Consider the following 55940-nt stretch of genomic DNA (forward strand, 5'->3'; position numbering starts at 1 on the left):
GACAAGCTGGACCTGGCCGACTCTGCCTTGCAGGAAGTGGTGACTCAGGTGGATGGCACCGATGTTAAAACCCTGACCAAGGGCGATAACAAGGCCAACTTCGTATCGGGCAAGAACATCGAGCTCAGTGATGATGGTAAGGGCGGTATTAACGTGGCCACCGCTGATGATGTTGAGTTCACTAACACCACGATCAACAACGATCTGAGTGTGGGTGGCGTGACTAAGCTGGGAGACAACTTCACTGTCAACGCCGACAACAGTGTTGAGTACACCGGTCCGATCAACAAGGACGATCACATCACCAACAAGAAGTACGTTGACAACTCGGTGGCGGGAATTGCCAACAACCCGCTGACCTTTGCTGGCGACACCGGCACCAATGTAGAGCGCAAGCTGGGTGAGACCGTCAATCTGACGGGTGGCGAGGAGGATGAGACCAAGCTCACCGAGGGTAATATCGGTGTGGTAGCCAACGGTGATGATACCTTGGAGGTCAAGCTGGCCAGGAACCTTGACTTGGGCAACAGCGGCAGTGTGATGATGGGTGACACGCTTATCAACAGCGGTGGCTTGACCATTACTGGTGGCCCAAGTATTACCCGGAGCGGCATTGATGCGGGTGGTAAGCAGATCACCAACGTGGGTAGTGGTCTTGGCGGTAAGGCGTATGATGAGATTACCGGTGACGACCTGAACAACGCCGTTAACGTTGGTGACCTTCAGCAAGTTGCTGGTGATATCAACAAAAACGTTGCGGCTGCAAAAACTGAGGTTGTCGAAGGGAAGAACATGTCGGTAACTGAGTCGATCGGTGCTGATGGTCAGACCGTCTACGAAGTTGCTACAGCTGACCAGGTCGAGTTTGATAAGGTTGATGTGGGCTCTGTGACCATCGATAAGGATAACGTTGATGGCGACGGTAACACCAAGATTGCTGGTGTAGGCAAGGGTGATCTCTCTGAAACCAGTACCGATGCTGTCAATGGTAGTCAGCTCTGGGAGATGCAGAACCAGATCACCAATATCGAGGCGGGGAGTAGCAAATACTTCAAGGCCAACTCCAAAGCTGCTGATGCGCGCCCTGTCGGGCAGGAAAGCGTGGCAATGGGGCCACAGAGTGTCGCCCAGGGTAATAACAGCGTCGCCGCTGGTAATGGAGCCATCTCCAAGACCGAGGGTAGCGTGGCGCTGGGTGCAGGCTCTGTCGCTGACCGTGAAGGGATGAACGGTAAGAAAGAAGCCTTCTCGAACACCTCCGTGGCGTCTACTCAGGGTGCGGTTTCCGTGGGCAGCAAAGGCGGTGAGCGTCAGATCACGAATGTGGCTGGTGGTACTCAGAATACTGATGCGGTTAACGTACGCCAGCTGAAGTCTGTTCAAGCGGGGGCGGTTAATTACGACCGTAACGCAGATGGTAGTGTTAACTATGGCTCTGTGACTCTGAATAAAGGAGGAGATGCTGCTCAAATTCATAATGTTGCCGCCGGTACTGCGCCAACAGATGCCGCTAACGTGGGGCAATTGCAGAACCTTAATCAGCGCTTTGTTAATGAGATTAATGGTGTGCATAACCGCATCGATGAAGTTGAGCGTGATGCAAACGCGGGTATTGCTGGGGTAGCCGCGATGGGGAATGCGCCTTATGTTCCAGGCAAATTCACTTACCATGTGGGTGGTGGTTATCATGGCGGTGAGAGTGCAGTAGGTGTCAACCTGCGTCGCACGGCTGATAACGGTCGCTGGAGTCTTACAGCAGGTGCTGCTGGCTCACGAGCTGGTGCCACAATTAGCCTAGGTATTTCAGGGGTGATCGACTAAACCTTTAGGCCCTGGCGGCCTCAGGCGCTGAACTGTTTTCTAGTAAAGCGCCCGGGGCCAACTGGCTGATTCGCGTTAAGTCGTAAAGGTGCGTTCAAGTAATACCCACGCTGGGCCGATAAGACATGAGTGTCTTTCGGCCCAGTTTTATAGGTGTGGTATGGGTAGATTGAGCTTCAGGTGGCAGAGAGGGTAAGGAAGGTAAGAAGAGAAATGAGGAATTGCCTAAGCGATAGAAAGTGCCCGCATCATCCCAGCAATTCAGGGTGATGCGGGCACTTGTGTTGCTGTATTAGCGAGGTGTGACCAGAAGCTAATGGCTTTTTACTGCGCCTGTGTTTCTTGCTGCTCACCTTCCTGAGCGGGTTCTGCTTCAGGTGTTTCAGGCTCGCTGGGTTCCTGAGAGGTTACTGCTTCTTGTTGGGTTGACTCCATGCCCTGGGCATCCGAGCTGGTGCCTGTTAGTAGCTCGATCCGGTCATGTGTCATTACGCACATCACGCCGGCTGAGTTTTCAAAGATCTGATGATTGGTATCACAATAAAGTGCCGCAGTATTTAGCGCATTAAATGCTCGGAGCTGCGGGTTGGGTTCCAAAAGGCGCGCCATGAAAAGCTCTCCTTCTGGACATTCCATGGCTTCTTGGTCTGTAGAGGCGACACACAGTTTTGTCTGGTCTACCGTTTGAAACTGAGGATAATCAGAGAGACAACCGGTCAGAAGAAGAGGGGCGCCAATAAGTAAGGTCGTTAATTTTAGTGTGTGGTTCATGCTGTTATTACCTCAGTATTTTTACGAAGCTTTTTGATTAAAGAGGAACTTGCTACAGCTCTGTTTGATCTGACAAAAACATCACAGCTCTTATGCTTGAAGTTTATCTCTGTAAGTTTCATATGGCCAGAGGTGTGCAGAGAAGAGAGGTTAACTTTGTTTAATTCTTGCGATGTTATGTCGCGTTATAGCAACAAAAGATGCTTGTTGGTGGTTGAGCGTTGCAGGCAGGTTGGCCACAGGAAAGTGACTTTCCAACATGGTTGACGTTGACGTGATTTAACGAGAAAGGAAAGATGGATAAGCCTTAAGGTTTATTGGCACCCCCATCAGGATTCGAACCTGAGACCTTCCCCTTAGGAGGGGGACGCTCTATCCAGCTGAGCTATGGGGGCGCAATGGGCGGCATTATAAGGCGCTGGGCTATCAAGTTAAACCCGTAACGGGTCGGAGAATACATCGAAGACAGGTAGAATGTGCTTTTTCCTGTGATGGATGCGCTATATGTCAGCCCCTGTCAGTCCGCTTTCCTCGGCAGGTGATCGTCATTTTGACGGTCTTGCCGAAAAGTTTGCTACCAGTCTGTATGGAGGCCCGCGCGGGCAGCTAAGGTTGGACTTGCTTAACCGGTTGCTGCCGGAAATGCTGGACCTGCATGGGCAGCCGGTGCTTGACGTTGGGGCTGGGCTTGGACAAGTCAGCGAATGGCTGGCGAGTCGTGGCCACGCGGTAACCTTGAGCGAGCCGTCTGGTGAGATGCTGGCTTTGGCTCGTGAGCACCTGGCCGCTTTTCCGGTAACTTTTTATCAGCAGCCGTTGCAGGCGTTGGGTGATATGGCCCCTGGCCCCTGGCCCCTGGTTTTCTGTCATGCGGTGTTGGAGTGGATGGCTGATCCGCAGGCGGCGCTTGAGATGCTGGCGAGTCTGGTGGCCCCGGGCGGGCAGTTATCGCTGATGGTGTTTAATCGCGATGCGCTGCGTTTTTCTAATGCGGTAAAGGGGAATTTGCGCAAGGTGCTGGATGACCGTCTAGCAGGGCGTGGATTGCGTCAACGACTGACACCAATTTCTCCGCTCACTCATGCGGATATTTCTCAGTGGGGCGAGGCCTGTGGTTTGACGCTTACTGCTGTAGCGGGAGTCCGTATTTTTCACGATTACCTACGTCGCCCGACGGAAACTCAGCAGGACCACGAGGACCTGCTGGAAATCGAGTGGCGCTACTGCCGAGTAGACCCTCATTGGCGCTTGGGGCGCTACCTGCTGTATACCTTTGAACGACCCGCTATTTCTCGTTAGGAGTGTACTGAATGAGTGCCGAAACACCCGTGTGCCAGTTACTTGAGCGTCAGCCAGCGGGCTACCATGGCTGGTTGTGGGTTGCCCCCCCTCAGGACGCGTGGCTGGAGCAGGGTCAAAATATTTTGCTCAGTGCCGATGAAGCCATACTGAATGCGTGGCGTGAGCGAGGGCGGAAAACAGCTTCACCGCTGAACAAAACGCTTGGTGAGTCAGTATTGGCTCCGCCTGGTGTGGTGGTGTTCTGGCCCAAGGCTCATGCGTTGGGTGAGTGGTGGTTACTGTGGTTATGTGCCCACCTCAAACCAGGCACGCCGTTACAGGTAGTAGGCGAGAACCAAGGTGGTATTAAACGGGTGCTCAAAGTACTGGCGGCGCTGGGGCTGGGGTGTCAGCGGTTGGATAACGCACGCCGCTGCAGTTTGTTCGGTTCTGCTCTGGAGCGGGTGGCGTTGGAGCCTGATGCCGTCTGGAAGCATTTCGACGCTGAGGGCCTGACACTGGCCAGCCACCCAGGTGTATTTGGTCACGGAAAGCTGGATGACGGCACGCGCATGTTGTTGGCTCACTTGCCTAACGAGTTGGTTGAGGTAACGTCTAAAGGTTGTGATGTGCTCGATATGGGCTGTGGCGACGGTATTATTGCGACTTGGCTGGCCAAGCGCGGGCATCGCGTGTGTGCAGTTGACGTTAATGGCTTTGCAGTAGAAGCCACTCGGCGTAGTCTGGCCGCCAATGGGCTTGATGGCGAGGTGCTGGCAGGAGATGTTTACTCGTCACTTGGTGAGCGCCGCTTTGATGTGATTGTCAGTAACCCGCCGTTCCACCAGGAGCGAAGTATTGACCATGGGCCAGCGAGTCGCCTGATTCGTGACGCGCCAATGCACCTTCGCTCAGGTGGCTCTCTAATATTGGTGGCTAATGCTTTTTTGCCGTGGCCGAGACTGCTGAGCGAAGCCTTTGGCGACGTTGAGATACTGGCCGATGATCGACGTTATAGAGTGTATCGTGCCATACGGCGCTGACGACCCGCGCCACTTCTGCTGGTTTCGCAAAGCTCAGGTGACGCCGAGACCTGTAAGGGCGGCTAGCGTGCTGCGCAACGGGCGCTGTTAGGCGCTCTTTGTTTAGGCATTCGGTATCTGATAGTTAATGTCGGTAATCAGCCAGGCTTTTCCCCCGCCTGGGGCTGCGACGATGGTTTCGTCATCAAGGCGTTTGCCAAGTAGTGCTTTGGCTAGTGGTGCATCTACACTAATCCAGTGTTTGCTGGTGTCTGTTTCATCGTGGCCGACGATGCGTAAGCGCATTTCCTCACCGCTTTCGTCTTCCAAGGTAACAAAAGCACCGAAGAAGACGCGCTCGGTATCTGCAGGCAGCCGATCAATAATGTGGAGTTCATCCAGCCGCGTGGTCAAGTAGCGAATACGCGCGATGACACGGTGCAGCTCTTTTTTGTTATAGGTGTAATCGGCGTTTTCACTGCGGTCGCCAAGCGCGGCGGCTTCGCCAACCCTGGCCGATAATGCAGGGCGTTTAACGCGTGACAGGTGCTCAAGAATGCCGCGCATACGGGCAGCGCCTTCAGCGGTAATCAGGTTGCTTTTGGGCTCCTGGCGCGGATCTTTAGCAGGGTCACGCCAGCGGGTCATATTGCGGCCTTTCATAAATACCTGCTCTGTTTGGCGGTGATATAAAGCCTAGATGGTAACGCATGGCGAAGGCTGCACCCAGTCGTGTTGATATTGTTGTTGGCGATTCATTCAAACGTTCGTTACATTGAATGTTGGCAACCAACGATGACAATCATAAAAGGACAACATCATGGCTAATATTCGTTCCAGTCTCGGCTCTAAAGCGACTTGTCACGTCTTTCTCAAACCTTTTTCTAGGCATTCTTTTAAAACAGCGGCTAAGACCAAGCCTCAGCGGTTATTGCTCTCTAGTGCGCTGGTTTTAGCATTGGCGCTGTCGCCACTGGTGCTGGCACAGTCGTGGGACGCTTCCTCTTCTGAGCTGCTGAGCCGTTGGGAGCATATCACCACCGCCATGGACAGAAAGGATCGTGAGCAGGCGCTGGAGTCGCTGGCAGCAGAGGCGTCCGCCTTGGTAGAGGCAAACCCAGCTAATAGCGACCTGTTAATTGTTGATGGCATCGTTCAGGCATCGCTAGCTCGTGAAGTGGGTGGCCTTGATGCACTTGGAGCGGCCAAGCATGCCCGTAACGTATTGGAGCGTGCCGTAGAGATTGATGCTGATGGTCATGCAGGTTCAGCTTATGTCACCCTCGGGGCTCTCTATGATCGTGCCCCAGGCTGGCCAGTGGCGTTTGGCGATAGCGAAACGGCTGAACAGATGTTCCAGCGGGCGCTGGAAATTCGCCCTGATGGAATGGACGTTAATTATTACTATGCGGCGTTTTTGGCAGAAGAAGGCCGTAACGCCGAGGCCATTGAGCATGCTCGCCGTGCTGAGCAGGGAGCGCCAAGAGCAGACCGTCAGGCCTCTGATAAGGCACTGAAAAACAAAGCCAGGGTGCTGCGCCAGAAGCTGGGTGGTTAATGTAGTACTTGTTAAGACTGGCGACATCGCGTTGCTGTGTCGATAATGGGGCTCGGCTAATTTCGGCTGAACTTGCCTGAGAGCGGAGCCCCTATGTCAGAAATCGAAGCGATGTTCGCCGCTGATGCAACGGGTCAGCCATCATTTAATGCAGATGATGTTGAAATAGTTGCTCGGCACTGCCTATATCAGGGCTTTTTTCGTCTAGAGAAAATTGAGCTGCGCCACCGCCTGTTCGAGGGCGGTTGGAGTCACGTCATGTCGCGCGAGGTGCATTGCCGACACGATGCAGTTGGTGTGTTGCTGTATGATGTACAGCGCGACGCAGTGGTGTTGGTAGAGCAGTTTCGTCCAGGCGCTTTGGGGGATGAGGCGTCTCCTTGGAAACTGGAAATTGTTGCTGGGCTTGCTGAGCCGGGCGAGAGTGTTGAAGATGTAGCGCGTCGTGAGGCGCAGGAAGAGGCCGGCTGTGATATTGGTGAGCTATTTACGCTTCATCGTTATTATCCCAGCCCTGGTGCCTGTGATGAAGAGGTCACGCTATTGTGTGGCTTGGTGGATAGCCGCGGGCTGGGCGGTGTTCATGGGCTGGCTGAGGAGCATGAAGACATCCGTGTTCATGTGGTTCCCTTTGCTCGGGTTATGGAGTTACTGCATGCAGGGCGTCTTGATAATGCTATGTGTTTGATTAGTCTACTTTGGTTAAATGCCGAGCGGGCATCATTACGGGCTGGGAGGTAAGGTGAGTCGGCGCGCTTATGTGACAGATCTTAAAACGCTGCAGGGCGAATGTGCTGCTAATTATGTGCGGCTAGTGCGCTTGCTGGGTGATGCTGAAGCAGGTGAACGCCGTGAATTTGAGTTAATCAGTCATGGCCGTTCGCTGGGTTTCCTGTGTCTGAAAGTGCAAGAGCGGGCTCCTTATACCACCGTTGTGCGAGTTTTCCAGTCTGACACTCAGGAGCGCGGCTCGTTAGAGGCGTCTCGTGATCGTAGTGCGTTGGAACACGTGATGTCATCGCCACGAATGCAGGTACATTTGTACCATGACGCACGTATGGCTGAGGTAACCGACTTTCAGCGTCAGCGTCATTTTGATGGGCGCTATCGCTATCCAAATGCGCATATGCGCCAGCCTGATGAAAAACTGCAGCTTAATCGTTTTCTCGGCGAGTGGTTAAATCATGGTTTAGCCCATGGGCATGCACTGGCTCTCTCGGAGCTGCGTTGATGCGTGTTATCCAGATTACAGACTGTCATCTTCACGCAGACCCTCAAGCACGTTGTCGTACAGGTGTCGCGTTTCCTCAGCTTGAACTGGTCGTCGCTCGTGCAGCACAGCTGCACCCCGATATGGTGATTGTCAGCGGCGATATCAGCCAGGACCATAGTATTGAATCTTATGCGCTGGCAGAGCAGGCACTGTCGACACTGGGTTGCCCGTGGCACTGGCTCGCAGGTAATCATGATTTACCTAATCTTATGGCGTCAATACGGCCGTTGCCTGGTGAGATTGCAGTGAAACACTGGCGCTTGTTGTTAGCCGATACGCACTGGTCCGGCCAGGCTCGAGGTCGGCTCGGGGAGGCTGAGCTGGCTGCGTTGAGTGCAAAGCTGGCTGAGGATGCTGAGCGCCCAGTGCTGCTTTTTCTGCATCACCCTCCACTAGATGTTGGCTCGGCATGGATGGATGAACTGGGGTTGGTTGACCGCGCGGCTTTGTCTGAGATGTTGTGCGGGCACTTACAAGTGCGCGGGATTGTTTGTGGCCACATACATCAGGCCTTTTTCGGTGAGCTCGGCACATGCCATGGTGCGATTCCGGTATACGGTACGCCCTCAACCAGTGATCAGTTCCTACCCGGCAGCAATATTTTTGCTGTCGATGATGTTTCTCAACCTGGGTTTCGAGTGATTGACCTTAGCGATGACAGCTTTGTTAGTTGGGTAGAAAGGGTTGATCTGTCCGCGTGATTGGCGCTTTCGTGCTCTCAACATGGCCGCATGAGATGGCAAGTCGGCTGAACTATACCCCATGAATCCTCGGCATTGCCGGTGCCATCCAATGCACCGCCATCGACCTTCATTCCCTCAAGAATAGTGATGTTTTCGGCCGGCATGTGGCCATCACGGATCAGAAAAAATGCAGCGGAAAGGCCCGCAATTCCACTACCAACGATAAAAGCATGACGTTTTTCGACACCCTCTGTGGGAAGAGGCCGGTGATTGACATACGTGCCGTGAAGGTCCGCAGGCGGCAGTAACGTATCGCGTCCATTGTGAAGGTGCTGCGTTGATGCATCAGGTGTTACGTTCAGCTTTTGTGTTTTTGACGCGTCGAGGTGGGCTCTCAAAGCAGCAAACGAAGTAGCGCCTGTATTGGTCTTAGTCACCTGGACCTCCTCGGTCATCGTCGACAAGTTACGTTGACTACCCACAGAGAGTATGTCCAATTATTTTACAGATAGTTCATGTTTCCACGGTGTGACGCACACAAGGAAAGTCCGGCTGGTGCGGGCTTATAGATTATTATCGAATCAAAAGAGATTTATTGATTCTTTTATGGAATTATTTGGGTTTGCTAGCCTCGTGTCATTACTGTCACTTTTTCTGCGATGCGAGGTATTTGGGTCATGACCACCCTGCACGTTGCCAGGCAAGCCGATAATCAGGCCGCTACTGCTGATGAGGTTGCCGTCAGGCCACATCGAATGACTCACCTCAAACAGCTTGAGGCTGAGTCTATTCACATCATCCGTGAGGTGGCTGCTCAGTTCAGCAATCCGGTGATGCTGTATTCCGTGGGCAAGGATTCTGCGGTGATGCTGCATTTGGCGCGTAAAGCATTTTATCCTGGTGTGCCGCCATTTCCGCTGATGCATGTGAATACCACCTGGAAATTCCGCGAGATGATTGCGTTTCGCGACCGCATGGTGGCGGAGACCGGAATGGAGTTGATTGAACACATCAATCAGGAGGGCGTGGCCGCAGGTATCAATCCTTTTGATCATGGTAGCGCCAAGTATACCGATGTGATGAAAACCGCTGGGCTCAAGCAGGCGCTGGATAAGCACGGCTTCGATGCCGCCTTTGGTGGTGCTCGGCGTGACGAGGAGGCCAGCCGTGCCAAAGAGCGAGTATTTTCTTTCCGTGACAAACACCATCACTGGGAACCGAAGTCTCAGCGCCCAGAGTTATGGAATTTTTATAACACGCGGATCAATAAAGGCGAGTCGATACGCGTGTTTCCCTTGTCGAATTGGACTGAGTTAGATATTTGGCAGTACATCTACCTGGAGTCCATTCCTATTGTGCCGCTATACTACGCCGCACCTCGGCCGGTAGTACAGCGTGATGGTCTTGACATCATGGTCGATGATGAGCGTTTTCCGTTACATGACGGCGAGGTGCCGGAAGAAAAGTGGGTGCGCTTCCGTACGCTGGGCTGTTATCCGCTGACGGGTGCGGTAGCGTCTCGAGCGCAGACGCTGCCCGAAATTATCCAAGAGATGCTGTTGACCCGGACCAGTGAGCGCAGCGGCCGTGCCATTGATCATGATGGTGCGGGTTCGATGGAGAAGAAAAAACGCGAAGGCTATTTCTGAGGGGCAGCACCATGTCACACCAATCAACACGTGTCGCTGAGGATATTGAACAGTACCTCCGTGAGCATGAAAGCAAGGATTTGTTGCGGTTCATTACCTGCGGCAATGTCGATGACGGTAAGTCCACCTTGATTGGGCGGTTATTGCACGATTCGAAAGGCATTTTTGAGGATCAGCTGGCGGCAGTTACACAGGCTTCCAAGACTAGTGGCACTACCGGTGAGGATGTCGACCTGGCGCTGTTGGTGGATGGTTTACAGTCTGAGCGTGAGCAAGGCATTACTATTGATGTCGCCTACCGTTTTTTCTCTACTGAGCGGCGTAAGTTCATCATTGCAGATACGCCAGGCCATGAACAATACACTCGCAATATGGCCACGGGGGCATCTAATGCGGGATTGGCGATTATTTTGGTTGATGCACGTCATGGTGTGCAGAACCAAACCCGTCGTCATAGCTTCATCTGTGATCTGTTGGGTATCCAGCACCTGGTGGTAGCGGTCAACAAGATGGACTTGGTTGATTACTCTGAGTCGCGTTTTCGCGAAATTGTCGATGAGTATCAGGAGCTTTCTGAGAAGCTTAGTGCCAGTGATATTCGCTTTGTGCCGCTATCCGCGCTAAAAGGCGATAACGTGGTCAGCCGTAGCGAACGGATGGACTGGTATCGAGATGAAAATGGCCTGCCTGGGCCAACGCTGTTGACGACTCTGGAAAGCGTGACAGTTGAGCATGACCAGAACTTGCGAGATCTGCGCCTACCCGTGCAGTACGTCAATCGTCCGCATCATGAGTTTCGCGGCTATTGTGGCACCTTGGCTGCCGGGGTGTTAACGCCAGGTCAGCGTATTCGTGTCTTGCCGTCAGGCCATATCTCACGTGTCGCACGTATTATTACGTTTGATGGCGATCTGGATGCGGCTTATCCGGGGCAGGCCGTCACGGTCACCCTTGATGATGAGCTGGATATTTCACGTGGTGACTGGATTGTCGCTGAGCAAGATCAGGTCACTATGGCTTCACGCTTTGACGCTGATATTGTGTGGATGAGTGAGACGCTGCTGGAGCCGGGCAGGGCGATAGATATTGTGTTGGGTAATCAGAGCGCATCGGGCCAGGTAACGGACATCGTTTACCAGGTAGACGTCAACCGCCTTGAGCAGTTACCCGCAGAGCACCTTGCGTTGAACAGTATTGCGCGTTGCCGCGTGGCGCTAACTCGTGATGTTGCTGTGGACTGTTACGGGCATAGCCCAGGCACGGGTGGTTTCATTCTTGTCGACCGGCTGACTAATCGTACTGTGGGTGCTGGCATGGTTCGTTATATCCGTGACGCTAACAGCGCCGCTGAGCAGCCGCAGAGACAGAGTGTTGAGGCAGTCGATTGGGTGGGATTTGAAATTGAGCTGAATGCACTCGTACGGCGCTACTTTCCGCACTGGCAAGCGAAGGATGTTCGTGATTTGCTTAAATAAACTATGTTGATGTTGTTAGTAAACAGCCCAGAGCTTTATAGGCTCTGGGCTGTTTCAGTTGTGCACTCAGCGGTACTCGGCTGACTTTTTTGGTGTCAGCTGAACGGTGTTAACACAGGGCGTCGAGCTTCTGCTTGAGCAACGTATTAACTTGCTGCGGGTTGGCGGTTCCGCGAGAGGCTTTCATTGTTTGGCCGACGAAGTAGCCAATCATCTTTCCGCGCTTGTCTGGCTCTGCATCGCGGTACTGGGCGACTTGAGCGGGACTGTCGCTGATGACCTGGTCGATCATCGCCTCAATGGCGCCTGTGTCGGTGACCTGCTTGAGACCACGAGCGTCAATGATGGCATCAGCGCTATTGTTGGCTGAATCACCCTCGCCATTCCACATGGCCTGGAAGACTTGCTTGGCCGCTTTGCCATTAATGGTGTCGTCTATTACACGCACCAGCAACCCCCCCAGCTGCTGAGCCGATACAGGGCTGTTTTCAATGCTTAAGCCCTCACGGTTCAGTGCGCCAGATAGCTCGCCTTGCACCCAGTTGGCAGCTTGCTTCGCATCGCCGCAAATTGCCATAACCTCTTCGAAGAAGTCTGCGGTAGCACGGTTGGCTGAAAGCACACCCGCATCATAGGCAGACAGCCCTAATGCACTTTCGAAGCGTGCTCGTTTTTCGGCGGGCAACTCGGGTAGCGCATCGCGAAGCTGCTCTACATAGGTAGGGTCAAGTACGATGGGCAGTAAGTCGGGGCAGGGGAAGTAGCGATAATCGTTGGCCTCTTCCTTGGTGCGCATGCTACGCGTTTCGTCAGCGTCGGGGTCATACAGGCGAGTTTCCTGAACGACTTTGCCACCATCTTCGATCAGTTCGATCTGGCGTTCTACCTCATAGGCAATCGCGCGTTCCACGAAGCGAAACGAGTTGACGTTTTTAATTTCGGCGCGAGTGCCAAATTCGGCTTGTCCTTTAGGACGCACTGACACATTAACATCGCAGCGCATGGAGCCTTCGGCCATGTTGCCATCAGAAATGCCTAAATAGGTAACAATCGCGTGGATAGCACGAAGATAGGCAACGGCCTGTTTGGCGTTGCGCATGTCTGGCTCAGAGACGATTTCCAGCAGTGGCGTGCCAGCACGGTTCAGGTCGATGCCGGTCATGCCATGATAGTCTTCGTGCAGTGATTTACCGGCATCTTCTTCAAGGTGAGCATGGTGCACGCGAATACGCTGAGTGCTGCCATCATCAAGGCTGATTTCGACCTCGCCCGGCCCGACAATGGGGTAGTACATCTGGCTGGTCTGGTAGCCCTTGGGGAGGTCTGGGTAGAAGTAGTTCTTACGATCAAATACCGAAACTTCAGGAATTTCTGCATTGATGCCCAAGCCAAATTGAACAGCCATGCTGACGGCTTGTTCGTTAAGCACCGGCAAGGTGCCAGGCATGGCCAGGTCAACGGCACTGGCCTGGGAGTTAGGCTCGGCACCAAAGTCAGTAGATGAGCCAGAGAATATCTTAGACTGGGTGGCCAGTTGGACATGCACTTCTAGGCCAATCACGGTTTCCCATTGCATCAGATGGTCTCCTCGGCAAAAGCGGGACGGCGCAGGTGCCAGTCGGTCGCCTGCTGGAACTGGTGAGCCACGTTGAGTAGCTGAGCCTCAGAAAAGTGTGCGCCAAGCAGCTGTAGGCCAATGGGGCGCTCGCCATCAAAGCCGGCAGGTACGCTCATGGCTGTGATGCCGGCCAGGTTGCAGGGAATGGTATAGACGTCCTGCAGGTACATGGCCACTGGGTCCATGTGTGCCCCTAGGTCAAACGCTGGAGTCGGCGAGGTGGGACCCATCAGTACATCGACCTCCTTGAACGCGTCGATGAAGTCTTGCTGGATCAGTCGGCGCACCCGCTGAGCCTTGGTAAAGTAGGCATCAAAGAAGCCTTCAGACAAGGTGTGGGTACCGATCAGAATGCGTCGTTTTACCTCGCTGCCGAAACCTTCACCACGGCTGCGCTTGTAAAGGTCTTCGAGGTCGGCCGGGCTTTGGCAGCGATGCCCGAAGCGTACACCGTCATAGCGTGACAGGTTGGCAGAGGCTTCGGCTGAGGCAATCACATAGTACGTGGGAACCGCGTAGTGAGTGTGTGGCAGGCTAACGTCGATGACGCTGGCCCCCAGTGACTCATAAACGCGTACTGCTTCACGTACAGCGCTTTCTACTTCAGCCGACAGGCCTTCGCCAAAATACTCTTTCGGCAGTCCGATTTTGAGGCCGCGAAGTGGCTTGTCCAGTTCGGCGCTGTAGTCAGGAACCTGACGGGTGACGCTGGTGGAGTCGCGCGAGTCATGGCCGGCAATGGCATTCATCAACAAGGCGCAGTCTGCGGCAGTGCGCGCCATTGGGCCGACCTGATCAAAGCTTGATGCATAAGCAATGATGCCGTAGCGCGAGACGCGGCCATATGTCGGTTTAAGGCCAGTAATACCGCAGAAAGCTGCGGGCTGGCGGATTGAGCCTCCCGTATCGCTGCCCAGTGCGGCGGGAATCAAGCCAGCCGCCACGGCTGCAGCACTGCCACCGGAGCTTCCGCCGGGCACAGCGGTTAGATCCCAAGGGTTTTTTACCGGCCCATAGAAACTTGACTCGCTGGATGAGCCCATGGCGAATTCGTCAAGGTTGGTTTTGCCCAGATTGACGGTGCCTGCTGCATTGAGATGTTGAACAATGGTGGCATCATAGGGCGAAATGAAGTTGTCTAGCATGCGAGATCCGCAGCTAGTCTTCGTACCTTGCGTGCAGATATTGTCCTTGAGGGCGATGGGCAAACCGGCCAGCTGGCCTGCAGTGCCAGCGGCTCGGGCTGTATCGGCCTGCTGTGCGCTATGGCGCGCGTTATCACCGGTCACGCTGATAAAGCTATTGAGTGATGGGTCGAGGCGCTCAATACGCTTAAGTAAGTGCTCGGTCAGCTCGTGGCTGGAATATTTGCCTGCCGTAAGGTCGGCGGCGATCTCGGTCAGAGTCTTGTCATGCATGGGCTCGGGGCTCCGTGATGGGGTCCTGTAACGTTGGCGTAAGCCATTGTTATTCGACGACCCGAGGGACCAGATAAAGGCCATCTTCGACAGCGGGTGCGCACTGCTGTAGCTGTTCGCGCTGATCGCTTTCGCTGACATCGTCGGCGCGCAGTGGCTGCGTGGCATCCAGCGGGTGCGCCATGGGTGCTATGCCATCAGTGTTTAAGCTTTGCAGCTGGTCGACCATGTCAAGAATACGCGCCAGATCATCAACATAGCCGCTAGTTTCGCTTTCGCTTAGGCCAAGCCGGGCCAAGTGAGCCGCCCGAAGAACGTCTGTTTGCTCAAGCGCCATGATCGGATGTCCTCGATGGGTAAGGAAAATGAAATAATACAGAACGAGATAATGCAAAGGCGCTAGAATCTATCATATCTAAGGGCTTTCTGGCAGAGACCTGACGCATCTTTGCGAGGTATCTGGCTTGCCGTAAGAGGGGTGCGGTGGTACCGTTCGCATCGAAATAGGGTTCTCTGTCAGCACTAGGTAGCGACTTCATGTTCAAACGTTTGAGGGGGCTGTTTTCCAGCGATCTGGCGATCGACCTGGGGACAGCGAACACGCTGATATACGTGCGTGGGCGCGGTATTGTGCTAGATGAGCCGTCTGTCGTGGCGATTCGTCAAGATCGTAATTCGACCAGCGTAGCCGCCGTAGGTATTGAAGCAAAGCGCATGCTGGGGCGTACGCCGGGCAATATCACTGCGATTCGTCCGATGAAAGATGGCGTAATTGCCAACTTTACCGCCACAGAGCAAATGCTCCAGTATTTTATCCGCAAAGTGCATCAGAGCACGTTGTTGACGCCCAGTCCTCGTGTGCTGGTGTGTGTGCCGGGTATGGCCACACAGGTTGAGCGCCGCGCTATCAAAGAGTCGGCAGAGCATGCTGGCGCCCGAGAAGTGTCGCTGATCGTTGAGCCGATGGCTGCTGCAATTGGCGCGGGGTTGCCAGTCGGCGAACCTCAAGGCTCGATGGTGCTGGATATCGGCGGTGGTACCAGCGAGATTGCTATTATCTCGCTCAACGGCGTGGTCTATTCGCAGTCGATACGCGTTGGTGGCGATCGCTTTGATGAAGCCATCATTTCTTATGTGCGTCGCCACTATGGCAGCTTGATTGGTGAAGCCACGGCTGAGCGCATCAAGGAAGAAGTGGGTAGTGCCTATCCGGGGAGTGAGCTGCGTGAAATTGATGTTCGCGGACGCAATCTGGCCGAAGGGATTCCGCGTAGCTTTACGCTGAACTCTCATGAGATTCTCGATGCTTTACAAGAATCGCTGAGTGCCATTCTTGCTGCGGTCAAAAATACATTGGAACAGGCGCCGCCAGAACTTGCTTCTGATATCGCCGAGCGTGGGCTGGTGTTGACCGGCGGTGGTGCATTGTTGCGTGACTTGGACAAGCTGATTGCCGAGGAAACTGGCCTGCCGGTGGTGGTGGCTGATGATCCGTTGACCTGTGTCGCCCGTGGCGGTGGTAAGGCGCTAGAGTTGATTGGTCAGAACGCTTTCGATTTGTTGTCCAGCGACTGATTATTACCGTTCGCTAGACATCAGCGCCAAGGGGAGAAAGCGCTATCAAGCCGTTGTTCACCCACGACTCGCTTCCGCTGTACCGTATGCTGTTGTGTGTGCTGATCGCCTCATTACTGATGTTTGGCGATCTGCGCTACTCCCGCATGGAAGATTTTCGTGAGCGATTGACAACCGTGGTGGCGCCCATTCAGTGGCTTGTCAGCTTACCCAGTAGTGTGCTGGACTGGGCCACGCTGGCGCTTTCTGACCAGCGCCGCCTGCTGGAAGAAAACCGCCAGCTACGCGAGCAGGTGCTAGGGCTTTCGCACCGTGTGCAGCGCATGAATAGCCTGATGGCTGAGAACATTCGTTTGCGTGAGTTGCTCGATGCCTCGCCCGAGGCCGATATTGCTTATATCACCGCTGAACTCTTATCGCTGGACCCAGACCCCTATACTCACCGCATGGTTATCGACCGTGGACGCCGCGATGGTGTTTACCCAGGCCAGCCGGTCATGGATGCTAGCGGGCTAGTCGGCCAAGTGACCGATGTGTCAACCTATGCCAGCCGCATGCTATTGGTAAGCGATGCCAGCCATGCGCTGCCTGTGCAGGTTAACCGAAATGGTCTGCGCTTCATTATTCAGGGTACTGGGCAGTATGGTGAGTTATCGTTGCTGCATGTGTCGAACACGGATGATGTTCGTCAGGGCGACCTGCTGATGACCTCGGGGATGGCTGGACGCTTTCCGTCTGGCTATCCAGTGGCCCGGGTAACGAGCGTGACTCATGACCCAGGGCAACCTTTTGCTCAAGTTATTGCCGCTCCTGTTGCCAAGCTGCAGCGCTCACGGCACTTCATGTTGTTATTTCCGCCAGAGAAGTCGGCTGTGCCAGGGCGCGGTGGCTGGGCGGAGATGTTGTCTCCAGAAGCACTGGACGCAGCGCTTGAGCTGAACCGGCTGATTCAGGAGGCCGCTGAATGGCAAGAGTAAGTGCACTTGGCATGGTAGGCATTTGGTTCAGTTTGTTTTTGGCACTTTGCTTACAAGTGATGCCGCTGGCCGATGAGTGGCAGATCTGGCGGCCTGACTGGCTGGGCTTAATGTTGGTTTACTGGTGTATGCAGGCACCGGACCGAGTCGGAGTATTCCACGGGTTTGTGTTAGGCGTCTTGCTCGACCTGATTGAGGGCGCCCCACTGGGGCAGAGTGCGTTGCTGCTGTCGCTACTGGCTTTTCTTGCTGCGCTGATTTACTCACGTTTCCGCCATTACTCCATGCTGCAGCAAGCCATCATGATACTGGTTCTACTGGGTACTGTTCAGCTGTTGGAGCAATGGCTGCGTACCTTGGTCGGCCCTTTTTCAATACACCTTTCTTTTCTCTTGCCGTCGCTAATTAGTGCTCTGCTGTGGCCTTGGTTATCAACGCTGATGCGGGCTTTGCGCCGCTTGCCTGGTAACGCCTAAATTTTCTTGGAGGTGACATGAGTGGCCCTCGACTGTGTCTGGCTTCGGCCTCCCCGCGCCGCTTGGAACTACTGGCTTCGATAGGGCTGGATGTTATCACTCATGTGGCGGATATCGACGAGACGCCATGGCCGGATGAGTCTCCTGACGCATTGGTTGTGCGCTTGGCTGAGGCCAAGGTAGCGGCTGTATCAACCAATAGAAGGGTAGCCGGTGAAGAAGCGTTGCTGCCAGTGCTGGGAGCCGATACGGTAGTTGTTTGCGACGAACAGATTTTTGGCAAGCCGCGTGACCAGGCTGAAGGGGCTTGGATGCTGCGCCAGTTGTCGGGACGGCGGCACCAGGTGATTACCGGTGTGGCTGTCAGTGGGCCGCAGGGTTTGCTGTCGCTAAGCGTGACGACACACATCACCTTGCGGCAGCTTGCTGATGATGAAATCTCCTCGTACTGGGCGACGGGAGAGCCGCGGGACAAAGCCGGGGGCTTTGCCATTCAGGGGCGTGGTGCGCTGTTTGTTTCCCACTTGGAGGGGAGTTATTCGGCGGTTGTGGGGTTACCACTGTTTGAAACGGCTCAGCTATTGTCACATCAAGGTGTTGCGTTATGGGCATAGGCATGGGCATTGCAGCAAGCTATGCCATAATGGTTTTCATTTGTTCTGGACAAGGAATGCTGCATGAGTGGTGAAGTACTCATCAATCTGACGCCCATGGAGACTCGCGTTGCGGTGGTCGAAAATGGTGTGCTGCAGGAAGCTTTGATTGAGCGGTCCTGGCGGCGCGGCATTGTTGGCAATATTTACAAAGGCCGTGTAGTACGCGTTCTGCCTGGTATGCAGGCGGCCTTTGTTGATATTGGCCTTGATCGTGCGGCATTCATTCACGCTCAGGAGGTCGCTCCGCAAGGCGCACTCAGCGATGAACAAAGCTCTATTTCTTACCTGCTGCACGAAGGGCAAGCGCTGGTTGTGCAGGCGAGTAAGGACGCAATCGGTTCAAAAGGTGCACGCCTGACCACTCACTTGTCGGTACCTTCTCGTTATCTGGTGTATATGCCAGACTCGCCCAACAACGGTGTTTCTCAACGTATCGAAGATGAAGCAGAGCGAGAGCGGCTACGTCAGTTAGTGGATGCGGCGAGTGCAGAGCAGAGCATTGATGTTAGTGGTGGGTTTATTGTGCGAACCGCTGCTGAAGGCGTTAGCCTGGAAGAAATTTCCAGTGATATGCATTTCTTACTACGGCTGTGGCGTAAGATCAGTGAGCGCAAGGTTACGGCAGCAGCACCCAGTGTTATCTATGATGATTTGCCGTTGTTTATCCGTACCCTGCGTGACGTGATGCGCGATGGTATTGAAAAAGTGCGGATTGATTCACGCGAAAATTACATCAAATTGGTTAAATTTGCTGAAGAGTTCATGCCAGCAGCCGTTGGGCGTATTGAGCATTATTCTGGGGAGCGTCCGATATTTGATCTGTTCAGTGTTGAAGATGAAATCCAAAAGGCACTAGGGCGCAAGGTTCAATTGAAGTCAGGCGGCTACTTGGTTATCGACCCGACTGAAGCGATGACCACCATTGATGTTAATACCGGTGGTTATGTGGGGCACCGTAACCTTGAAGAAACCATTTTCAAAACTAATCTGGAGGCAGCCACGGCGATTGCTCGGCAGCTACAGCTGAGAAATCTTGGCGGCATCATCATTATCGATTTCATCGATATGAGTGATATTGAGCATCAGCGGCAAGTGCTTCGTGTGTTAGATAAATCGCTAGAGCGGGATCATGCCAAAACGAAAAGCACCGGGTTTACTGAGCTGGGTCTGGTGCAAGTTACACGTAAACGAACGCGAGAGAGTCTTGAGCAGACGTTATGTGAGGCTTGCCCGTCGTGCCAGGGGCGAGGTTCGTTAAAAACGCCAGAGTCGGTGTGCTATGAAATATTTCGTGAGATTTTACGCGAAGAGCGGGCCTACAGTGCTGAAACTTACGTGGTGCTGGCGTCTCAAGCGGTTGTTGACCGTTTGCTGGATGAAGAGTCTGCCGCGGTAGCTGATCTGGAAGAATTTATTGGTAAGCCCATACGTTTTCAGGTTGAGGCCCACTACTCTCAGGAGCAGTACGATATTGTACTGATGTAACCATGGTAGTAGCGCGAGGGATATTTCGTTGGGCTCTTACCTTGCTGGCAGTGTCTCTTGCTCTGCTGGCTGTGCTGCTAAGTGTCGTCAGGCTGGCGGTTGGCCAAGCCGCTTGGTTGGAGCCACGGCTGGAGGCACTGTTATCAGAGCGGTTGAGCGCAGAAGTCAGTATCGGTGAGCTGAGCGGCAGTTTGCAGGGGATGGACCTTTCGCTCTCGTTGCAGAACCTGCGTATTACTAGCCAGGGCAGCGGCAACTCAAAGCCACTGTTCGATATTGAACAAGTCTATTTACGTTTGGACACTCTGGCGACGTTGGTTCAGAGCATGCCTGTGCTGAGTCATGCGCGTGTTAGTGGGGCGACCTTACATTTATATCAAGCTGAAGACCTAAGCTGGTATTGGCCGGATTCCCCTGTCATTGATGACTTTCTGGCGCGAGATAGTGATGCCGACCTAACCGAGCTGGATGACTGGACAGTTGCCTTGCTGCGTCAGCGCCTGTGGGGGGATAGATTAGCCGTTGTGCTTCATGGGCAGCAGCGCTCTTTGTCATTGCAGGTGCCCAAATTACTGATCAGTGGCGATAAAAGTGATATACGGCTTGAGGGAAGCCTTGAGTTGGTCGAGCAAGGAGTAGAGCAACAGCAAGGAGACGCTTTTCAAGTTGCCATGCAAGTGGTGCCTGGCACCAAAGGGTTGGCTGACTTTTCCGCAGGACTTCAGGCCAATATGAATCTAGAAAGCCTAGCTGTGGTGCTGCGTGCTTTGGGGCTTGAAGAAATTCTGGCGCTGAATGATGTAACGGGGTCCGCTAGGCTTTGGGCGCGTTGGAAACAGGGGCGTCTTGAAGATGCTCGTCTTGATGTGCAAGTACCAAGCTTGGTGCTAAGCCAGCCCCAGGCGGTAGCGAACCGTAAGGCGCAGCCGCTGATACTGAAACAGGCGTCTTTGTTAGGGCAGTGGTCGCGGAATGCGCATAATGATGGTTGGCGTGCCTGGTTTACTGGTAATGCTGCCGATCAAAATAGTGAGGCCAGTGACGAAGCCGCTGTTGATGTCACTACCGGCAAGGGGCTGCCAATGCCGCGCTATTGGTTTGCCAGCAGTCGTGATAATGGCTGGTGGCTGAACGGTAGCGCTTTTGAGTTGGATGCACTGGCATCTTGGTACGATCGGCTGCCCTTACCCGAAGCGTTGTCCCGAACCCTTGATGCTTTGATGCCTCGAGGCATGGTTAATGGGATGGGGGTGGGTTATCTGGATGGACAGTGGCAGGCTCAGGTCAGCGCAACGCAGGTATCGGTATCGCCCTGGGATGATGTTCCTGGTGGCGGTCCGCTGGATATCTGGCTGGAGGCCAGGGGCGCACGAGGTGACGTGCGTTTCATCAATAGTGAGAGTTCCGTTAGTGGTGCGACTAAAGCAAGGCTAGAGCTGCCAAGGCTATTTGATGCTCCGCTACCGTTGGATCATGCCAGTGGTCAGGTGAGCTGGGTTTATGAAGGGCCGCGTAGTTCAGTGAGCGGTATGGATCTGACGGCGCGCATGCAGGGTGCCACTGTGGAAGGTACGTTTGGCTTGGTGGCTGGCAGTGAAGGTAATACTGAGCGTGGCGGTTTTGGGTTGCGCTTGGCCATGCAGAATATCGATGCCGTCGACCAGCCGCTGGAAAGTTGGCTGCCAATGAAGCTGTTGCGCAAAGAGACGGACGCAACATTTGCCGAGTGGTTGCGGACAGGCGTACAGGCACGTGTACCAAAAGGAGCCTTGACGCTTCACCTACCCCTGGACAAAGAGGGGGACTTTGAAGACGACGACGTAGGCGCAATGTATCGCCTTGATTTGACCGTGCGTGACGGCAGCGTGTTGTATGAGCCGAAGTGGCCACGTATTAACAACATTTCTGGTCAGTTGTCATTGCGTAACGAGACACTTGAAGCACGTATTGACAGAGCCCAGGGCTTGGGCGTTGTTGTTTCCAGTGGAGAGGTGGCGCTACTCGATAAAGTGCTGTCAGTGACGGCGTCGCTTGATGCGTCGCTTGATGCAGTACTTCGCTACCTTGCCGCTATGCCCGTGGAGGGAATGACGCTGGCCGAAGACTGGCAGGGTGTCGGAAATATCGATGGCCAGTTGGCGCTGCGTTTGCCGATTTCGCAGCCAGACGACCTGAATTTGAGCCTCGCGGCCCAGTTGGCCATTGAACGAGTGACTCACAAAGCCACAGGGTTGACGCTGCAACACTTGCATGGCCCGCTTCGCTGGCAGCAAAGCAGAGCAGGGAGTGGTCTGGCTGGAGAGTTAGACGCACACGCCTTGGGTGGCCCCGTTAAGGCCAGTATTGATACGGCGAAGGACCGACTGACCTTCTCGGGGCGATCGGCGGTCAGCGAGCTACTCGCACTGGGGGCGCCAGCGGGAGCAGAGCAGATTGTCGCTGGTGAAATGCCTTGGCAGGCCAGTGTGCATGTTGCTAATACGCCAGTCTCGTTGTTGTTTGAAAGCGGCCTTGACGGTGTGGCGATTAACTTGCCTGAGCCGCTGGGTAAGCCTGAAATGGCGGTTCGTCCACTGAGTTTGAACCTGTCACTGGGAGACGCGCCAAGTGTGTCTGGGCGCCTGGGGATGGATGCTGGCCTGAGGTGGCGTAGCGACGGAGAGGAGGCGGGTAGTTCACGCGGTCAGCTGTGGCTGATGCGCGATGCACCAGACAGTTGGCCAAGTCAGCCAGGTTGGTCGGTGGCGGGCTATTTGCCTGAGCTTGTGCTATCAGAATGGGCAAGTGCTTTGTCGCCACTGATGGCCAAAAGCGATGGTGCGTCAATACGCTCGGAAGCTGATGTAGGGCTGAGCGCGTTGGCTTTTGATACGGATTGTCTGCGTATCAATGCCAGCTGCCTTGGCTCGCTGGGTATTAGTGGCCAACCTAAAGGGCAGGGGTGGCAGCTGGCGTTAGATGGCAGCTTGTTGAGTGGGCGCCTGGATTATCAGCCAAGTGCCGAACTGGCAGTAGACTTATCGTTAAAGCGTTTGGCGCTGGACAGCTTGATTCCTGATGGTGCTTCCGGTAGCAAAGGTAAGCTGCTTGATCAGATTTATGTGCCACCTACACCCGAGGCGTTGCCTGAGTGGGTGGGAGGCCTGCCGAATGGACGACTACGCGTGGCGGAACTGTCTCGTTTAGGGCGTCAGTTTGGCCCCCTAACGGTTTACTGGAATAGTTCGCCGGGCAATATGTCAATTGGCCCAGTCGGGCTGACGCTGGGAGAAGTCAGTCTCAATGGGATGATGGCGTGGGAGGCGGCTGGCCCAGAGGCGAGTCTGACGCGTATGCGCGGTACGCTCAATGGTCGTAACCTAGGTGATGCGCTGTCACTGTTAGGCGAGGAGCCCCCGCTGACGAGTGCTGGCGTTCAGGCGAGTAGTCAGTTAGCGTGGCCCGGCGCACCCTGGCAGTTTGCTTTGGCACGATCTCAAGGCAGCATTCAAGCTAAGCTTCGGGATGGTCGTTTTCTTACTCTGGGGTCGCCCTCAGCACGGCTTGTCGGCTTGCTTAATGTCGATAACTTGATTCGTCGATTACGGCTGGATTTCTCGGATGTCACTGGGCGAGGGACGGCGTTCAACAGTGTCACTGGCGCGGCAACCCTGTATGGTGGCGTGCTTGACACTCGCGAGCCGATCAGAATTCAGGGGCCGGCGGCCAATATCACGCTCAGTGGCACCGTCGACCTGATTCGCCATCAGATGGACCAACAATTGACTATCGTTCTGCCATTCAGCAGAAGCCTGTCGCTGGCAGCGGTAGTCGCCGGTGCCCCAGTGATTGGCGGAGCGTTGTTCGTTGCCGATATGGTGCTCGGTGATATGATTGACCGAGTGACACAACTTAATTACCGCGTGCGGGGTCCTTGGACTGCGCCGCAGATATCTTTGGAACGTGCCGAATGACATCATCGTCAGACTCTCTTCTCGACCAGGCCGCCGCTGTTTTATTGGCGCCTGGAGGCCTTGATCTCGATGCCCTAGAAAAAGGCCTTGGCCATGCGCTGGGGCCAGGCATTGATTACGCAGACCTCTACTTTGAACGCAGCTGGAATGAAGGCTGGGTGCTTGAAGATGGCGAGGTTAAGGATGCCAGTTACAATATTGATGGCGGCGTTGGTGTGCGTGCCATGTCAGGTGAGAAAACGGGGTTTGCCTACTCCAACCAGATTACGGCCGAAGCGTTGGCCGACACTGGGCGTACTGCTAGTGGCATTGTACGTAGCGGCCAGCGGTTGGCGGGTGTAGCGGTAGTTTCGACAAATGCTTGCCAGCGTTATGCGGCAAAGGACCCGTTGTCAGGGCTGTCTGCTGCAGACAAAATTGCCATGCTCAAAGAAGCTGACCGCATTGCCCGAGCAGCAGATCCTTCGGTGAGTCAGGTCAGTGCGTCACTTTCTGGTGTTTATGAGGTAGTGCTGGTGCGGGCGAGTGATGGCACGCTGGCGGCAGATATTCGCCCGTTGGTGCGCTTTAATGTCAGCGTTATTGCGACGCGTAATGGTCGGCGCGAGCGTGGCAGTGCGGGTGGTGGTGGTCGTTATCCCATGGCTAGACTGCGCGATGAAAATGCGGCACGCCATTTTGCTGAAGAAGCCGTTCGTCAGGCATTGGTCAACCTGGACGCAGAAGATGCGCCAGCGGGTCAGATGCCGGTGGTGCTGGGTAATGGCTGGCCGGGCATTCTGTTACACGAGGCGGTCGGCCACGGACTGGAGGGTGACTTCAATCGCAAGGGCAGTTCGGCATTCGCTGGTCGTATTGGGCAGCGTGTTTGCGCGCCTGGTGTCACCGTGGTCGATGACGCCACGCTAGAAGGACGACGCGGTTCGCTGAGCATTGACGACGAAGGGACACCTGGGCAAAGCACGACGTTAATTGAAGATGGCATTCTTACTGGCTATATGCAGGACAAGCTCAACGCGCGGTTGATGGGTATGTCGCCTACCGGCAATGCTCGCCGTGAGTCATTTGCCCATATGCCCATGCCGCGTATGACCAATACCTATATGCGTGCTGGTCAGGACGACCCTCAGGATATTATTAAAAGCGTATCCCGTGGCCTCTATGCGGTGAGCTTTGGCGGTGGCCAAGTGGATATCACGTCAGGCAAGTTTGTTTTTTCAGCCAGCGAAGCCTATTTGATCGAAAATGGGCGCATTACCACCCCAGTGAAAGGGGCGACGTTGATTGGAAACGGCCCAGAGGCGATGAGCCGTGTCTCCATGATTGGGCACGATCTTGAGCTGGACAGCGGTGTTGGTGTGTGTGGTAAGGAAGGTCAGAGTGTGCCGGTTGGTGTGGGTCAGCCCACCATCAAGCTCGATGAGCTGACAGTGGGTGGGACGCAGTCGTAATCACAGTGCTAGCAAACGGTCTGAGCGCGTAGTTTTTCTGACATGGCTTAGCGTGAAGCAGCGTGTTTATTCTTGGGCGGCTTCACGCAGTAGTTTGAACAAACGTCGAGCATTGGTTGGTGGCTTTTGCTGATCGCGCTCCTGGCGAGCATTGCGAATCAACTGGCGTAGCGCTTGACGATCAATGGTGGGGTAATCATTGAGCAGTGGCTCAATGGCTGCATCGCCTTCTTCGATCAAGCGGTCACGCCAAGCTTCAAGACGATGAAAAGCGTTATCGCGGCGCAGTTGTTCGCGCTCCATGGCGTCGAATACTGCCTGAATACCTTCTAGGTCTTCGCGGCGCATCAGTTTGCCAACGTACTGCATGTGCCGCCGGCGTGCTTCGCGGGCCTTGATACGGCCAGTTTCCTCAATGGCACGAAGTAGGTCATCGGAGAGGGGGAAGCGTTCGCGCTCACTGTCTTTCATGGCAATGAGCTGCTCGCCCAAGGCCTGTAGCGCATGCATTTCGCGCTTTAGCTGCGACTTGCTGGGCCGTTCGTCAGCCGAAGAAAGATCATCCTGGGTCATGCTGCGTCCATTGTGCGTGGGAATAAGTGATCCAGTATAGCAGCCTCAAGGGGGCTGTTTTCAGTCATGTTGTCGTCCCCGTTTGGTGGACGGGCCAAGGAGAGTGGTTATGACACAGGCATTTGATGCAGCAGAACAGCAGACGCTGCTGGAGACCCGGGTCGAAACAGCCCTGGCGCTGGCGCGCCGCTGGGGGGCTGATGCCTGCGAAGTGGGCGCCAGTGTTGATCAGGGCGTGGGGATTAATGTGCGTGAGGGGGAAGTGGAATCTGTTGAGATGACGCGTGACCAGGGTATCGCCGTCACTGTTTATGTGGGGCAGCGCAAAGGCTCGGCATCATCATCTGATGCCAGTGACGCATCGATTCACGATGCGGTAGAGAAAGCCATTGCGATAGCGCGCTATACCGGTGAAGACCCAGCTTCGGGGCTGGCTGATGCTGAGTTAATGGCTGGTGCGATGCCTGATATGAAGGTGCATCATCCCTGGACGCTTTCTACCGACGAGGCTGTTGAGCTGGCGCTGGCCTGTGAAAAGGCAGGTCGAGATGTTGCGGGTATTAAAAGCTCAGATGGCGCGGGCTTGTCTACTGGCGAGGGTGTGCGGGTTTATGGCAATAGCCATGGGTTTATTGGTGCTCAGCGAGGTAGTCAGCACTCACTCTCTTGCGTGTTGATTGCTGAGGATGCGGCGGGTATGCAGCGGGATTATGACTTTACTAGCGCCCGTGATCCGCAGCAGCTGTTGTGCCCTGAGTCGGTAGGGCTGAGTGCGGCACAAAAGACATTGGCACGACTAGGCTCGCAGCGCCCTGCTACTGGGCGTTTGCCAGTGATGTTTGCTCCGCGTTTGGCGTCTGGGCTGGTCGGGCACTTGATGGGGGCTATCGCTGGTGGTGCGCTATATCGTCAGGCGTCGTTTCTGTGTGACAGGTTGGGCGAATCGCTGTTTCCTGAATGGTTTACGCTGCAAGAACAGCCTATGGAAATTGGGGCCATGGCGAGTAGCCCCTTTGACGGCGATGGCGTGCAAACGCGCAATAATGTGTTTGTTGACCAAGGGCGTTTGGCTAGTTACATGTTGTCGGCGTATAGTGCGCGTCGTCTGGGTCAGCAGACGACAGCTAATGCTGGTGGGGCGCGTAACCTGCGTATCAATGCACCGCTGACAACGTATGACGCATTGTTAGCGCAGATGGACCGCGGCATTCTAGTGACTGAATTGATGGGCCAGGGCGTTAATGGTGTTACTGGAGATTATTCGCGCGGCGCCGCAGGTTTTTGGGTTGAAAACGGTCAGATTCAGCATCCGGTAGAGGAGTTTACGATTGCTGGAAACCTCAATGCCATCTTCGCGGGGCTGGTGGGCGTGGGCAATGATATTGATACTCGGGGCAGTATCCATAGCGGTAGCTGGTTGATTGATGAAATGACGATTGCTGGCAGCTGATGCAGAACGTCGGTTAGTTACTTAGTCAGTTTACACAGCGGTTATACCCCAGCGGCTTTGTTAGTCGGTGGGGTTTTTTATGGCATGTGTTGGTATGTTTTCGTGCTTAAGCTAGGGCGTCTTGTTTAAGCGTTTGAGTAGAGCGTGGTATAGAAAAGCCTCGTCGCCTGATAGCGAGCGGCTCAGGCAGTCAAGATACTCGCGCTGCGGAAAAGAGATCAGGCGATGGGGGGCTTTATAAGCATCAAGGTCGATGGCAATGATGCAGTTATCGCGAACCAGAAAGTTACCCGTATGCAGCCCACGGCAATGGATTTTGTGGTGATAAAATGCTTCCAGGGCATCCAAGTACTGTGTTTGCAGTGCTTCACTGCCTTGAATACATTGCTTTAGCGGGACACCGTGAATATTTTTTGTAACTAAACGATATTTATCTGATGTTACGATAGTTGGTGTGGCAATCCCCAGTCTTTCGAGATGCTTGGCAATAATGGCAAAATTGTGCCCCGGGTACGGGCGAATGCGCAGAAAATAGCGCAGACGGTCAAAGCGCTTGGGTGAGAAAACCTTGATGAACTCATCGCGCTCAGGGTCATAGTCCACCCGTGAATATTTACCGGTCTGAATCAGCTGTAAAGTCATGAAGCGGCTCGCGGAGGAGGTGTGGAGGCGGGGAGGGCTAATGTTAGACGTTTTTCAGGTGCTGCTGTTGCTGCTGGGTGTTCGTGTTAAACGTCTTCATCAAAGCGTCGCTCAAACAGTTCATCAATAGCGTCCAGTGCAGAGTGCTCGTCGCTGCCTTTAGCCTCTATGGTGAGCTCTGTGCCGCAAGGGGCTGCCAGCATCAACAGAGACATGATGTTATCCGCATCGCCCTGGCGCTCTCCATGGTGAACGGTAATGTGCGAAGCAAAGCGCTGGGAGCACTGAACCAAGCGTGTTGCTGCGCGGGCATGCAGACCGCGCTTATTGATCAGAGTTAGCTTGCGTGCTACCACCGCTCAAGATTCCTTATCGAAATAGTACTATGAGTCTGTTATATGGAAATCTACATCATGGTGATCAGGTTCGTGAAGAGTTTTCTGAATACCGAGTTCGCGATGACGTAGACGTACCCCTGGGTGTTGATGGGCGAGTTGATGGGCTAATTGTTCCGCTAGATAGACAGAGCGATGTTGGCCGCCAGTGCAGCCGACAGCCACTGTTAGGTAGCTGCGTTGACTGGCGCGATAGTTGGGGAGCCAGCGCTCAATCCAATTAAGAATATCGTTTTTCATGTCGGCCACAACGCCATGTTCCTCAAGAAAGTCAATGACGCACTTGTCACGTCCTGTTGACTCCCTTAGTGCGGGGTCCCAAAAGGGGTTGGGCAGGCAGCGCACGTCAAAGACGATATCGGCATCAAGTGGTACACCATGTTTGAAACCGAATGACTCCAGTGTCAGCGTTAATTCGTCATTGTCATTGGCGGCAACCTGTTGGTTGATTCGTCCGCGTAGGTCGTGAACGGAAAGGCCTGACGTATCAATAATCAGGTCGGCGAGGTCACGAATAACCCCTAGTGACGCTTCTTCATTTTCGATGGCTTCGGCCAGAGACATTTCGCTGTCGCGGGTCAGTGGGTGGCGTCGGCGTGTGGCCGAATAACGCTCCAGAAGTATTCTGGAATCTGCAGTGATATAGATAACTCTGCAGTCCACGCCGCGGGCACGAACATCATCAAGCAGGCTTGGAAAGCGCTTCAAGGCGTGGGGCAGGTTGCGCGCATCAATACTGACAGCAATAGACGTGCACTGAGCGTCTTCACTGCGTAGCTCATCAACCAGTGGGCCAAGCAACATGGCGGGGAGGTTGTCGATGGCATAGAAGCCGATATCTTCCAAAGCCTGCAGGGCGATCGACTTTCCTGACCCCGAGCGGCCACTGATGATCACAAGCTGCATGGGGACTACTCCTGTAAGCCGGTGCCTATATTAGCTTGAAGACGCTGACGACTGACGGATGGCATCAGTCAGCAGACGATGCAGTTCGGGTTGATTCTCAGCACGACGTAAGGCTGCGCGAGTGGCGGCATCGTTCATGATACCGGCCACCTGGCCCAGTAGCGTTAGGTGCGCATCGTCGGCTTGTTCAGGGACCAGTAGCACAAAAATGAGGTCTACCGGTTCGCCGTCCACAGCATCGAAATCAATAGCTTCAGCCAGTTTCAGAAAGCTGGCGATAGGCTTTTTGCAGTGTGGGCTGCGAGCGTGGGGAATAGCTACGCCTTGGCCAATGCCGGTGCTGCCTAAACGTTCACGCCCCAATAGGCGGCTGAACACTTCCTGGCTGTCGAGGCTGGGAATATTTTGAGCAATAAAGGTGCTGAAGAATTCCAGCACCCGCTTTTTGCTCCCCCCGGGAACAGCAAACAGCGTGCGCTCGGGGGGAAGTATGGTATCAAGGGTCATGGCGACTCAACGAATGCCAGATGCGCCTTGAGCGCGTGCCTGGACCTTCTCCTTATGCTTGACCAGCTGACGGTCTAACTTGTCTGCCATGGCGTCAATAGCGGCGTACATATCATTGTCAGTGGCTTCAGCGTGAAGTTCTGCGCCAGCTGCATGAAGCCTGCAACCTGCGTGTCGGCGTTCCTTCTCTACAGACAGTGTGACTTGTACATTGGTGATGTTGTCATAATGGCGTTCAAGGCGCGCCAGTTTTTCTTGAACATAATCACGCAGCGGATCAGTTAGTTCCACATGATGCCCAGTAATGTTGACTTGCATGACACGCTCCTAGGTCCTTGAGTGATGAATTGATTGTAACCCTTTTTTCCAGCCAGCAAACCCCCTGTCTCAATCTGGGTAGGAAAGCTGTCGAGTATTTCACTATTTTAGCGCATTCGTTTGCGCTGGCTCGCAGAGGCTAAATTCATTGATTCACGATACTTGGCAACGGTACGCCGAGCAATATGGATGTCAGCTTCAGCTAGCATTTCGACAAGCCGGCTATCAGATAGCGGTTTATGGGATGGTTCATCGTTAATGAATTTACGAATTCTGGCTCGAATGGCGGTGCTGGAGTGAGTGTTGGCGCCTTCGCCCACCTGGCTTGAAAAGAAGTGCTTTAGCTCGAACACGCCGCGTGGCGTGTGAATAAATTTTTGTGTGGTAACTCGTGAAATTGTCGATTCGTGCATGCCAACCTGCTCGGCAATATTTGCCAATATCAGCGGCTTCATGGCGGCTTCGCCTTGATCAAGAAAGTCTTGCTGATAATGCATGATGGCTTGTCCGACCTTGAGCAGGGTATCGTTACGGCTGTGCAGGCTTTTGATTAGCCATTGTGCGTCGCTGAGGTGTTGTTTGAGAAACTGGTTGTCTGGGCTGTGGTCTGCGCGTCGAATCAGGGCGGCGTAGTCAGACTGAATACGCAAGCGTGGTATGGCGTCAGGGTTAAGTTCGATAGACCAGCCATGAGTCACTTTACGCATGAGTAGGTCGGGGATGATGTAGGCATCGCTGTCGGTGTCAAAAAGGCTGCCAGGGCGCGGGTCAAGGCTGCGTAGTAGGGCAATAGTTTCGTTGAGCTGTTGCTCGTTCAGGCTGAGCCGTCGCATGAGTAGTTTGTGATTGCCACAGGCCAGCACATCGAGAAACTGGCGTGCCAGGCGCGAGGCTTGAGCACGCCACGGAGTACTGGCGGGTAAGGCGTTTAGTTGCAGTGTCAGGCATTCGCTCAGGCTGCGTGCCATAACGCCGGTCGGCTCAAACTGTTGCAGTCGTTTTAGCACGGCTTCAATGTCTTTGATGTTAAGAGTGTTTAACCCCTGGTTGCGAAGACCGGCGCAGATATCCTCAAGTGGCTGAGCCAAGTAGCCATCGGAGTTGACACTGTCTATTAGGCTTTCGGCAATTTGTTGTTCCTGAACGGTGACGTCTTGCTGCAGGGTGAGCTGCCAACTTAATTGTTCTTTGAGCCCCTGTACATGGCCGTCGCGCTCAAAGTCGGGTGCTTGAGCGTTGCTGTAATAATTGGTGTCTTGGTAAGTGTCCGACCAGTCGCTGTCAACGTAGAGTTGGTCGGGTATTTCGTTATTCCAACTGTCTTCGGTGGGCTCGCTGACACTGATTTCACCAAAGCCTTCTTCCTGTTCAAGCAACGGATTGCCGTCGAGTGCTTGCTGAATTTCCTGACGCAGATCCAGGGTAGACAGTTGCAGTAAAGCAATGGCCTGCTGCAACTGAGGTGTCATGGTCAGCTGAGTGCCAATCTTGAGCTGCAGAGAGGGTTTCATTGCCATGTCGACGTTGCTCGCACTGATAAAATAAGAAGACGGTAGTCTGTTACCCTAACGGCGACGGCTTAGGTGCGCAATAAGCGGTAAAGCAAATATTGTGCCAGTTATTTTGTTTTTTATAATATTTTAATGGTTATAGACGGAAATCTTGTCCGAGGTAAACATCGCGCACGCGTTGATTTGCTAGGATGGACTGGGTGTTGCCTTCCGCGATGATCTGCCCATCGCCGACAATATAGGCGCTGTCACAAATATCTAAGGTTTCGCGCACGTTATGGTCGGTGATGAGTACGCCGATATTGCGAGCCTTGAGCTGACGAATAATGCCCTTGATGTCGCCGACGGAAATGGGGTCCACGCCGGCAAAAGGCTCATCGAGCAGAATAAAGGCAGGCTCGGTGGCCAGTGCTCGAGCGATTTCTACCCGCCGCCGTTCGCCACCGGATAAACTCATGCCCATATTGTCGCGAATATGGGTAATATTAAAGTCTTCTAATAACTGTTCGAGTGCTTCAAGGCGCTGCTTGCGAGACAGGGGTGTGCGTGTCTCAAGAATTGCCATGATGTTGTCAGCGACTGACAGTTTGCGAAATATCGATGCTTCCTGAGGCAGGTAGCCAATGCCAGCTTGGGCGCGTTTATGCATGGCTGCGTGAGACAAATCCTGATCATCAATGCTGACGCGTCCGGCATCAGCATTGACCAAGCCGACAATCATGTAAAACGACGTGGTTTTGCCTGCCCCGTTAGGACCAAGTAAGCCAACAATTTGCCCCTGCGAGATATGTAGGCTGATGTCGTGAACCACACGTCGGCGCTTATAGCTTTTGGCTAAGTGTTTGGCATTAAGGGTTTTCATTGTCCACCTTGCTGCTCAGGCTCTAGTGTCATGCGCACACGCTGGCTGCCTTTTACGCCGTCAGCGGTAGAACGGGCCTGTACTACGCGGCGATCAAGAAAATACTCCAGGAAACCGCCATCGAAGGTGTCGTTACCTTGGTGCAGTTCCGCTTCATCAATTAGCTCTACGCGACGTTCAGCCACATGATAGACAATGCGTTTTGCCCAGCCTTTCATTAACTTTTCCTCAGGGGACGGCTGCTGCTCAATATAAGCGCGGTTGCCTACTGCCACTGCTCGGCTCAGTTTGCCATCAGCATTACGATAGAGCTCCACTCGGTCGCCGTTAAGCTTCATGGTGCCTTGGCGAATGCGTACGTCGCCCTGATAGGTAGCGCTGCCAGCTAAGTTGTCTAGGTCAAAACGGTCTGCTTCTACTTGAACAGGGGCGCTGGCGTCGCTCTCAAGTGCATGAGCGTTAGCTGAAAGCAATGTCACGGCCAGAAGCCCGGCCAGCATCGTGCTGGGAGTCAATCGAATCATGGCCCTGAAGTCTCCGGTGTGGCGGGGGGGTGATAACCACGTACATTATCCGCAAGAGTGGTGCGGTTGTCATTGAGCCAGGCGTCAAAACGATAGCCTGTCATGCGCTGGGGAGGTTGACGCAGCACAGAGTAGTCGTCGCTCCAAGCATGGTCGGTATTGCCGTTATAATGCAGTGTATGGGTGTCAAGCTGCCAGCGCTCTTCGGGAGCGTACAGCCGTGCCTGACCCATGAGTGCCATCATGTTTTCCTGGCCTAATATTTTGCCATTGAGCGCTGTAGCAACCCAGCGGCGCTGGCTTTCATCGGTTAAGTGTATCACGGGGCGTTCGAGCAGGGTGGTGTCATCGGGCGTATGGGAAACCCGGGGAGATTCAATGCGCTGGTATGGTTGCCCGCTTTCATCGAAACGGGTGAGGTGTGCACCTTCGATGATATAATCCGGCGTACTATCGTCGTCATTGAACTCTGGGCCGGGGGGTGTGCTGTCGCGCGGGTCAAGAAAGGTCAATATGGCCCCGAGCGCCACAATAAGTAGCACCAGCCCTGTGCGGAAGCCCGGACGTGGTATACGTACTGCCATTAGTTTGGCACCTGCAGGTAGCTTTCCATCAGCTCATTCCAGTGGCCCTGGGCATGCAGTAAGGCATCGCAAATTTCACGGGCGGCACCTTGGCCGCCTGCTCGTTCTGTTACCCAATTGGCATGCTGTTGAATATAGCGTGGCGCATTGGGAACACTAATACCGACACCGCTGTGATGGATTGCCGCTAGGTCAGGTAAGTCGTCGCCGCAATAAGCGACTTCATCAAGGCGGATAGCCAGTTGCTGGCATAGCTCGCGAAGCACCGGAAGTTTGCTTTCAACACCTTGAAAGAGATGGGTAATGCCTAGTGACGCTGCGCGCTGAGCCACCATGGGCGATTTGCGCCCGGTGATGAGTGCAACGTGGATGCCAAACCGTTTGGCCAGCTTCAGCCCATGACCATCCAATACATGAAATGACTTGATCTCAGCGCCATTGCTATCGAAATACAGCTGGCCATCGCTGAGCACGCCATCAACGTCTAAAGCCAGCAGGCGCACTGCGCGCAGGCGTTCCAGTAGCTGTGGGGTTAGAGAACAGGGCGCTTGGCTCATGGGGTGTCCTTGGTGCGTGAATTAGTCGGGTTCAGATGACGCCGCTGCTAAGCAGATCGTGCATGTGAAGCGCGCCTACTGGGCGCTGATCAATATCAACAACCGCGAGCGCTGTGATGCGATTATCTTCCATGACTCGTACGGCCTCGGCCGCTAGCATATCAGGGTTTACTCTAAGGCCTGGTGTGGTCATGACACTATCGACGCTCAGACCTGAGAGATCGGTGTGTTGGTCTAGGGTGCGGCGCAGGTCGCCATCGGTATAGACTCCGGCAAGCGTGCCGTCCGGCGAAACTACGCAGGTGAACCCTAATCCTTGGCGAGTGATTTCCAGCAGGGCATCACGCAAGGGGCTGCCCTCAGCGACTCGAGGTAAACGCTTGCCGCAATGCATTAAGTCTGACACCTTCAAGAGCAGGCGTTTACCTAAGCTGCCGCCAGGGTGAGAGAGTGCAAAGTCTTCAGCGGTGAAGCCGCGAGCTTCAAGCAGGGCGACGGCCAGTGCGTCGCCCATGGCTAGTGCAGCTGTGGTTGATGAGGTGGGGGCCAGGTCTAGCGGGCAGGCCTCGCGCTCAACGGCTACATTAATATGGGCGTCGGCATGGTTCGCCAGGGTAGAGCCAGGGCGCCCCGTTATGCTGACAAGGGGCGTGCCGAGGCGTTTTAGCAACGGTAGCAGTGCTGTCACTTCGCCGGTTTCACCCGAGTTAGACAGTGCCACTACGACATCGCCCGGCGTCACCATGCCCAAATCACCGTGGCTGGCTTCGCCGGGGTGAACAAAAAACGCTGGTGTTCCGGTGCTGGCTAGAGTTGCTGCTATCTTACTGGCAATATGACCAGACTTTCCCATGCCGGTAACTATGACGCGCCCTCGGCAGGCAAGTATTAACTGACAGGCATGTTCAAAGTTGTCATCTAGTTGTTGTTCCAGTGCCGCAATAGCCTGTGACTCCAGCCTAAGTGTGTGTATAGCGCTTGCATGGAAATTCGGCATGATGGGGCTTTTCGTCAGTTAGTCAGCTCGGAGTGCTTGGCAAAAGGTTTTTTACACGTTAAATGCCTCGCGGTTTTAGGTATTGAAACCTGTCGCCTCGGCGCGTGCAAGTTGGCAGCGCTGGCGCTGATTAGGAGGATTAGGATACGATGTTCGATAATTATTTCCAGAGGCTGGGCGGATGACTGAAAAGCCTTTTGTCGAAATTGAGGATTTACGCTTCTCACGCGGTAAATCCGAAATATTTCGTGGTATGAGTCTGGCGATTCCCAAGGGCAAAATCACCGCCATTATGGGGCCCAGCGGAACAGGTAAAACAACGCTGCTGAAGCTGATTGGCGGGCAGCTGGTGCCAGATTCAGGGCGTGTAATTATCGACGGACATGATGTGAACGCTCTTTCTCGGCGAGCATTGTTTCAGCTGCGTCGTCGCATGGGCATGTTGTTCCAGAGCGGGGCGCTGTTTTCTGATCTGAGTGTTTTCGAGAACGTGGCTTTTCCACTGCGTGTGCATACCAACCTTCCGGAAGCTATGGTACGCGATTTGGTGCTGATGAAGCTGGAAGCTGTGGGGCTGCGCGGCGCGCGCTCGCTGATGCCGTCAGAGTTGTCGGGTGGAATGGCGAGACGAGTGGCGTTGGCTCGCGCTATTGCCCTGGACCCAGAGCTGATCATGTATGACGAGCCGTTTGTTGGGCAGGACCCTGTTTCGATGGGGGTGCTGGTACAGTTGATCAAGCGCATTAACGATGCGCTAGGGCTAACGGCAATTGTTGTCTCTCACGATATCAAAGAAGCGATGTCAATTGCTGACTATGTCTATGTTATTGCTGATGGCGTCGTCATGGGGCAAGGGACACCCGAAGCACTCAATACCGAAGACAACCCGCGTGTACGGCAATTTATTCACGGTGAGCCGGACGGCCCTGTGCCGTTTCATTACCCAGCCGCCGGTTACGCGGCAGATCTGATGGGCACGGAGGGTACACGATGACTGCCTGGCTAATACGGCTTGGTCGCAACACGCTGGATGGCGTTGAAGCGCTAGGGCAGGCTGGCATTTTTTTGGCGCAGTCAGTTATCGGCTGGCCCAGTCGTGAAGGGCTTCGCCTGTGGCTGCGCCAGATGCATTTTGTCGGCGTAATGTCGTTGGCAATTGTGCTGGTGTCAGGGCTATTTATCGGCATGGTGCTGGCGCTGCAGGGCTACACTATTTTGGTCGATTTCGGTGCAGCCGATGCGCTTGGCCAAATGGTGGCGTTGTCACTGCTGCGTGAGCTAGCTCCGGTGGTTGCGGCATTACTGTTTGCTGGTCGGGCAGGCTCGGCATTGACGGCTGAAATTGGCTTAATGAAAGCCACAGAGCAGTTGTCTAGCATGGAAATGATCGGTGTTGACCCTCTGCGTCGCGTCGTGGCGCCACGCTTATGGGCGGGCTTTGTTTCCCTGCCGCTACTAACCATCGGGTTTAGTGTGGTTGGTATCTGGGGTGGTCAGCTAGTGGGTGTTGATTGGCTGGGCGTCTTCGAAGGGTCTTATTGGGGAAATATGCAGGCCAGCGTTAACTTTATTGATGATGTGGGCAACGGGCTGGTGAAAAGTCTGGTGTTCGCTTTGGTCGTTACCTGGATCGCGGTCTATCAAGGCTACGCGTTGATTCCGACATCCGAAGGCATATCGCGAGCCACGACACGCACGGTGGTGTATTCGTCGCTTGCGGTACTGGGCCTTGATTTTATTCTCACCGCGGTAATGTTCGGAAACTTTGCCTGATGTTCGGAGACACATAATGAAACGCAGTAAGTGGATGGAGTTGGGCGTTGGCCTGTTTATGTTGGCTGGTGTTCTGGGGCTGGTGTTTCTCGGCCTCCGTGTCAGTGGGCTCAGTTTTGAAGCGCCGCAGAATACCTTTCAACTGGAGGCGAACTTTGGCAATACGGGCGGGCTGAAGCCGCGTTCACGCGTCACTATGGCTGGTGTAACGGTGGGCCGTGTGCAAAGCATTTCTCTTGATACCGAATGGCTTGATGCCAGGGTGGTGTTGAGCTTGAATGCGGATCTTGAAAACAAACTGCCCGAAGACACCACAGCAGCCATTTTAACATCGGGGCTGTTGGGTGAGCAGTATATCGGTCTTTCGGTGGGCGGCGCGCCAGATATGCTGGCTGATGGAGATCGCATTCGTGATACCCAGTCGGCGCTGGTTCTGGAAGAGTTGATTCAGCAATTTATTTCCCAGGCAATCGAGGATTGATGAACATGGTGTTTTCCTGTCTATCGGGCCGTATTCAAGCGGCTGTGCTGAGTGCTTTGTTGATAATGTCATCATTGCCTGCCATGGCGCAGAGCAATGATCCTGAGCAAATCATTCGCACCAGCGTGAATCAGTTGATGAGCCAGTTGGAAGGGCGCAAGGACTATTACGTCAACCATCCCGGTGAACTTAAGCAAGTGGTAGAAAACAGCCTGAGTCATGTGGCTGACTTTCGTTATATCGGTGCTAGTGTAATGGGGCGCTATTTTTCTAACGCTACGCCCGAGCAGCGTTCGCGTTTTGCGAATGTGTTTCGCCAAACATTGATTGATACTTATGCTAAGGGGTTGGTGACGTTCGACTACCGCGAACTTCGCGTGTTGAATAATCAGCAGGCCGAACGCTATGAAGACCAAGCCAATGTCACCATGGAAGTGGTTGCCACTGATGGCAAGGTGTTTCCTGTTAGCTACACCATGCGCCTGAGTGATGGCCAGTGGAAAGTGGTTAACGTCATTGTTAATGGCATTAATCTGGGCCTGACATTCCGTAATCAGTTTGACCAGGCGATGCGCCAGAAAGACCGCAATTATGATGCCGTAATTAATTCATGGTCGCCCGACCTGGACGCCGAGGAGCTAGAGCGAGGCGGTAATTCATGAGTGTGTTGCTTGAGGCGGAGTCAAGCCGCCTTGAAGTCAAAGGTAGCGCGCTTGCGGTGACGGGTAGCGTCGATTTCGACGGTGCTGCCGAACTGGCGAGCGCCGGTAGTGAGTGGTTGGCGCTGCAGCCGGCCAGCTCTTGCGTGGCTTTCGATTTTGGTGGTGTAAGCCGTGTGAGTAGCGCAGCCATTAGTGTCATGCTGGAGTGGTTACGCAAAGCCAGAGTGCAGCATCTGACAGTACAGTCTGTTGAGCTGTCTCCTTCGCTTCAACGTTTAGCGGAAATTGCGGGCCTAGACAGCCAGCTTGCTGCGCTAACAGAGGCTGCAAGTCACTGAAGCCGTTCTCAGCATCGCCAAGTGTGGTACTTTTCTTTACTATATCTCCGCAATTCTTGCCGTTATTGGGCCATGGTGCCCAGTAACGCGCAGTGGTTCCATAATGACAAGTGAGGGTCCGATGCAACCGACTGACGTTAAGGCGCTGCTTGAAAGCCGTATTGAAGGCTGTGATTTTCTTATTAAAGGTGAAGGCTGCGACTTTCAGGTCATCGCCATCGGTGATGTGTTTGACGAGCTGTCACGGATCAAAAGCCAGCAGCTCATTCTAGGTGCGCTATCTGATGAGATCGCCTCAGGCGCACTACATGCGATTACCGTGCGTACTTATACGCCGCTGAAGTGGCAGGATGCGCCAGAAAATACCTCCCAAATGAACCCGGGAGCCTGACGCATGGGCATGGATAAGTTGCTGATCACCGGAAACGGCCCAGTAGATGGAGAGGTGTGGGCCAGTGGCGCTAAAAATGCGGCGCTACCCATTCTGTGCGCCACATTGCTCTCAGAAGGTCCGGTGACTATCGGTAATCTGCCGCACTTGCAAGACATCACCACCACACTTGAGCTGCTGGGCTACATGGGCTTGCAGCCAGTGATGGGTGATCGCATGAGTATTCAGCTTGATGGCTCTCAAGTGACTAGCTGTCATGCGCCTTATGAGCTGGTTAAGAAAATGCGGGCCTCAATTTTGGTGTTAGGGCCTCTGCTGGCGCATTTTGGGTATGCTGACGTTTCTCTGCCGGGTGGCTGCGCCATCGGTTCGCGCCCTGTCGATCTTCACTTGCGTGGCCTTGAGGCCATGGGGGCAAAAATTGACGTTGAGAATGGCTACATCCGCGCCAAGGTGGATGGTCGACTCAAGGGAGCGAACATCTTTTTTGATGTCGTCACCGTTACGGGTACCGAAAATCTGTTGATGGCGGCGGCTTTGGCTGACGGCACCACAGTGCTAGAAAATGCCGCTAAAGAACCGGAAATTGTTGATCTGGCCGAATGCTTGATCAAAATGGGCGCCAATATCCGTGGTCATGGAACGGACACTATTACCATTGATGGTGTTGAGCGGCTGCACGGGGCTGAGCATGACGTGATGCCTGACCGTATTGAAACGGGCACTTTTTTAGTGGCTGCTGCATTATCGCGGGGGAAGGTACGAGTACGTAACACGCGCGCAGATATTCTCGATGCGGTGTTGGCCAAACTGGAAGAGGCGGGCGCCACCATTACCAGTGGTGACGGCTGGATCGAGCTGGACATGCACGGCAAGCGGCCCAAAGCGGTTAGTATTCGTACTGCGCCTTACCCAGCTTTCCCCACGGATATGCAGGCCCAATTTGTGGCCATGAATGCCGTCGCCGAAGGCACTTCGCGGGTGGTTGAAACAATTTTCGAAAATCGCTTCATGCATGTTCAGGAACTGAACCGTATGGGGGCTGATATCGTGCTGGAAGGTAACACGGCGGTGATTACCGGTGTTGAAAGCCTGTCGGGTGCTCCTGTTATGGCGACAGACCTGCGCGCTTCGGCATCGTTGGTCATCGCTGCGATGATGGCTCAGGGCGAAACCTTGGTAGACCGTATCTACCATATTGACCGCGGTTACGAGTGCATCGAAGAAAAGTTGCAGCTGTTGGGCGCGCAGATACGGCGTATTCCAGGCTGAATTTGCCACCGTTACTGTGACAGGCAATCCAAGAACGACAGGCAAAATTCATGAGCAAGCAATTGATACTGGCCCTTTCTAAAGGTCGCATACTCGACGAAACGTTACCTTTGTTGGCCGAAGCTGGCATTACGCCTGCTGAAGATTTACGTGCCAGCCGCAAGCTGCTGTTTGACACCAATATGCCCGGCGTCAAACTCGTAGTGATTCGCGCCACCGACGTGCCTACCTACGTACAACTGGGTGCGGCAGATGTCGGCATAGCGGGCAAAGATGTACTGCTTGAGCACGGTGCTGAGGGGCTGTATGAGCCCATCGATCTGGAGATTGCGCGTTGCCGACTGATGACGGCAGGCGTACAAGGTGTTGAACCGGCTCGGGCTCGGCTGCGGGTTGCTACCAAGTTTGTCAATGTGGCACGTCGTTACTACGCTGCCCAGGGTATCCAAGCCGAAGTGATTAAATTGTATGGTGCCATGGAGCTGGCCCCGATGATGAACCTGGCTGATGAAATCGTCGATATCGTCGATACTGGCAACACTCTGCGCGCCAATGGCATGGAGCCGCGTGAATTGATTGCGCCAATCAGCACTCGGCTAGTGGTTAATCAGGCGGCCATGACGATGAAGCACGAGCGCATTAAGCCGCTACTGGAAGGCATGCGAGCTGCTGTGGCGCGCCGCCGCGCAGCTTGATGCCCAGGGTAATGGTCATCAACGTGTAATGAATGAACACTACGGGCATATCAAATACTGAATAGCGAGAATTGGCACCATGGCGACCCCGATGAGCATAGCTCGGCTATCCACTGCGGACAGCGATTTTAACGCCCGTCTTGAGGCATTGTTGGCGTGGGACAGTGTGTCCAACGCTGAACTGGCGCAGCGTGTGGACGAGATGATTGCCGCGGTCCGGCATCGGGGCGACAGTGCTCTGGTGGAATATAGCAATCGTTTCGATCGCTTGGCCGTCTCCAGCATGGCTGAGTTGACGCTGAGCCCCGAGCGTCTTAAACAGGCCTTTGATGGCCTGTCTGATGAGCAGCGTGATGCGCTCTCCACTGCTGCCGAGCGTGTCCGCAGTTATCACGAGCGTCAGAAAGCAGGCTCTTGGCAATACACCGAAGTTGACGGTAGTGTGCTTGGTCAAAAGGTTACGCCGCTTGATCGTGCTGGTATTTATGTGCCCGGTGGCAAGGCCGCCTATCCTTCCTCAGTGTTGATGAATGCCATTCCCGCCAAGGTCGCAGGTGTGGCTGAAATCATCATGGTAGTGCCCACGCCCGACGGTGTACTAAACGACCTGGTATTAGCTGCCGCTCACCTGGCTGGTGTCGATCAAGTGTTCACCATTGGCGGCGCCCAGGCCGTCGCCGCGCTGGCCTATGGCACCGAAAGTGTGCCCCGAGTCGATAAGATTGTCGGCCCTGGCAATATTTACGTGGCCACTGCCAAGCGTGCGGTATTCGGCCAGGTCGGTATCGACATGATTGCAGGGCCCTCGGAAATTCTGGTGGTATCTGACGGGGAAACCGATCCTGAGTGGTTGGCCATGGACCTGTTTTCTCAAGCCGAGCACGACGAAGACGCCCAAGCGATTTTGGTTAGCTGGAACAGCCAACACCTCGATGCCGTCGCCGACGCCATGGCACGCCAATTGCCGACGCTTGAGCGTGAAAGTATCGCCCGCACTTCAGTGGCCGAGCGAGGGGCATTGATTCATTGCCGCAATCGCGAAGATGCTGTCGCGCTGATCAATCGCATTGCCCCCGAGCATTTAGAGTTGTCCGTCGCCGAGCCTGAGAACTGGCTGCCCGACGTGCGTCACGCTGGTGCTGTTTTTATGGGCCGCCACACCGCCGAAGCGCTGGGCGACTACTGCGCTGGCCCCAACCACGTGCTGCCCACCTCCGGCACCGCGCGCTTCTCCTCACCGCTGGGCGTCTACGACTTCCAGAAACGTTCCTCCATCATCCACTGCAGCCCCGAAGGCGCCTCCACTTTGGGCAAAACCGCCTCAGTGCTGGCTCGCGGCGAGTCCCTCACCGCCCATGCCCGCAGCGCGGAATTTCGTATCATCGACTAAACCCAGCCAGAGCACTGAAGTAGAGGCTGTGTAAAAGCCCGATTTACCGGGCGATGAAGGTGGCACTTTAGCAGCGACCGTCACCGCAGTGGCTTTTGTAGGAACCCGATTTACTGGGCGATGAAGGTGGCGCTTTAGCAGCGATCATCACCGCAGTAGCTTTTGTAGGAGCCCGATTTATCGGGCGATGAAGGTGGCGCTTTAGCGGCGGACATCACCGCAGTGGCTTTTGTAGGAGCCCGATTTATCGGGCGATGAAGGTGGCGCATAACGCGATTCACTCCCTTGTGCTTTTACATGGATATGCCTAAAGGAGTCTTGAATGTTGCGTTTTCTGCATACGGCGGACTGGCAGATTGGTCGCCAGTATTCGCGCTTTGATCCTGACGATGCGGCGATGTTGGCGGATGCGCGTTATGTCGCGGTGCAGCGCCTTGCTCGTCTGGCGGGGGAAGAGCAGGTGGCAGCGGTGTTAGTGGCGGGTGATATTTTTGATGCCCAGACGTTGAGTGACCGAACTCTGCACCGCACTTTTCAGGCCATGAGCGCTTTCTCCGGCCCTTGGGTCATGCTGCCCGGCAACCACGATGCTGCCCTAGCTGAAAGTATCTGGACCCGCGCTGAGCGTATTGGCGCCATGCCAGCTAATGTTCATCTGCTCACCACGCCTGAGGTATTTGTGCTAGAGGACGCCGGTGCCGCTATCTTGCCTGCCCCGCTGACCCAGCGTCAGACGCATCACGATTTGAGCGTTTGGTTTGATAATGCGGAAACGCATAAAGGGGCAATTCGTATCGGCCTGGCTCACGGTAGCGTGGAAGGCCAGCTGCCCGAGTCGGCAGACTCGCCCAACCCGATAGCCGCTGATCGTGCTACCACGGCAAAGCTCGACTATCTGGCGCTGGGCGACTGGCACGGCCTCAAGCGGATCAATGCGCGTACTTGGTACAGCGGCACGCCGGAGCAGGAGCGCTTTAAGGACAACGGCGCCGGGCAGGCGTTACTGGTAGAAATTGATAGCCCTGGTGATGAACCACGGGTAACGCCTTGCGAGATCGGCCAGCATCGCTGGTATCAGTGGCAGCGCCAAATACATGTGGCATCTGATCTTGACGCACTGCTGACTGAGCTTGCAGCGCTGCCGGCTATGTCGGTGATCGACCTGACCCTGAGTGGTGAGCTTGACCTTGCTGGCCAGCAGTGTCTGGAACAGGCGCTGGGTGCGGCGGCGGGGCGCCACCGTAGTTTGCAAACGCATTTGGGGGGGCTGGCCTTAGTGCCAACAGCGGAAGATATTGCTGCGCTGCAAGCTGATGGTTATGTGGGCAATGTCATCAGCGAGCTACAGCAGCAACAGCAAGGTGGTGACGCTCAGGCTGACACTGCCCGTCAGGCATTAGGCATACTGGCAAGGCTGCTGGGCGATCAGCGGTCAGCAGCTGATGCCCCGGAGAGCCAGTCATGAGGCTGACGCATGTTCGTGTAGAGAATTTTCAGCAGTTTCGCACTCCGTTGGAAATTAACGACCTTGATGACGGTATCAACCTGTTTGTTGGCCCCAATGAGTCCGGCAAGAGCACGTTGGTACGTGCTATCCGCGCGGCGTTTTTCGAACGCTACAAAACGCGTACGCTGGTTGACTTACAGCCTTGGGGTGACTCATCGGCGGCTCCGGAGGTGTCGTTGGCGTTTGAGTGGCAAGGTAAACACTGGACGCTGAATAAGCGCTTTTTACAGCGCCAGCGTAGTGACCTTACCAGCGGCGGCGAACACTACAGTGGTGATGAAGCGGATGACCGGTTAGCTGAGCTGTTGGGGTATGACATTCCTGGCCGAGGAGCAAGCAAAGCTGAGCACTGGGGAATTCCTGGCCTGCTATGGGTGGAGCAGGGTGCGGTGCAGGAAATGCGTGAGCCGGTGGGGCATGCCGGAGGACACCTGCAATCGGCGCTGAGTCAGAGCCTGGGTGACGCCTTGGGCGATATTGCCAGTAGCAGTGGTGATGCGCTGATAGCCAGCGTAGAGCGTGAGCGCGGCGAGCTGCTCACTGCTACTGGTAGGCCGACGGGTGAGTTGCGTGACGTTCAGCAGCAGTGTGACGCTCATGCCTCCGAGCTGACCAAGCTTGATGGGCAGGTCGAACAATACCATGAGCGGGTCGATCGCCTGGGTGAGTTGCAACGCCTGCAAAAAGATATTGATGCTGCGCGGCCTTGGGAGGAACAGCAGGAAAAAGCTAGACTCGGCCAACAGCAACTGGATGAGGTGCACAAGTTGCAAGCGCTTCAGGCGCAGCAGCGCCACCAGTTGGAAACCTGCCAGCGCAACCTGCAGATATACCGGCAGCAGTTGCAGGGTTTTGACAACGAGGCTCAGCAGCTGGAAAAACGCCTCAAGGCCCGGGAGCAGGCCAGGCTGGAGCTCAGCCAGTATGAAGCGGCTACCTCTGGGGTGGAGCAGCGCATCAGTGGTGCCCGGGCAGCTTACGAGGCTGCTAAAGCACAGTATCAGATGGCGCGTAGTCAGGCGCGTCGCCAGTCGCTGGAGCAGGACAGCCAGCGCCTGATAACAGAAATCGATCAACTCAGTCGCAACCTTGACAGTGCCCGTGAGCTGAGTGAGTCCCAGCGTCTGTTGGCCGAGCAGCGTCAGCGTTGCCGAGTCGATGAAAAGCAGCTGATACGTCTACAGAAGTTGGAGCAGGCGCTGGGTGAGCTGGGAATCCGCCGAGAGGCGCTGGCGACTCGGCTACGTTATTCGCTGGAAGCGGATCAGCAGCTGATGCTTGACGAGGAGCCCCTGAGCGGGACCGGTGAGCAACTGCTGGTAGCACCTGGCGAGATCCGTATTCCCCGTGTTGGTACGCTGATTATCAAGCCCGGTGGGAGTGATGTCAGCGAGCTGGTACGTCAGCAGCAGCGTTTGGCTGATGAGCGTGATGATCTGCTAAAGCGGCTGGGAATTAGTGATCTTGCCAGCGCCCAGGCGCAGGCGCGTCGTGCCGAGCAACTTAAGCAGCAGGCTCAGCAGCAGCAAGCTCGGCTGGAAGGACTGGCGCCCAGTGGTGTCGAGGCGTTGGAGGCTCAGCAACAACTGGCTATTGGTCGCCGTGACACTCTGGACGCTGAACTCGCTGCGTTACCCGTTGCATCGGAAAACGGTAGTGTGCCAAACGAAAGTCAGGCTCAGGCGACGCTGGATAACGTTGAGCAACAGCTTAAGGCTGCGGAGCAGGCTGCTACCGATCATGCTGGCAAGCTGGGGCTGGCACGACAGGCGCTGCGTACGGCGGATGCTGAGTGGCAGCGTCAGTACGATGATATCAATGCTCCTGATCGTCAGCAGCGTAAATCGCAAGTGACTGATGCGCTGCTAGAGCTCAAAGCCGAGGCTGAACAGCTGGAGGCGGCGCTGAAAAAGCGTCAGCATGAGATCGAGGCGGCTAATCCCGAGGTGCTGGAGCAGGACGTTAAACGCTTTACTCGGGCCGCTGATTCCTTGCGGCAGCAGGCGTCTGCGCGCGCTGCTGAGATCAATGATCTGCAGGCGCGGCTGGAAACGCTGGGGGCCCAGGGGCTTGAGGAGAAGCGTGAGGAAATACGCCTAGTTTATCAACGCCAGCAACGCCGACAAGCCGAGCTGGAGCAGCGCAGTGAAGCGCTGGATTTGCTGCTTGAGTTGCTTAAGTCTGAACGTCAGGCGGTTACTCGTCGTTTGCAGGCGCCGCTGCAAAAGCACCTTAACCGCTACCTGAGGCTGTTATTTCCTGGTGCCGAACTTAGTGTGGATGATGACTTGAGGCCCAGCACCCTGATTCGTCAAGGCGCAAGTCAGCCGCAGCGGGACGACCTGGAGGCGCTGAGTTTTGGCGCTCGCGAGCAGATGGGGCTGGTTACTCGCCTTGCTTACGCTGACCTGCTGCAGGATGCTGGACGGCCGACCCTGATCATTCTTGACGATGCACTGGTTCACTGCGATCAAGCGCGCCGTGAACAGATGAAGCGCATTTTGTTTGATGCGGCTCAGCGTCATCAGATACTGCTGTTCACCTGTCATCCGGAAAACTGGCAAGATCTGGGCGCCGTGCCGCGCGATATGCTATCTCTCAGGCGAGACTGTGACTGAGCGGTGACTGAGCAGCCAGAGGCTAGCGGTTCTACTCAGCGTCGTCTGAGCCTGTTGTTAGCCTGGCTGGGATCGGGCGCTCGGCCACATCAAGCGTGGTGTCCATACGTTCTCCGCCTCGTATAATACTGATGGGAATTTGAGAGCCCGGTTTGACCGCTGCGATATCGGTCATGGTGCGGCTAGGGTCGATAGTTGAGCTGCCGTTAATTTCCAGAATAATATCGCCAGGCAGTAACCCCGCTTTATCAGCCGGGCCGCCAGGGGCAACGCCTGCAATAATAACGCCGGCATGGTCTTCCAGGCCGAATGAGGCAGCTAGCTCCGGATAAAGCTCTTGAGCTTCAATGCCCAGCCAGCCACGAATGACTCGGCCCTGGGTGATAATTTCCTCCAAAATACTGCGTGCCAGGTTGGTCGGGATGGCAAAGCCAATACCTTGCGAGCCACCAGTGCGTGAGAAAATAGCGGTATTAATGCCTACCAGGCTGCCTTCAGGGTTGATCAGTGCTCCGCCAGAATTGCCCGGGTTAATGGCTGCGTCGGTTTGAATGAAATCCTCATAGGCGGTCAGGCCTAGGTGGTTGCGTCCAGTGGCACTGATAATGCCCATCGTCACGGTTTGCCCAAAGCCGAATGGGTTGCCAATAGCGAGAGAAATATCACCGACAGCTGTTTGTGAGGAGTCTGTCAGTTTGATGACGGGTAAGTTCTCAAGATCAATGCGCAGCACCGCCAAGTCACTTTCAGGGTCGGTGCCAATAACCTCTGCCAGCGTTTTACGACCGTCGCGCAGTGCAACTTGGATCTGGTCTGCATCGTTAACAACGTGGTGGTTGGTCAGGACGTAGCCGTCATCGCTAACAATCACACCAGAGCCTAGGCTGGAAAGCATGCGCTGACGACTGGGCGGGTTGTCGCCATGGCTGTCGCCATAAAACTGTTCAAAAAAAGGGTCTGACAGCATGGGGTGAGATTTACGCTCCACTTCCCGTGACGAGTAGACATTGACCACCGCAGGAGCTGCTATTTCTACCGCGTCGGCATAGCTGACGGGGCCTTGGTTGCGCTTGATGGGGGGGGCTTGGTGTAGCTCGGGCGCGGGGCGTGATATTGCTTCGTTGCCTAGGGTGTCAGCGGCTTGCTGTGCTGGCTCGCTTATTTTGGGGGGAACTGTTTGCGGCGGTGTCTGTGGTTGATGTTCTGACACCGTACGGCCAAGTAAGGCGGGAAAGGTGTTGAGTAGTACAAGCGCAATCAGCAGGCCGATAATGACGGGCAGTAAATAAGAGAGGAAGCGCTGCATTTCACGGTATTCCTTGTCACTGGTATATGAGTAACGCAACTTGGCCAGGCGCGTTCGCTGTGCCCGCAAGGGGCGGGTAGAATGCTGCTGGTAGATTGGCGCTGAACATTTTCGTCAAGTGTAACATTTTCACCCCCGATTGCGTCTGGAGGCATGATGATCAGCTGTGATGAGTTAGTCGCCGCTTGCAACCAGCGGCTGAGTCCTGAGCGTTTTAAGGATTATACCTTGAACGGTCTGCAAGTTGAGGGTCGCCAACGGGTGGCTCGTGTAATGAGTGGTGTGACAGCCTGCCAGGAGCTGCTGGATGAGGCGGTTGCTTGGCAGGCGGACCTTGTGCTGGTGCATCATGGGTTTTTCTGGAAAAACGAGCCGGTGGCGGTCACGGGAATGAAACGTCGGCGGCTGGCCTCACTGCTGAATCACGATATCGGCTTGCTGGCGTATCACTTACCGTTGGACGCGCACCCTGAGTTAGGCAATAACGTGCTGTTAGGGCAGCATTTGGGCTTTAACGTAGCGGGCTGCTTGGATGATGAGACAGGGCTTGGCTTGCTATGGCATGGCGAGCTGTCTTCTCCGATGCGACCAGATGAGCTGGCTGCGCGGGTGGGCGAACGGCTGGATCGTACTGCGCTATTGATTGACGCACCCGAAGGGCGTGAGGTTCGCCGTGTCGCCTGGTGTACCGGAGGGGCGCAGGACATGATTACGGCGGCGGCAGAGGCGGGAGTGGATGCATTCATTTCTGGTGAGATTTCTGAGCGTACTACCCACCTGGCTCGAGAGCTAGGGGTTCATTATCTGGCTGCAGGCCATCATGCGACAGAGCGTTACGGTGTCCGTGCATTAGGGCAGTGGCTGGGTGACACATTTGGTGTTGAGCACCGCTTTGTGGATATCGATAATCCAGCGTGAGCCGTTTTCATTGAGTCGTTATCAACAGCAGGCCGAGCCGAGCGCGACTCTCCTCGCTGCCTGAATGGGCAGCGAGGGTTGTCAGCTAGCACATACTGATTCGGTTAGTGGCTGGCCGTTTGCTGCTGGGGTGGCTCAGTAGGCGCTTTCTTTAAGCCGAAATCTTCCGATAGCGTGCCGCTGTTGCCGTCGGCATAATCGCGCGGCGTGTGCAGCTTGTTGTTTTCATGGCTAGCTTCGTGGGTTGCTGCTAAGTCTGTCGGTTGCTGTGGTATGCCTAATCGGACACCCGCCTCGTTAGCCTCTTGTACCAGCGCTTGGCTCTCGCGGCTGATTGTCTGGGCCATGTTGGTAAGGCGTTCGACGTGCCCGCTTAGCCCCGAGTGCATTTCACTGAGCTCGCGTTCCTTGTCGGCAAGGCGCTGGCGCAGTCGCTGGGATTGGCGGGTGCCAGAGCTGAGCAGGTGGTACCCCAAGGCACCGATGCCGCTGCCAGCAACGAGGCAGGCGATGATCAGTACAATATTGATGTTGCTTTCTTCCACGGTTTACTCCTGAGGTGTCGATCATAGTGGCTACGGAGGTCACTCGGTGAACTCGGGTTGGCTATTATAGTGCGGACACTGGCCATAGGGTCAACGCTGAATGAACAATGCGAAGGGTGAGTAGGAAGCGTATGATATGTGCCTTTTGAAGCAATGAGCAGGGTTGGCGTTAATGGACAACAGTGTGAATCCTGAAGCCTCGGCGTTACACCGCCCTTTGACGCCGCGACAGCGTTTTGAGGCAGACTTGGCGCGTGATGGTTTTGTGCGTGATGCCGCTCAAGAAAGAGCCGTTAGCCATTTGCAAAGGCTGTATGACGAGTTGGTCGCAGCGCCAGCAGAACGTAAAAAAACAACGCTACCTGTTCGGCCGGTGACTTCGTTGCTGCGCGGTTTTCTGGGGCGACAGCAACAACAGGATGCCGTTACGTCTTCGCGTCTTCCCGAGATTTCAGGGTTATATTTCTGGGGTGGTGTGGGGCGCGGGAAAACGTATTTGATGGACTGCTTTTACGAGTCGTTGCCGTTTGAGCAGAAAATGCGTACCCACTTTCACCGTTTTATGCAGCGTGTTCACGCAGAGCTGGAAAATTTCAAAGGCCAGAATAACCCGCTGCAGCTGGTGGCTCAGCGTTTTTCTGAAGAAGCGCGAGTGATTTGTTTTGACGAGTTTTTCGTCAGCGATATTACCGATGCAATGATTTTGGCAAACTTGCTGGACGCGTTGTTCGCTCGGAATGTGGTGCTGGTGGCAACCTCTAATATCGAGCCGGAAAACCTCTATCGTGACGGGTTGCAGCGCACGAGCTTCCTGCCTGCTATTGCATTGCTCGAAGAGCATTGCGATGTTGTTAATGTTGACTCTGGTGTGGACTATCGCTTGAGGGCGCTTGAGCGGGCCAAGATTTTTTATACGCCGTTGGATGAGTCTGCAGAGCGTGAAATGGCGCGGAGCTTCCAGGAAGTGGCCGGCACAGTGGGGCAGCGAGAGATTGATATTGAGATAAATCAGCGCAAATTACACGCACGTCGTCTGAGTGATGACGTGGCGTGGTTTGAGTTTAGCGAGCTATGTGACGGCCCGCGTAGCCAGAATGATTACATTGAGCTGGCGCGCCGGTTTGGCAGCGTACTGGTTTCAAATGTACCGCGAATGCGGGCAGGTCAAGATGATCAGGCCAGGCGCTTCATTGATCTGGTTGATGAGTTCTATGATCGCGGCGTCAAGTTGTTGATGTCTGCAGAGGTTGCTATTAACGAGTTGTATGCTGATGGGCGGCTAGAGTTTGAGTTTCAACGCACGTTGTCGCGGCTGTTGGAAATGCAATCGCGAAGCTACCTGTCGCAGCCGCACAGGCCTTGATGCACGCAGACCTGGTGAGTGGCGCGTTAATGCATGTAGGTCGTTGATCAAGGCGATGCGTTAATGTAGAATGCGCGCTCGCTGTACCGTTGTCACTACTGAGCGAAGTTGGTCGGTGGTTGGCAACCAAGAAAAATAGGGATGGCCCCGTCATTTCTGGCGTAAGGGCCCAATGCATTATTTTTGGTGATTCACACATGAAGACGTTCACTGCAAAACCGCAGTCCGTCCAGCGCGATTGGTATATCGTTGACGCTGCTGACAAGACGCTTGGTCGCCTGGCGACAGAACTTGCTCGCCGCCTGCGTGGCAAGCACAAGCCAGAATACACACCTCACGTTGATACGGGCGATTATATCGTCGTGATCAATGCCGAGAAGGTGAAGGTTACTGGTAACAAAACCAGCGACAAAATGTACTACCGCCATACCGGTTACCCGGGTGGTCTGCGTTCCATGAGCTTTGAGCAGTTGATTGATCACGCTCCTGAGCGCGTTATCGAAACTGCGGTTAAAGGCATGCTCCCTAAGGGGCCGCTGGGTCGCGCCATGCATTCCAAGCTGAAGGTGTACGCTGGCAACGAGCACCCGCATACCGCCCAGCAGCCACAAGCACTGAACATCTGAGGGAGTCTTCGCCATGTCACAACAGTATTACGGTACCGGACGCCGCAAGACTTCTACCGCGCGCGTCTTTTTGAAGCCGGGTTCCGGCAAGATTATTGTTAATGATCGTGAGGTCAGCGAGTATTTTGGCCGTGTTACCGGTCGAATGGTTGTTTGTCAGCCGTTAGAGCTCACGGAAACGCGTGAGCAGTTTGATGTGTACGCCACTGTCAAAGGCGGCGGTGACGCAGCTCAGGCGGGCGCTATTCGTCACGGCATTACTCGTGCGCTGATGGTGTATAATGAAGACTATCGTGCGCCGTTGCGTGCTGCGGGTTATGTGACTCGCGATGCGCGCTCTGTTGAGCGTAAGAAAGTTGGTCTGCGTAAAGCACGTCGCCGCCCACAGTTCTCCAAGCGTTAAGTACTCGCTACGCCACGCTTTGGAAAAACGCCTGGGTCTTGGACCTAGGCGTTTTTTTGTTAAAGCTTGTCATAGAACAAGGATTTAGTCGTAATCAATGGACTTCTCCTTGTGCCAAGCGGCGCGTTTTTTTACCATACATAGCATTTGAAAATCCGGCATTTAAAAACCCGTAGTCGTGAAGCAGTCGGGCCTTTGCGATAAAGAGCGGGTAAGCTGATGGGAGAAACCTGAAGATGGCAGATAACGGCGTGAACAAAGGCCGGCGCCGCTTCCTTGTCGGGGCCACTACCGTAGTAGGTGCGGTAGGTGCCGTGGGGATAGCGGTACCCTTTGTAGCCTCTTGGCAGCCTAGTGCCAAGGCAAGAGCGGCGGGAGCTTCCGTTAAGGCGGATGTCTCTAAGTTAGAGCCTGGGCAGCGTGTGACCGTTGAATGGCGCGGCCAGCCGGTGTGGGTGTTAAACCGCTCGGCAGAAATGATTGAGCGTACTGAGGCGCTGACGGGCAACCAGCTGGTTGATCCGACGTCTGAGGTGCCTCAACAGCCGGCTTATATTTCAGGGCCGCTGCGCTCAATCAAGCCGGAAATAGGTGTGATCGTTGGCATCTGTACTCACTTGGGTTGTTCTCCGTTGTTTAAGCCGGAGCCCAATGCAACAGACGTTGGCGTGAGTGATTGGCCAGGCGGCTTTTTCTGCCCCTGTCATGGCTCGCGCTTTGATCTGGCTGGCCGAGTTTTTGCCAATGTGCCAGCACCAACTAACCTGGTCATTCCGCCGTATCGTTACGAAAGCGATGCTGTCATCGTGATCGGTGAAGACGAGGAGGCTGCTTGATGGCTAATCCAAATAAGGACAAAGCGGAAAGTGGTCTGATGCGTTGGGTCGATGATCGTTTCCCAGCGACCCAAATGTGGAACGACCATTTGGCAAAGTATTACGCGCCGAAGAATTTCAACTTTTGGTACTTCTTCGGTTCGCTGGCGCTGCTTATGCTGGTCAACCAGATATTGACCGGCGTGTGGCTCACCATGAGCTTTACTCCTTCCGCTGAAGAGGCGTTTAATTCAGTTGAATACATCATGCGTGATGTGGAGTGGGGTTGGCTGATCCGTTATATGCACACAACGGGTGCCTCTGGCTTCTTTATTGTTGTGTATCTGCACATGTTCCGCGGAATGCTGTACGGCTCCTATAAAGCACCTCGCGAGCTGGTGTGGATCTTCGGTATGGCGATTTACTTGGCGCTGATGGCGGAAGCCTTTATGGGCTATCTGCTGCCCTGGGGGCAAATGTCTTACTGGGGCGCTCAGGTTATTATTTCGCTGTTCTCTGCTATTCCTAGTATTGGTCCAGATCTTGCTCAGTGGGTACGTGGTGATTTCCTGATTTCAGGTATTACCCTTAACCGCTTCTTCGCTTTGCACGTTGTGGCTTTGCCCATTGTGATTCTGGCGCTGGTGGTACTGCATATTATTGCGTTGCACGAGGTTGGCTCCAACAACCCTGATGGCATCGACATCAAGAAAAAGAAAGATGAAACTGGCAAGCCGCTAGATGGCATTCCGTTCCACCCTTATTACACGATTAAAGATATCGTGGGCGTGGCGGTCTTCTTGTTTGTTTTCTGTGTGGTGATTTTCTACTTCCCTGAGGGGGGTGGTTACTTCATTGAGAAGCCGAACTTTGAACCGGCCAACTCCATGAAAACACCGGACCATATTGCCCCTGTGTGGTATTTCACCCCCTTCTACGCCATTTTGCGTGCGATAACGTTCTCGGTATTTGGGCTGGAAGCCAAATTCCTTGGCGTTGTCTTCATGGGGGCTGCCATTGCGGTGCTCTTTGTGCTGCCTTGGTTGGATCGTAGTCCCGTGAACTCCATGCGCTATAAGGGCTGGATGTCAAAGGTAATGTTGCTGCTGTTTGCAATTAGCTTTGTCATCCTCGGTGTATTGGGTGTGTTGCCGGTAAGTGCAGGCCGAACGCTTTTGGCCCAAGTATGTACCGTCATCTATTTCGCCTTCTTCGTGCTGATGCCGATTTATACGCGGCTGGAGAAGACCAAACCCGTTCCGGAAAGGGTGACTGGCTAATGAAAAAGCAACTGTTTGCACTGCTCTTTGCGTTGGTGCCGATGGTCGGTTTTGCGGCCGGTGATAGCGTTCACCTTCAGTCGATGAAGCCAGATCTTTACGATAAAGCATCGTTGCAAAATGGCATGAAGCTGTATGTTAACTATTGCATGGGCTGCCATTCTCTTGATTATCAGCGTTTTTCAAGGGCTGCCGAAGATCTGGATATGCCCCAGAATTTGGTTGAAGAAAACCTGATATTTGCTGAGTCGGTGGGTTACAACGACCAAATGCAGAATGCCATGGATAAAGGAGATGCCGAGGGCTGGTTTGGTGCGCCACCACCCGACTTGTCTCTTGAGGCGCGGTTGCGTGGAACCGACTGGGTCTACTCTTATCTGTTGGGTTTTTATCGTGACCCATCGCGTCCAACGGGGGTTAACAATACTGTTTTCCCGCTGGTCGCCATGCCTAACGTGCTCGAAGAGCTGCAGGGTGTGCAGGAAAAGGTCTGTGCGTCATCAAGCAAGCCGATTCCTGGCGCAGAAATCGACCCATTGACTGGTAAGTACCAGTCATGCGATACGTTGCAGGTCACCTCTCCGGGGCAGATGGATCCAGAAGCCTTTGAGAGTGCGGTATACGACCTCACCAACTTCTTGGCGTATGCGGCTGAGCCTTCCAAGCTTAAAGCCCAGGCGCTGGGACCAAAGGTGTTGATTTTTATCTTCATCTTTGGCGTTATCGCTTATTTGTTGAAGCGTGAGTACTGGCGCGACATTCACTGATTCACAGTGAATGTTAGTAGGGGGCGCACGGCTCTAGTCGTGCGCCCCTTGTGCGCTTGATTTGTGTGTCATGTGAGCATGCCGTTTGTGGTTGCAGTGCGTGTTATCATTTAATGCACGACCAGTTATGAGGAATTTTTCATGGGTGTAGTGGCCAAGCGGTCATCAATGATTTTCTATTCGGATTCTGAAGATCATTTAAGTCATCGGGTTCGGATTGTGCTCGCCGAGAAAGGGGTGGCGGTGGATGTCATCGAAGTAACCGATGAAAACCGTCCTAAAGAGCTCGCCGACATCAATCCCTATAATAGCGTCCCCACGCTATATGATCGTGATCTGGTGCTCTATGAGTCCAAAGTCATGATGGAGTATCTTGACGAGCGCTTTCCTCACCCGCCCCTGTTGCCGGTATATCCGGTGGCGCGTGCGCAAAGCCGTTTGTGGGTCCATCGTATTGAGTACGAGTGGTGCTCGCGAATGGAGAAAATTCTTACCGGCTCTAAGAAAGAGGCGGACAAGGCGCGTAAAGAGCTGCGCGAGAGCTTGACGGGAATTTCGCCTATTTTTGAAGAGCGTCCGTTCTTCATGAGCGATGAATTTACGTTGGTTGACTGCTGTCTGGCGCCAGTGCTGTGGCGTCTTCCGGTATTAGGGATTGAGCTTTCAGAAACTAAAGCGAAGCCGGTGCTGGACTATATGGAGCGAATCTTCGAGCGTGAAGGATTCCAGAGCTCGTTAACGGAATCTGAGCGCGAAATGCGTGTCTGATTCTGTGTAAGGCCATGACGTGATGCTAGGGCGTGGCCTGAGCGCTGTTTGGGCGGCAGTTTTTGTCGCCCGAATGAATCACTCACCAAGCCTGAGGAACCAGCTGATGAATTCAAGTCGACCCTATATAGCCAGAGCGCTTTATGAATGGCTTGTCGATAATGACCTGACCCCCCAGATTGTCGTTGATGCTGAGGTTGAAGGCGTTGAAGTGCCACGAGATTTTGTGGTTAATGGCCAGATAGTGCTCAATGTTGGCGTGTCGGCGGTGGGTGAGTTTGAGATGAACAATGAGGCTATTGTTTTCTCGGCTCGCTTTGGCGGTAAGGCGACTCGGCTGATGGTGCCAATGCCTGCGCTTTTGGCTATTTATGCGCGAGAAAATGGTGTGGGTATGGTGTTTGGTCATGAGCCTGAGATGCCGCTGGAAGAGCCGGTGTTAGAGGCTGATGAGCGTCAGCCGACGCTTGGGTTAGTGGGGCAGGAAGACTTGGAAGATCCTGAGAACGTAGGCGGGCGCGACGAGGCAACAAGCCGTGATGACGCGACGCGTGACAGTGAGAGCAACGCGTCTAGTGGCAAACCCAGTGGGCGTCCAACGCTGCGTGTAGTGAAGTAATTCTTTCTGTGCACTAGTGTGTTAAAGATTCAAGCAGTAACCCATGAAAACAAAAAAGCGGCAGCCCATTTTATCGGGCTGCCGCTTTTTTTATGTCGCTACGTTCTAGGCTGTGGGCTCAGTCGAGGTAATCAAATGCTTTGACTACGCGTTGCATGCCGCCAACGCTGGTTACAACATTGACGATGTGGTCAGCCTGAGAGCGGCTGACAATGCCCATCAGGTAGACGCTGGAGTTTTCAGTGATAACGTGCAGTCGACTGGATTCAATCGTGTCGTTACTGGCCAGGGTGGTGCGCACGCGTGTCGTGATCCAGGTGTCATTGAGCCGCTGACTAGCGGGTGAGTTGGCTGCTACGCTGAGCTCATTAAGTACGCGACGCACGTTACGCACTTGGCTGGCTATCCGCTCGGCTTCTTGCCTTAGTTCTTCGC

58 protein-coding genes and 1 tRNA gene (1 of these 59 running past the window's edge) are annotated in these 55940 nt (G+C 54.5%); 37 read left to right on the forward strand and 22 right to left on the reverse strand.

The genetic code is table 11. The annotated features are described in order from the left end of the window. The coding region (locus H616_RS15545) for a YadA-like family protein (protein ID WP_027966464.1) at positions 1-1821 on the forward strand (1821 nt) is incomplete at its 5' end. 324 nt (positions 1822-2145) lie between these two features. Here H616_RS15545 and H616_RS0105530 read toward each other — a convergent pair. Further along, positions 2146-2430: a hypothetical protein gene (locus H616_RS0105530; protein WP_027966465.1), complete on the reverse strand. Its 285-nt coding sequence runs from the start codon at positions 2428-2430 to the stop codon at positions 2146-2148. Between the two features lie 480 nt (positions 2431-2910). Continuing rightward, positions 2911-2987 (reverse strand) — tRNA-Arg (locus H616_RS0105535). 109 nt (positions 2988-3096) lie between these two features. Between H616_RS0105535 and H616_RS0105540 the strand changes: the two genes are divergently transcribed. Both H616_RS0105540 and H616_RS0105545 read left to right on the forward strand, forming a co-directional pair. Continuing rightward, entirely contained in the window at positions 3097-3891 is a 795-nt protein-coding gene (locus H616_RS0105540) for a methyltransferase domain-containing protein (RefSeq protein WP_156906427.1), read from the forward strand. Positions 3892-3902: 11 nt separating this feature from the next. Further along, entirely contained in the window at positions 3903-4916 is a 1014-nt protein-coding gene (locus tag H616_RS0105545; protein WP_027966467.1) for a methyltransferase, read from the forward strand. A 102-nt stretch (positions 4917-5018) separates the two neighbouring features. Here the strand turns inward: H616_RS0105545 and greB are convergent, their stop codons facing one another. Continuing rightward, a complete protein-coding gene (gene greB / locus H616_RS0105550) occupies positions 5019-5558 on the reverse strand; it encodes a transcription elongation factor GreB (protein WP_084155737.1) in 540 nt (179 codons plus the stop codon). Between the two features lie 157 nt (positions 5559-5715). On the opposite strand from greB, the gene H616_RS0105555 reads away from it, so the two are divergent. The 4 genes from H616_RS0105555 (at position 5716) to H616_RS0105570 (ending at position 8427) form a co-directional block, all read left to right on the forward strand. Beyond that, complete coding sequence (locus tag H616_RS0105555; RefSeq protein ID WP_240470538.1) at positions 5716-6453, forward strand: tetratricopeptide repeat protein; 738 nt, start codon at positions 5716-5718, stop codon at positions 6451-6453. Between the two features lie 93 nt (positions 6454-6546). Beyond that, the gene (locus H616_RS0105560; RefSeq protein ID WP_027966470.1) at positions 6547-7194 is read left to right on the forward strand and encodes an NUDIX domain-containing protein; all 648 of its coding nucleotides are present in this window, start codon (positions 6547-6549) and stop codon (positions 7192-7194) included. Between the two features lies 1 nt (position 7195). Continuing rightward, the gene (locus H616_RS0105565; RefSeq protein ID WP_027966471.1) at positions 7196-7684 is read left to right on the forward strand and encodes a DUF1249 domain-containing protein; all 489 of its coding nucleotides are present in this window, start codon (positions 7196-7198) and stop codon (positions 7682-7684) included. Continuing rightward, on the forward strand, positions 7684-8427 hold the full coding sequence (locus H616_RS0105570; RefSeq protein ID WP_027966472.1) for a metallophosphoesterase: 744 nt from the start codon (positions 7684-7686) through the stop codon (positions 8425-8427). Before H616_RS0105565 ends, H616_RS0105570 begins: the two co-directional genes overlap by 1 nt. Before the next feature lie 17 nt (positions 8428-8444). Here H616_RS0105570 and H616_RS0105575 read toward each other — a convergent pair whose 3' ends face one another. Then, positions 8445-8846, reverse strand: a complete 402-nt coding sequence (locus tag H616_RS0105575; RefSeq protein WP_027966473.1) for an oleate hydratase — start codon at positions 8844-8846, stop codon at positions 8445-8447. A 240-nt stretch (positions 8847-9086) separates the two neighbouring features. On the opposite strand from H616_RS0105575, the gene cysD reads away from it, so the two are divergent. Continuing rightward, a complete protein-coding gene (gene cysD, locus H616_RS0105580) occupies positions 9087-10058 on the forward strand; it encodes a sulfate adenylyltransferase subunit CysD (RefSeq protein WP_084155740.1) in 972 nt (323 codons plus the stop codon). 11 nt (positions 10059-10069) lie between these two features. After that, the gene (gene cysN / locus H616_RS0105585; protein ID WP_027966475.1) at positions 10070-11533 is read left to right on the forward strand and encodes a sulfate adenylyltransferase subunit CysN; all 1464 of its coding nucleotides are present in this window, start codon (positions 10070-10072) and stop codon (positions 11531-11533) included. Between the two features lie 109 nt (positions 11534-11642). On the opposite strand, the gene gatB is transcribed toward cysN, so the two are convergent. From gatB to gatC, 3 genes are read right to left on the reverse strand one after another with little or no spacing between them, the layout of a single operon-like run. Further along, a complete protein-coding gene (gene gatB, locus H616_RS0105590; protein ID WP_027966476.1) occupies positions 11643-13109 on the reverse strand; it encodes an Asp-tRNA(Asn)/Glu-tRNA(Gln) amidotransferase subunit GatB in 1467 nt (488 codons plus the stop codon). Beyond that, entirely contained in the window at positions 13109-14569 is a 1461-nt protein-coding gene (gene gatA, locus H616_RS0105595; RefSeq protein WP_027966477.1) for an Asp-tRNA(Asn)/Glu-tRNA(Gln) amidotransferase subunit GatA, read from the reverse strand. Before gatA ends, gatB begins: the two co-directional genes overlap by 1 nt. A 49-nt stretch (positions 14570-14618) precedes the next feature. Continuing rightward, positions 14619-14906 carry an Asp-tRNA(Asn)/Glu-tRNA(Gln) amidotransferase subunit GatC gene (gene gatC / locus H616_RS0105600; RefSeq protein WP_027966478.1) on the reverse strand — a complete coding sequence of 96 codons (288 nt, stop codon included), beginning with the start codon at positions 14904-14906 and terminating at the stop codon, positions 14619-14621. Between the two features lie 200 nt (positions 14907-15106). On the opposite strand from gatC, the gene H616_RS0105605 reads away from it, so the two are divergent. The 7 genes from H616_RS0105605 to tldD all read left to right on the forward strand — a co-directional run bounded on the left by H616_RS0105605 (position 15107) and on the right by tldD (position 25142). Beyond that, positions 15107-16144, forward strand: a complete 1038-nt coding sequence (locus tag H616_RS0105605) for a rod shape-determining protein (protein ID WP_027966479.1) — start codon at positions 15107-15109, stop codon at positions 16142-16144. A gap of 86 nt (positions 16145-16230) precedes the next feature. After that, entirely contained in the window at positions 16231-17121 is an 891-nt protein-coding gene (gene mreC, locus H616_RS0105610; protein ID WP_051234134.1) for a rod shape-determining protein MreC, read from the forward strand. Beyond that, positions 17109-17597 (forward strand): rod shape-determining protein MreD, encoded by a 489-nt coding sequence (gene mreD / locus H616_RS0105615; protein WP_027966481.1) that lies wholly within the window; start codon positions 17109-17111, stop codon positions 17595-17597. Before mreC ends, mreD begins: the two co-directional genes overlap by 13 nt. 17 nt (positions 17598-17614) lie before the next feature. Further along, positions 17615-18211 carry a Maf family protein gene (locus tag H616_RS0105620; protein WP_027966482.1) on the forward strand — a complete coding sequence of 199 codons (597 nt, stop codon included), beginning with the start codon at positions 17615-17617 and terminating at the stop codon, positions 18209-18211. 63 nt (positions 18212-18274) lie between these two features. Further along, positions 18275-19738 (forward strand): ribonuclease G, encoded by a 1464-nt coding sequence (gene rng, locus H616_RS0105625; protein WP_027966483.1) that lies wholly within the window; start codon positions 18275-18277, stop codon positions 19736-19738. A gap of 2 nt (positions 19739-19740) precedes the next feature. Continuing rightward, positions 19741-23691, forward strand: coding sequence for a YhdP family phospholipid transporter (locus H616_RS0105630; protein WP_027966484.1), 3951 nt, complete (start codon positions 19741-19743; stop codon positions 23689-23691). After that, positions 23688-25142: a metalloprotease TldD gene (gene tldD, locus H616_RS0105635; protein ID WP_027966485.1), complete on the forward strand. Its 1455-nt coding sequence runs from the start codon at positions 23688-23690 to the stop codon at positions 25140-25142. Before H616_RS0105630 ends, tldD begins: the two co-directional genes overlap by 4 nt. A 66-nt stretch (positions 25143-25208) precedes the next feature. Here the strand turns inward: tldD and yjgA are convergent, their stop codons facing one another. Next, positions 25209-25715: a ribosome biogenesis factor YjgA gene (gene yjgA, locus H616_RS0105640; protein WP_027966486.1), complete on the reverse strand. Its 507-nt coding sequence runs from the start codon at positions 25713-25715 to the stop codon at positions 25209-25211. A gap of 109 nt (positions 25716-25824) precedes the next feature. Here yjgA and pmbA point away from each other — a divergent pair, with 109 nt between their 5' ends. Next, entirely contained in the window at positions 25825-27165 is a 1341-nt protein-coding gene (pmbA, locus tag H616_RS0105645; RefSeq protein ID WP_027966487.1) for a metalloprotease PmbA, read from the forward strand. A 111-nt stretch (positions 27166-27276) separates the two neighbouring features. Here the strand turns inward: pmbA and H616_RS0105650 are convergent, their stop codons facing one another. The 11 genes from H616_RS0105650 to H616_RS0105700 all read right to left on the reverse strand — a co-directional run bounded on the left by H616_RS0105650 (position 27277) and on the right by H616_RS0105700 (position 34968). Next, a complete protein-coding gene (locus H616_RS0105650; RefSeq protein WP_027966488.1) occupies positions 27277-27807 on the reverse strand; it encodes a BUD32 family EKC/KEOPS complex subunit in 531 nt (176 codons plus the stop codon). Positions 27808-27893: 86 nt separating this feature from the next. Next, entirely contained in the window at positions 27894-28163 is a 270-nt protein-coding gene (locus tag H616_RS0105655) for an HPr family phosphocarrier protein (RefSeq protein ID WP_027966489.1), read from the reverse strand. Positions 28164-28190: 27 nt separating this feature from the next. Then, on the reverse strand, positions 28191-29108 hold the full coding sequence (gene rapZ / locus H616_RS0105660; RefSeq protein ID WP_027966490.1) for an RNase adapter RapZ: 918 nt from the start codon (positions 29106-29108) through the stop codon (positions 28191-28193). Positions 29109-29138: 30 nt separating this feature from the next. Beyond that, a complete protein-coding gene (locus H616_RS0105665) occupies positions 29139-29615 on the reverse strand; it encodes a PTS sugar transporter subunit IIA (RefSeq protein ID WP_027966491.1) in 477 nt (158 codons plus the stop codon). A 6-nt stretch (positions 29616-29621) separates the two neighbouring features. Then, positions 29622-29933, reverse strand: coding sequence for a ribosome hibernation-promoting factor, HPF/YfiA family (gene hpf / locus H616_RS0105670; RefSeq protein ID WP_027966492.1), 312 nt, complete (start codon positions 29931-29933; stop codon positions 29622-29624). 107 nt (positions 29934-30040) lie between these two features. Further along, on the reverse strand, positions 30041-31450 hold the full coding sequence (locus H616_RS0105675) for an RNA polymerase factor sigma-54 (protein ID WP_035572685.1): 1410 nt from the start codon (positions 31448-31450) through the stop codon (positions 30041-30043). Between the two features lie 130 nt (positions 31451-31580). Then, positions 31581-32306 (reverse strand): LPS export ABC transporter ATP-binding protein, encoded by a 726-nt coding sequence (gene lptB, locus H616_RS0105680; protein ID WP_027966494.1) that lies wholly within the window; start codon positions 32304-32306, stop codon positions 31581-31583. Next, positions 32303-32830 carry a lipopolysaccharide transport periplasmic protein LptA gene (gene lptA, locus H616_RS0105685; protein ID WP_027966495.1) on the reverse strand — a complete coding sequence of 176 codons (528 nt, stop codon included), beginning with the start codon at positions 32828-32830 and terminating at the stop codon, positions 32303-32305. Before lptA ends, lptB begins: the two co-directional genes overlap by 4 nt. After that, positions 32827-33414, reverse strand: a complete 588-nt coding sequence (gene lptC / locus H616_RS0105690; RefSeq protein ID WP_027966496.1) for an LPS export ABC transporter periplasmic protein LptC — start codon at positions 33412-33414, stop codon at positions 32827-32829. Before lptC ends, lptA begins: the two co-directional genes overlap by 4 nt. After that, positions 33414-33971: a KdsC family phosphatase gene (locus H616_RS0105695; protein ID WP_027966497.1), complete on the reverse strand. Its 558-nt coding sequence runs from the start codon at positions 33969-33971 to the stop codon at positions 33414-33416. The genes lptC and H616_RS0105695 overlap by 1 nt, the downstream gene beginning before the upstream one ends. Positions 33972-34002: 31 nt before the next feature. Continuing rightward, positions 34003-34968: a KpsF/GutQ family sugar-phosphate isomerase gene (locus H616_RS0105700; RefSeq protein ID WP_035572688.1), complete on the reverse strand. Its 966-nt coding sequence runs from the start codon at positions 34966-34968 to the stop codon at positions 34003-34005. 181 nt (positions 34969-35149) lie between these two features. Here H616_RS0105700 and H616_RS0105705 point away from each other — a divergent pair, with 181 nt between their 5' ends. From H616_RS0105705 to H616_RS0105755, 11 genes are all read left to right on the forward strand, one after another. Continuing rightward, positions 35150-35962, forward strand: a complete 813-nt coding sequence (locus H616_RS0105705) for an ABC transporter ATP-binding protein (protein ID WP_027966499.1) — start codon at positions 35150-35152, stop codon at positions 35960-35962. Then, positions 35959-36741 carry a lipid asymmetry maintenance ABC transporter permease subunit MlaE gene (mlaE, locus tag H616_RS0105710; protein ID WP_027966500.1) on the forward strand — a complete coding sequence of 261 codons (783 nt, stop codon included), beginning with the start codon at positions 35959-35961 and terminating at the stop codon, positions 36739-36741. The genes H616_RS0105705 and mlaE overlap by 4 nt, the downstream gene beginning before the upstream one ends. A gap of 16 nt (positions 36742-36757) precedes the next feature. Continuing rightward, the gene (mlaD, locus tag H616_RS0105715; protein WP_027966501.1) at positions 36758-37222 is read left to right on the forward strand and encodes an outer membrane lipid asymmetry maintenance protein MlaD; all 465 of its coding nucleotides are present in this window, start codon (positions 36758-36760) and stop codon (positions 37220-37222) included. 5 nt (positions 37223-37227) lie between these two features. Beyond that, complete coding sequence (locus tag H616_RS0105720) at positions 37228-37884, forward strand: MlaC/ttg2D family ABC transporter substrate-binding protein (RefSeq protein ID WP_035572800.1); 657 nt, start codon at positions 37228-37230, stop codon at positions 37882-37884. After that, positions 37881-38222 carry an STAS domain-containing protein gene (locus tag H616_RS0105725; RefSeq protein WP_027966503.1) on the forward strand — a complete coding sequence of 114 codons (342 nt, stop codon included), beginning with the start codon at positions 37881-37883 and terminating at the stop codon, positions 38220-38222. The genes H616_RS0105720 and H616_RS0105725 overlap by 4 nt, the downstream gene beginning before the upstream one ends. A gap of 121 nt (positions 38223-38343) precedes the next feature. Then, positions 38344-38613 carry a BolA family protein gene (locus H616_RS0105730; protein ID WP_027966504.1) on the forward strand — a complete coding sequence of 90 codons (270 nt, stop codon included), beginning with the start codon at positions 38344-38346 and terminating at the stop codon, positions 38611-38613. Positions 38614-38622: 9 nt separating this feature from the next. Then, entirely contained in the window at positions 38623-39885 is a 1263-nt protein-coding gene (gene murA / locus H616_RS0105735; RefSeq protein WP_027966505.1) for a UDP-N-acetylglucosamine 1-carboxyvinyltransferase, read from the forward strand. Between the two features lie 50 nt (positions 39886-39935). Continuing rightward, complete coding sequence (hisG, locus tag H616_RS0105740; protein ID WP_027966506.1) at positions 39936-40580, forward strand: ATP phosphoribosyltransferase; 645 nt, start codon at positions 39936-39938, stop codon at positions 40578-40580. Positions 40581-40671: 91 nt separating this feature from the next. Beyond that, positions 40672-41970, forward strand: coding sequence for a histidinol dehydrogenase (hisD, locus tag H616_RS0105745; RefSeq protein WP_027966507.1), 1299 nt, complete (start codon positions 40672-40674; stop codon positions 41968-41970). Between the two features lie 322 nt (positions 41971-42292). Then, positions 42293-43435 carry a metallophosphoesterase family protein gene (locus H616_RS0105750; protein ID WP_027966508.1) on the forward strand — a complete coding sequence of 381 codons (1143 nt, stop codon included), beginning with the start codon at positions 42293-42295 and terminating at the stop codon, positions 43433-43435. Further along, positions 43432-46095 (forward strand): AAA family ATPase, encoded by a 2664-nt coding sequence (locus H616_RS0105755; RefSeq protein WP_027966509.1) that lies wholly within the window; start codon positions 43432-43434, stop codon positions 46093-46095. The genes H616_RS0105750 and H616_RS0105755 overlap by 4 nt, the downstream gene beginning before the upstream one ends. 31 nt (positions 46096-46126) lie before the next feature. On the opposite strand, the gene H616_RS0105760 is transcribed toward H616_RS0105755, so the two are convergent. Continuing rightward, on the reverse strand, positions 46127-47401 hold the full coding sequence (locus H616_RS0105760) for a Do family serine endopeptidase (RefSeq protein ID WP_027966510.1): 1275 nt from the start codon (positions 47399-47401) through the stop codon (positions 46127-46129). Between the two features lie 156 nt (positions 47402-47557). Here H616_RS0105760 and H616_RS0105765 point away from each other — a divergent pair, with 156 nt between their 5' ends. Next, the gene (locus H616_RS0105765) at positions 47558-48319 is read left to right on the forward strand and encodes a Nif3-like dinuclear metal center hexameric protein (RefSeq protein ID WP_027966511.1); all 762 of its coding nucleotides are present in this window, start codon (positions 47558-47560) and stop codon (positions 48317-48319) included. A 104-nt stretch (positions 48320-48423) separates the two neighbouring features. On the opposite strand, the gene H616_RS0105770 is transcribed toward H616_RS0105765, so the two are convergent. Continuing rightward, positions 48424-48864, reverse strand: a complete 441-nt coding sequence (locus H616_RS0105770) for a Z-ring associated ZapG family protein (RefSeq protein WP_027966512.1) — start codon at positions 48862-48864, stop codon at positions 48424-48426. A gap of 172 nt (positions 48865-49036) precedes the next feature. Between H616_RS0105770 and zapE the strand changes: the two genes are divergently transcribed. The 8 genes from zapE to H616_RS0105810 all read left to right on the forward strand — a co-directional run bounded on the left by zapE (position 49037) and on the right by H616_RS0105810 (position 55505). After that, complete coding sequence (zapE, locus tag H616_RS0105775; RefSeq protein ID WP_051234031.1) at positions 49037-50227, forward strand: cell division protein ZapE; 1191 nt, start codon at positions 49037-49039, stop codon at positions 50225-50227. 197 nt (positions 50228-50424) lie between these two features. Continuing rightward, positions 50425-50853, forward strand: coding sequence for a 50S ribosomal protein L13 (gene rplM / locus H616_RS0105780; protein WP_027966514.1), 429 nt, complete (start codon positions 50425-50427; stop codon positions 50851-50853). Positions 50854-50866: 13 nt separating this feature from the next. Beyond that, positions 50867-51256, forward strand: a complete 390-nt coding sequence (gene rpsI / locus H616_RS0105785; protein ID WP_027966515.1) for a 30S ribosomal protein S9 — start codon at positions 50867-50869, stop codon at positions 51254-51256. Positions 51257-51492: 236 nt separating this feature from the next. Next, positions 51493-52092 (forward strand): ubiquinol-cytochrome c reductase iron-sulfur subunit, encoded by a 600-nt coding sequence (gene petA / locus H616_RS0105790; protein ID WP_027966516.1) that lies wholly within the window; start codon positions 51493-51495, stop codon positions 52090-52092. Next, complete coding sequence (locus tag H616_RS0105795; protein WP_027966517.1) at positions 52092-53351, forward strand: cytochrome b; 1260 nt, start codon at positions 52092-52094, stop codon at positions 53349-53351. Before petA ends, H616_RS0105795 begins: the two co-directional genes overlap by 1 nt. Further along, complete coding sequence (locus tag H616_RS0105800; RefSeq protein ID WP_027966518.1) at positions 53351-54118, forward strand: cytochrome c1; 768 nt, start codon at positions 53351-53353, stop codon at positions 54116-54118. Before H616_RS0105795 ends, H616_RS0105800 begins: the two co-directional genes overlap by 1 nt. Before the next feature lie 141 nt (positions 54119-54259). Then, the gene (sspA, locus tag H616_RS0105805; protein ID WP_027966519.1) at positions 54260-54886 is read left to right on the forward strand and encodes a stringent starvation protein SspA; all 627 of its coding nucleotides are present in this window, start codon (positions 54260-54262) and stop codon (positions 54884-54886) included. 106 nt (positions 54887-54992) lie between these two features. After that, entirely contained in the window at positions 54993-55505 is a 513-nt protein-coding gene (locus H616_RS0105810; RefSeq protein ID WP_027966520.1) for a ClpXP protease specificity-enhancing factor, read from the forward strand. A gap of 118 nt (positions 55506-55623) precedes the next feature. Here the strand turns inward: H616_RS0105810 and H616_RS0105815 are convergent, their stop codons facing one another. Further along, positions 55624-55940, reverse strand: the 3' portion of a protein-coding gene (locus tag H616_RS0105815) for a BON domain-containing protein (RefSeq protein WP_027966521.1). Its footprint extends 262 nt past the window's final position; only the last 317 of its 579 coding nucleotides appear in the window; the start codon falls outside the window, past its right edge; the stop codon is at positions 55624-55626.

It is taken from the genome of Halomonas halocynthiae DSM 14573 (assembly GCF_000425725.1).
GTDB lineage: Bacteria > Pseudomonadota > Gammaproteobacteria > Pseudomonadales > Halomonadaceae > Halomonas > Halomonas halocynthiae.

What these genes read in the sequence shown, in the direction of transcription:
- H616_RS0105725 (WP_027966503.1), top strand. Translation starts at nt 37,881, where the DNA reads ATGAGTGTGTTGCTTGAGGCGGAGTCAAGCCGCCTTGAAGTCAAAGGT.
- cysN (WP_027966475.1), top strand. Translation starts at nt 10,070, where the DNA reads ATGTCACACCAATCAACACGTGTCGCTGAGGATATTGAACAGTACCTC.
- mreC (WP_051234134.1), top strand. Translation starts at nt 16,231, where the DNA reads ATGCTGTTGTGTGTGCTGATCGCCTCATTACTGATGTTTGGCGATCTG.
- lptB (WP_027966494.1), bottom strand. Translation starts at nt 32,306, where the DNA reads ATGAAAACCCTTAATGCCAAACACTTAGCCAAAAGCTATAAGCGCCGA.
- H616_RS0105700 (WP_035572688.1), bottom strand. Translation starts at nt 34,968, where the DNA reads ATGCCGAATTTCCATGCAAGCGCTATACACACACTTAGGCTGGAGTCA.
- H616_RS0105545 (WP_027966467.1), top strand. Translation starts at nt 3,903, where the DNA reads ATGAGTGCCGAAACACCCGTGTGCCAGTTACTTGAGCGTCAGCCAGCG.
- H616_RS0105765 (WP_027966511.1), top strand. Translation starts at nt 47,558, where the DNA reads ATGATCAGCTGTGATGAGTTAGTCGCCGCTTGCAACCAGCGGCTGAGT.
- H616_RS0105750 (WP_027966508.1), top strand. Translation starts at nt 42,293, where the DNA reads ATGTTGCGTTTTCTGCATACGGCGGACTGGCAGATTGGTCGCCAGTAT.
- H616_RS0105675 (WP_035572685.1), bottom strand. Translation starts at nt 31,450, where the DNA reads ATGGCAATGAAACCCTCTCTGCAGCTCAAGATTGGCACTCAGCTGACC.
- H616_RS0105755 (WP_027966509.1), top strand. Translation starts at nt 43,432, where the DNA reads ATGAGGCTGACGCATGTTCGTGTAGAGAATTTTCAGCAGTTTCGCACT.
- H616_RS0105555 (WP_240470538.1), top strand. Translation starts at nt 5,716, where the DNA reads ATGGCTAATATTCGTTCCAGTCTCGGCTCTAAAGCGACTTGTCACGTC.
- hisG (WP_027966506.1), top strand. Translation starts at nt 39,936, where the DNA reads ATGAGCAAGCAATTGATACTGGCCCTTTCTAAAGGTCGCATACTCGAC.
- rplM (WP_027966514.1), top strand. Translation starts at nt 50,425, where the DNA reads ATGAAGACGTTCACTGCAAAACCGCAGTCCGTCCAGCGCGATTGGTAT.
- hisD (WP_027966507.1), top strand. Translation starts at nt 40,672, where the DNA reads ATGAGCATAGCTCGGCTATCCACTGCGGACAGCGATTTTAACGCCCGT.
- tldD (WP_027966485.1), top strand. Translation starts at nt 23,688, where the DNA reads ATGACATCATCGTCAGACTCTCTTCTCGACCAGGCCGCCGCTGTTTTA.
- gatB (WP_027966476.1), bottom strand. Translation starts at nt 13,109, where the DNA reads ATGCAATGGGAAACCGTGATTGGCCTAGAAGTGCATGTCCAACTGGCC.
- lptA (WP_027966495.1), bottom strand. Translation starts at nt 32,830, where the DNA reads ATGATTCGATTGACTCCCAGCACGATGCTGGCCGGGCTTCTGGCCGTG.
- H616_RS0105570 (WP_027966472.1), top strand. Translation starts at nt 7,684, where the DNA reads ATGCGTGTTATCCAGATTACAGACTGTCATCTTCACGCAGACCCTCAA.
- pmbA (WP_027966487.1), top strand. Translation starts at nt 25,825, where the DNA reads ATGACACAGGCATTTGATGCAGCAGAACAGCAGACGCTGCTGGAGACC.
- sspA (WP_027966519.1), top strand. Translation starts at nt 54,260, where the DNA reads ATGGGTGTAGTGGCCAAGCGGTCATCAATGATTTTCTATTCGGATTCT.
- gatA (WP_027966477.1), bottom strand. Translation starts at nt 14,569, where the DNA reads ATGCATGACAAGACTCTGACCGAGATCGCCGCCGACCTTACGGCAGGC.
- rpsI (WP_027966515.1), top strand. Translation starts at nt 50,867, where the DNA reads ATGTCACAACAGTATTACGGTACCGGACGCCGCAAGACTTCTACCGCG.
- lptC (WP_027966496.1), bottom strand. Translation starts at nt 33,414, where the DNA reads ATGGCAGTACGTATACCACGTCCGGGCTTCCGCACAGGGCTGGTGCTA.
- rng (WP_027966483.1), top strand. Translation starts at nt 18,275, where the DNA reads ATGAGTGGTGAAGTACTCATCAATCTGACGCCCATGGAGACTCGCGTT.
- zapE (WP_051234031.1), top strand. Translation starts at nt 49,037, where the DNA reads ATGGACAACAGTGTGAATCCTGAAGCCTCGGCGTTACACCGCCCTTTG.
- H616_RS0105730 (WP_027966504.1), top strand. Translation starts at nt 38,344, where the DNA reads ATGCAACCGACTGACGTTAAGGCGCTGCTTGAAAGCCGTATTGAAGGC.
- H616_RS0105705 (WP_027966499.1), top strand. Translation starts at nt 35,150, where the DNA reads ATGACTGAAAAGCCTTTTGTCGAAATTGAGGATTTACGCTTCTCACGC.
- H616_RS0105605 (WP_027966479.1), top strand. Translation starts at nt 15,107, where the DNA reads ATGTTCAAACGTTTGAGGGGGCTGTTTTCCAGCGATCTGGCGATCGAC.
- petA (WP_027966516.1), top strand. Translation starts at nt 51,493, where the DNA reads ATGGCAGATAACGGCGTGAACAAAGGCCGGCGCCGCTTCCTTGTCGGG.
- mlaE (WP_027966500.1), top strand. Translation starts at nt 35,959, where the DNA reads ATGACTGCCTGGCTAATACGGCTTGGTCGCAACACGCTGGATGGCGTT.
- yjgA (WP_027966486.1), bottom strand. Translation starts at nt 25,715, where the DNA reads ATGACCCAGGATGATCTTTCTTCGGCTGACGAACGGCCCAGCAAGTCG.
- H616_RS0105630 (WP_027966484.1), top strand. Translation starts at nt 19,741, where the DNA reads ATGGTAGTAGCGCGAGGGATATTTCGTTGGGCTCTTACCTTGCTGGCA.
- gatC (WP_027966478.1), bottom strand. Translation starts at nt 14,906, where the DNA reads ATGGCGCTTGAGCAAACAGACGTTCTTCGGGCGGCTCACTTGGCCCGG.
- H616_RS0105650 (WP_027966488.1), bottom strand. Translation starts at nt 27,807, where the DNA reads ATGACTTTACAGCTGATTCAGACCGGTAAATATTCACGGGTGGACTAT.
- rapZ (WP_027966490.1), bottom strand. Translation starts at nt 29,108, where the DNA reads ATGCAGCTTGTGATCATCAGTGGCCGCTCGGGGTCAGGAAAGTCGATC.
- greB (WP_084155737.1), bottom strand. Translation starts at nt 5,558, where the DNA reads ATGAAAGGCCGCAATATGACCCGCTGGCGTGACCCTGCTAAAGATCCG.
- H616_RS0105795 (WP_027966517.1), top strand. Translation starts at nt 52,092, where the DNA reads ATGGCTAATCCAAATAAGGACAAAGCGGAAAGTGGTCTGATGCGTTGG.
- H616_RS0105800 (WP_027966518.1), top strand. Translation starts at nt 53,351, where the DNA reads ATGAAAAAGCAACTGTTTGCACTGCTCTTTGCGTTGGTGCCGATGGTC.
- H616_RS0105810 (WP_027966520.1), top strand. Translation starts at nt 54,993, where the DNA reads ATGAATTCAAGTCGACCCTATATAGCCAGAGCGCTTTATGAATGGCTT.
- H616_RS0105620 (WP_027966482.1), top strand. Translation starts at nt 17,615, where the DNA reads ATGAGTGGCCCTCGACTGTGTCTGGCTTCGGCCTCCCCGCGCCGCTTG.
- H616_RS0105720 (WP_035572800.1), top strand. Translation starts at nt 37,228, where the DNA reads ATGGTGTTTTCCTGTCTATCGGGCCGTATTCAAGCGGCTGTGCTGAGT.
- H616_RS0105665 (WP_027966491.1), bottom strand. Translation starts at nt 29,615, where the DNA reads ATGACCCTTGATACCATACTTCCCCCCGAGCGCACGCTGTTTGCTGTT.
- H616_RS0105540 (WP_156906427.1), top strand. Translation starts at nt 3,097, where the DNA reads ATGTCAGCCCCTGTCAGTCCGCTTTCCTCGGCAGGTGATCGTCATTTT.
- H616_RS0105760 (WP_027966510.1), bottom strand. Translation starts at nt 47,401, where the DNA reads ATGCAGCGCTTCCTCTCTTATTTACTGCCCGTCATTATCGGCCTGCTG.
- mlaD (WP_027966501.1), top strand. Translation starts at nt 36,758, where the DNA reads ATGAAACGCAGTAAGTGGATGGAGTTGGGCGTTGGCCTGTTTATGTTG.
- murA (WP_027966505.1), top strand. Translation starts at nt 38,623, where the DNA reads ATGGATAAGTTGCTGATCACCGGAAACGGCCCAGTAGATGGAGAGGTG.
- H616_RS0105560 (WP_027966470.1), top strand. Translation starts at nt 6,547, where the DNA reads ATGTCAGAAATCGAAGCGATGTTCGCCGCTGATGCAACGGGTCAGCCA.
- hpf (WP_027966492.1), bottom strand. Translation starts at nt 29,933, where the DNA reads ATGCAAGTCAACATTACTGGGCATCATGTGGAACTAACTGATCCGCTG.
- cysD (WP_084155740.1), top strand. Translation starts at nt 9,087, where the DNA reads ATGACCACCCTGCACGTTGCCAGGCAAGCCGATAATCAGGCCGCTACT.
- mreD (WP_027966481.1), top strand. Translation starts at nt 17,109, where the DNA reads ATGGCAAGAGTAAGTGCACTTGGCATGGTAGGCATTTGGTTCAGTTTG.
- H616_RS0105530 (WP_027966465.1), bottom strand. Translation starts at nt 2,430, where the DNA reads ATGGCGCGCCTTTTGGAACCCAACCCGCAGCTCCGAGCATTTAATGCG.
- H616_RS0105695 (WP_027966497.1), bottom strand. Translation starts at nt 33,971, where the DNA reads ATGAGCCAAGCGCCCTGTTCTCTAACCCCACAGCTACTGGAACGCCTG.